Annotated in this window: 41 protein-coding genes (1 of these 41 running past the window's edge); 15 read left to right on the forward strand and 26 right to left on the reverse strand. The window is 69.9% G+C overall.

Translation table 11 applies throughout. From position 1 onward, the window contains the following. Positions 1-529 carry the 3' portion of an alpha/beta fold hydrolase gene (locus WA670_RS30665; RefSeq protein ID WP_336159622.1) on the forward strand. It extends 209 nt beyond the left edge of the window, so only the last 529 of its 738 coding nucleotides appear in the window; its start codon lies off the left edge, out of view; the stop codon is at positions 527-529. Positions 530-557: 28 nt separating this feature from the next. On the opposite strand, the gene WA670_RS30670 is transcribed toward WA670_RS30665, so the two are convergent. From WA670_RS30670 to WA670_RS30685, 4 genes are read right to left on the reverse strand one after another with little or no spacing between them, the layout of a single operon-like run. Continuing rightward, a complete protein-coding gene (locus WA670_RS30670) occupies positions 558-1,325 on the reverse strand; it encodes an amino acid ABC transporter ATP-binding protein (RefSeq protein WP_238607034.1) in 768 nt (255 codons plus the stop codon). Continuing rightward, positions 1,322-2,215, reverse strand: coding sequence for an amino acid ABC transporter permease (locus WA670_RS30675; RefSeq protein ID WP_037820147.1), 894 nt, complete (start codon positions 2,213-2,215; stop codon positions 1,322-1,324). The genes WA670_RS30670 and WA670_RS30675 overlap by 4 nt, the downstream gene beginning before the upstream one ends. A 57-nt stretch (positions 2,216-2,272) precedes the next feature. After that, positions 2,273-3,241 carry an aldo/keto reductase gene (locus WA670_RS30680; RefSeq protein ID WP_238607035.1) on the reverse strand — a complete coding sequence of 323 codons (969 nt, stop codon included), beginning with the start codon at positions 3,239-3,241 and terminating at the stop codon, positions 2,273-2,275. A gap of 31 nt (positions 3,242-3,272) precedes the next feature. Beyond that, positions 3,273-4,193: an ABC transporter substrate-binding protein gene (locus WA670_RS30685; RefSeq protein WP_336159623.1), complete on the reverse strand. Its 921-nt coding sequence runs from the start codon at positions 4,191-4,193 to the stop codon at positions 3,273-3,275. A gap of 116 nt (positions 4,194-4,309) precedes the next feature. Here WA670_RS30685 and WA670_RS30690 point away from each other — a divergent pair, with 116 nt between their 5' ends. The 3 genes from WA670_RS30690 to WA670_RS30700 all read left to right on the forward strand — a co-directional run bounded on the left by WA670_RS30690 (position 4,310) and on the right by WA670_RS30700 (position 7,145). After that, positions 4,310-4,849, forward strand: a complete 540-nt coding sequence (locus tag WA670_RS30690) for a MarR family winged helix-turn-helix transcriptional regulator (RefSeq protein WP_238607037.1) — start codon at positions 4,310-4,312, stop codon at positions 4,847-4,849. Between the two features lie 138 nt (positions 4,850-4,987). Beyond that, positions 4,988-5,257, forward strand: a complete 270-nt coding sequence (locus WA670_RS30695) for a DUF1918 domain-containing protein (RefSeq protein ID WP_037820140.1) — start codon at positions 4,988-4,990, stop codon at positions 5,255-5,257. A 58-nt stretch (positions 5,258-5,315) separates the two neighbouring features. Further along, on the forward strand, positions 5,316-7,145 hold the full coding sequence (locus WA670_RS30700; protein ID WP_336159624.1) for a DUF4236 domain-containing protein: 1,830 nt from the start codon (positions 5,316-5,318) through the stop codon (positions 7,143-7,145). Between the two features lie 2 nt (positions 7,146-7,147). Here WA670_RS30700 and WA670_RS30705 read toward each other — a convergent pair whose 3' ends face one another. The 7 genes from WA670_RS30705 to WA670_RS30735 all read right to left on the reverse strand — a co-directional run bounded on the left by WA670_RS30705 (position 7,148) and on the right by WA670_RS30735 (position 12,715). After that, positions 7,148-9,520: an HAD-IC family P-type ATPase gene (locus WA670_RS30705; protein ID WP_336159625.1), complete on the reverse strand. Its 2,373-nt coding sequence runs from the start codon at positions 9,518-9,520 to the stop codon at positions 7,148-7,150. Positions 9,521-9,604: 84 nt separating this feature from the next. After that, positions 9,605-10,066 (reverse strand): nuclear transport factor 2 family protein, encoded by a 462-nt coding sequence (locus WA670_RS30710; protein ID WP_336159626.1) that lies wholly within the window; start codon positions 10,064-10,066, stop codon positions 9,605-9,607. A gap of 108 nt (positions 10,067-10,174) precedes the next feature. After that, positions 10,175-10,375, reverse strand: coding sequence for a hypothetical protein (locus tag WA670_RS30715; RefSeq protein ID WP_037820131.1), 201 nt, complete (start codon positions 10,373-10,375; stop codon positions 10,175-10,177). An 89-nt stretch (positions 10,376-10,464) separates the two neighbouring features. Continuing rightward, positions 10,465-11,130 (reverse strand): (2Fe-2S)-binding protein, encoded by a 666-nt coding sequence (locus tag WA670_RS30720; RefSeq protein WP_336159627.1) that lies wholly within the window; start codon positions 11,128-11,130, stop codon positions 10,465-10,467. Beyond that, entirely contained in the window at positions 11,127-11,966 is an 840-nt protein-coding gene (locus WA670_RS30725) for a CbtA family protein (protein ID WP_336159628.1), read from the reverse strand. The genes WA670_RS30720 and WA670_RS30725 overlap by 4 nt, the downstream gene beginning before the upstream one ends. 25 nt (positions 11,967-11,991) lie before the next feature. After that, on the reverse strand, positions 11,992-12,201 hold the full coding sequence (locus WA670_RS30730) for a CbtB domain-containing protein (RefSeq protein WP_037820126.1): 210 nt from the start codon (positions 12,199-12,201) through the stop codon (positions 11,992-11,994). Between the two features lie 250 nt (positions 12,202-12,451). Continuing rightward, positions 12,452-12,715: a hypothetical protein gene (locus tag WA670_RS30735; RefSeq protein WP_336159629.1), complete on the reverse strand. Its 264-nt coding sequence runs from the start codon at positions 12,713-12,715 to the stop codon at positions 12,452-12,454. 115 nt (positions 12,716-12,830) lie between these two features. Here WA670_RS30735 and WA670_RS30740 point away from each other — a divergent pair, with 115 nt between their 5' ends. Further along, the gene (locus WA670_RS30740) at positions 12,831-14,459 is read left to right on the forward strand and encodes a GMC family oxidoreductase (RefSeq protein WP_037820124.1); all 1,629 of its coding nucleotides are present in this window, start codon (positions 12,831-12,833) and stop codon (positions 14,457-14,459) included. Positions 14,460-14,475: 16 nt separating this feature from the next. Next, a complete protein-coding gene (locus WA670_RS30745; RefSeq protein ID WP_336159630.1) occupies positions 14,476-16,050 on the forward strand; it encodes a succinic semialdehyde dehydrogenase in 1,575 nt (524 codons plus the stop codon). Here the strand turns inward: WA670_RS30745 and WA670_RS30750 are convergent. Beyond that, positions 16,037-16,699, reverse strand: a complete 663-nt coding sequence (locus WA670_RS30750) for a TetR/AcrR family transcriptional regulator (RefSeq protein ID WP_037820122.1) — start codon at positions 16,697-16,699, stop codon at positions 16,037-16,039. The two genes, WA670_RS30745 and WA670_RS30750, sit on opposite strands and share 14 nt — an antisense overlap. A gap of 84 nt (positions 16,700-16,783) precedes the next feature. Here WA670_RS30750 and WA670_RS30755 point away from each other — a divergent pair, with 84 nt between their 5' ends. Beyond that, the gene (locus WA670_RS30755; protein ID WP_336159631.1) at positions 16,784-18,280 is read left to right on the forward strand and encodes an acyl-CoA synthetase; all 1,497 of its coding nucleotides are present in this window, start codon (positions 16,784-16,786) and stop codon (positions 18,278-18,280) included. A 6-nt stretch (positions 18,281-18,286) separates the two neighbouring features. Here the strand turns inward: WA670_RS30755 and WA670_RS30760 are convergent, their stop codons facing one another. Together WA670_RS30760 and WA670_RS30765 are read right to left on the reverse strand one after the other, a co-directional pair. Further along, complete coding sequence (locus WA670_RS30760; protein WP_336159632.1) at positions 18,287-20,830, reverse strand: glutaminase domain-containing protein; 2,544 nt, start codon at positions 20,828-20,830, stop codon at positions 18,287-18,289. Between the two features lie 142 nt (positions 20,831-20,972). Then, on the reverse strand, positions 20,973-22,757 hold the full coding sequence (locus tag WA670_RS30765; protein WP_336159633.1) for a gamma-glutamyltransferase family protein: 1,785 nt from the start codon (positions 22,755-22,757) through the stop codon (positions 20,973-20,975). A 72-nt stretch (positions 22,758-22,829) separates the two neighbouring features. Here WA670_RS30765 and WA670_RS30770 point away from each other — a divergent pair, with 72 nt between their 5' ends. Continuing rightward, positions 22,830-23,741, forward strand: a complete 912-nt coding sequence (locus WA670_RS30770) for a LysR family transcriptional regulator (RefSeq protein WP_336159634.1) — start codon at positions 22,830-22,832, stop codon at positions 23,739-23,741. A gap of 24 nt (positions 23,742-23,765) precedes the next feature. Here WA670_RS30770 and WA670_RS30775 read toward each other — a convergent pair whose 3' ends face one another. Then, positions 23,766-25,037 carry a YbiU family protein gene (locus tag WA670_RS30775; protein WP_336159635.1) on the reverse strand — a complete coding sequence of 424 codons (1,272 nt, stop codon included), beginning with the start codon at positions 25,035-25,037 and terminating at the stop codon, positions 23,766-23,768. Positions 25,038-25,138: 101 nt separating this feature from the next. On the opposite strand from WA670_RS30775, the gene WA670_RS30780 reads away from it, so the two are divergent. Continuing rightward, positions 25,139-26,227: an ROK family transcriptional regulator gene (locus WA670_RS30780; protein WP_336159636.1), complete on the forward strand. Its 1,089-nt coding sequence runs from the start codon at positions 25,139-25,141 to the stop codon at positions 26,225-26,227. Here WA670_RS30780 and WA670_RS30785 read toward each other — a convergent pair. Next, positions 26,217-26,942, reverse strand: a complete 726-nt coding sequence (locus WA670_RS30785) for a S1 family peptidase (protein WP_336159637.1) — start codon at positions 26,940-26,942, stop codon at positions 26,217-26,219. The genes WA670_RS30780 and WA670_RS30785 overlap by 11 nt on opposite strands. A 454-nt stretch (positions 26,943-27,396) precedes the next feature. After that, positions 27,397-27,555, reverse strand: a complete 159-nt coding sequence (locus WA670_RS30790) for a hypothetical protein (protein ID WP_336159638.1) — start codon at positions 27,553-27,555, stop codon at positions 27,397-27,399. 145 nt (positions 27,556-27,700) lie between these two features. On the opposite strand from WA670_RS30790, the gene WA670_RS30795 reads away from it, so the two are divergent. Beyond that, a complete protein-coding gene (locus tag WA670_RS30795; RefSeq protein WP_238607052.1) occupies positions 27,701-28,105 on the forward strand; it encodes an SRPBCC family protein in 405 nt (134 codons plus the stop codon). A gap of 2 nt (positions 28,106-28,107) precedes the next feature. Here the strand turns inward: WA670_RS30795 and WA670_RS30800 are convergent, their stop codons facing one another. After that, complete coding sequence (locus tag WA670_RS30800; protein ID WP_336159639.1) at positions 28,108-28,743, reverse strand: class I SAM-dependent methyltransferase; 636 nt, start codon at positions 28,741-28,743, stop codon at positions 28,108-28,110. 1 nt (position 28,744) lies between these two features. Next, the gene (locus WA670_RS30805; RefSeq protein ID WP_336159640.1) at positions 28,745-30,142 is read right to left on the reverse strand and encodes an FAD-dependent monooxygenase; all 1,398 of its coding nucleotides are present in this window, start codon (positions 30,140-30,142) and stop codon (positions 28,745-28,747) included. A gap of 111 nt (positions 30,143-30,253) precedes the next feature. Here WA670_RS30805 and WA670_RS30810 point away from each other — a divergent pair, with 111 nt between their 5' ends. Together WA670_RS30810 and WA670_RS30815 are read left to right on the forward strand one after the other, a co-directional pair. Continuing rightward, entirely contained in the window at positions 30,254-31,219 is a 966-nt protein-coding gene (locus tag WA670_RS30810) for an Lrp/AsnC family transcriptional regulator (protein WP_336159641.1), read from the forward strand. Between the two features lie 137 nt (positions 31,220-31,356). Continuing rightward, the gene (locus WA670_RS30815; RefSeq protein WP_238607056.1) at positions 31,357-33,420 is read left to right on the forward strand and encodes a phosphocholine-specific phospholipase C; all 2,064 of its coding nucleotides are present in this window, start codon (positions 31,357-31,359) and stop codon (positions 33,418-33,420) included. Between the two features lie 49 nt (positions 33,421-33,469). On the opposite strand, the gene WA670_RS30820 is transcribed toward WA670_RS30815, so the two are convergent. From WA670_RS30820 to WA670_RS30840, 5 genes are read right to left on the reverse strand one after another with little or no spacing between them, the layout of a single operon-like run. Beyond that, positions 33,470-34,609 (reverse strand): MFS transporter, encoded by a 1,140-nt coding sequence (locus WA670_RS30820; protein ID WP_336159642.1) that lies wholly within the window; start codon positions 34,607-34,609, stop codon positions 33,470-33,472. A 9-nt stretch (positions 34,610-34,618) separates the two neighbouring features. Next, complete coding sequence (locus WA670_RS30825) at positions 34,619-35,149, reverse strand: Chromate resistance protein ChrB (protein ID WP_336159643.1); 531 nt, start codon at positions 35,147-35,149, stop codon at positions 34,619-34,621. Positions 35,150-35,175: 26 nt separating this feature from the next. After that, positions 35,176-35,691, reverse strand: coding sequence for a TetR/AcrR family transcriptional regulator (locus WA670_RS30830; RefSeq protein ID WP_336159644.1), 516 nt, complete (start codon positions 35,689-35,691; stop codon positions 35,176-35,178). After that, on the reverse strand, positions 35,688-35,870 hold the full coding sequence (locus tag WA670_RS30835; protein ID WP_336159645.1) for a hypothetical protein: 183 nt from the start codon (positions 35,868-35,870) through the stop codon (positions 35,688-35,690). Before WA670_RS30835 ends, WA670_RS30830 begins: the two co-directional genes overlap by 4 nt. Positions 35,871-35,911: 41 nt before the next feature. After that, entirely contained in the window at positions 35,912-36,535 is a 624-nt protein-coding gene (locus WA670_RS30840; protein WP_336159646.1) for a class I SAM-dependent methyltransferase, read from the reverse strand. Between the two features lie 158 nt (positions 36,536-36,693). Here WA670_RS30840 and WA670_RS30845 point away from each other — a divergent pair, with 158 nt between their 5' ends. The 3 genes from WA670_RS30845 (at position 36,694) to WA670_RS30855 (ending at position 38,427) form a co-directional block, all read left to right on the forward strand. Then, the gene (locus tag WA670_RS30845) at positions 36,694-37,590 is read left to right on the forward strand and encodes an RNA polymerase sigma-70 factor (protein ID WP_336159647.1); all 897 of its coding nucleotides are present in this window, start codon (positions 36,694-36,696) and stop codon (positions 37,588-37,590) included. Between the two features lie 123 nt (positions 37,591-37,713). Beyond that, positions 37,714-37,980: a GlsB/YeaQ/YmgE family stress response membrane protein gene (locus tag WA670_RS30850; RefSeq protein ID WP_037820087.1), complete on the forward strand. Its 267-nt coding sequence runs from the start codon at positions 37,714-37,716 to the stop codon at positions 37,978-37,980. 165 nt (positions 37,981-38,145) lie between these two features. Beyond that, the gene (locus WA670_RS30855) at positions 38,146-38,427 is read left to right on the forward strand and encodes a DUF3040 domain-containing protein (RefSeq protein ID WP_037820086.1); all 282 of its coding nucleotides are present in this window, start codon (positions 38,146-38,148) and stop codon (positions 38,425-38,427) included. 194 nt (positions 38,428-38,621) lie between these two features. On the opposite strand, the gene WA670_RS30860 is transcribed toward WA670_RS30855, so the two are convergent. Further along, positions 38,622-39,098, reverse strand: a complete 477-nt coding sequence (locus WA670_RS30860; RefSeq protein ID WP_205673463.1) for a hypothetical protein — start codon at positions 39,096-39,098, stop codon at positions 38,622-38,624. A gap of 285 nt (positions 39,099-39,383) precedes the next feature. Then, the gene (locus WA670_RS30865; protein ID WP_336159648.1) at positions 39,384-40,295 is read right to left on the reverse strand and encodes an ArsR/SmtB family transcription factor; all 912 of its coding nucleotides are present in this window, start codon (positions 40,293-40,295) and stop codon (positions 39,384-39,386) included. Between the last annotated feature and the right edge of the window lie 378 nt (positions 40,296-40,673).

The following is a 40,673-nucleotide window of genomic DNA, read 5'->3' on the forward strand; positions in this document are numbered from 1 at the left end:
ACTCTTGGGCGACGGAGCGCATCTGCTCGGCACGTCGATGGGCGGAGTGGTGGCCATGCGGGCCGCCGCGCTCGCGCCGGGCAAAGTCTGGTCGCTGACCGTGGTCGAACCGCCCGCCCTGCCGAACGGTGCCGGCCGCCCCGCCGCCGACCTGCTCGCCGACGCCCTTCGAAACTGCTGGGCGGCTGCCGAAGACAGCGGGCCGGCGACGTTCGTGGCCCGGTTCCTGCGGGTGTTGAACGTCGATCTGCCGTTGCCGTCGCCGCTTCCGCCACCGTTGCTGGAGGCCGCCCGCAATCTGATGACGGAACGGCCTTGGGAAACGGGTGTCCCCTCGGAGGCGCTGGCCCGCACGTCGTTCCCGAAACTGGTGGTGACCGGCGGCGGCACTCCTGGATTCGAGGCAGTCGCCGACGCCCTGGCGGAAACATTGCCCGCGAAGCGGGTGTTGTTCCCCGGCAGCCCGCACGCGGTGCAGCGGATCGGGCAACGGTTCAACGACGAGTTCCTGGCTCACCTGAGCCGTTGAGACGAGGGAGGGCCGGCCCGGCCCTCCCTCAGGCCCGCTCCCCCAGCGACCGCACGAACGCCTGCGTCGTCCGGTGTTTCGGCGTTCCCAAAACCTCCTCCGGCGTGCCGAGTTCGACTATCGTCCCGCCGTCCATCACCGCCACGCGGTCCGACACCTGCCGGGCGAAGCCGATCTCGTGGGTCACCACGATCATCGTCATCGTCCGTTCCGCGAGCCGCCGCATGACGCCGAGGACTTCGCCGACCAGCTCCGGATCGAGCGCGGACGTCGGCTCGTCGAACAGCATCACGTCCGGCTCCATCGCCAGCGCCCGCGCGATCGCGACGCGCTGCTGCTGCCCGCCGGACAACTCGCGCGGATACGCCGCGTGCTTCTCCGCCAATCCGACCGACGCCAGCAGCTCGTGCGCCTGCTCGGTGCACGCACTGCGCGACCGGCACAGGACCCGGGTGGGCGCTTCCAGGATGTTCTCCAGCACGGTCAGGTGCGGGAACAGGTGAAAGCCCTGGAACACCATCCCGAACCGACGACGCTGGCGAGCGGCGGCACGGTCGCTGAGCGGGTAGTACGTGTCGCCTTTGCGCGTGTAGCCGATCAGCTCGTCTTCGAGCCGGATCTCGCCGCCGTCCACCGTCTCCAGGTGGTTGACGCAGCGCAGCAGCGTGCTCTTGCCCGAGCCGGACGGGCCGATCAGGCACACCACCTCGCCCTGGCCGACGTCGAGGTCCACGCCGCGCAGCACCTCGAGCGGGCCGAAGCTCTTGCGCACGCCGGACAGCCGCAGGAACGTCATCGCGAGTTCTCCTTGCCCGGGCGGCCCGCGGTGAACCCGCGGCCGAAACGGCGTTCGAGGTAGCGCTGGCCGATCATCGCGAGGCTGGTCAGCACGAGGTACCACAGGCAGGCGACCAGCAGCAGAGGAATCGTCTGGTAGGTGCGGCCGTAGATGAGCTGCACGGTGGTGAGCAGTTCGGTGTAGCCGACCACCGACACCAGCGAGGTGTTCTTGAACATGGTGACGAGTTCGTTGCTCAGCGGCGGGATGATCACGCGGATCGCTTGCGGCAGAACGACTCTCCGCAGTCGCTGCCGCCCGGTCATCGCGAGTGCGGTCGCGGCTTCCAGCTGTCCCGCCGGCACGGACAGGATCCCGGCGCGGAAGATCTCCGCGCTGTACGCCCCGAGCACCAGCGCGAGCCCGACGACCGCCGCGGAGAACTGCGAGATCAGCCGGTTCGTCGGCACGCTGAGGAACTCCGGGCCGAACGGGATGCCCAGCGACAGTTTCGGCAGCAGCGCGCCCAGGAAGAAGATCAGCAGGAGCAGCACCAGCGCCGGGATGGCGCGGATGAACCAGATGTAGGCGGTCGCGACCCAGCGCAGGACCGGGTCTCCGGACAGCCGCATCAGCGCGACGACGACGCCCACGACCAGCCCGGCCGCGCTGCTGATCAGGGTCAGCAGCACTGTGTTCAGCAGGCCGCGCAGGATGTCGGCCGAGAACAGGTAGCCCCCGACGAGCCGCCAGTCCCAGCGCGGGTTGGTGATCAGGAAATGCGCGAACATCGCGGCCAGCACGAGCGCGACGCCCGCGGTGAGCCAGCGCGCGGGCTGCCGCCGCCGGGCGAACCGGACGCCCGCCGGGGCCTCGACCGGCGCGCGGGTGGAGGTGGGGATCGACATGAGGACTCCTTCGGGACAGCCCGGGCGGCGGCCGTCGCGGGGACGGCCGCCGAGGGGTCAGACGGTGACGAACTCGCCGAGCGTCCGTTCGGTGTGCGGATAGGGCGCGTCGTTCTCGTGCCCCGCGACGCCGAGCCCGGCCAGCGCGGCCACGATCTCCGCGCCGCGTTCGCCCGCCAGCTCGACCGCGCGGACGTTGTCCTCGATCTGCGCGATCCGGGTGGACCCGAACAGCACCGACGCCGTCGCCGGCTGCGCCAGGCAGAACGCGAGCGCGAGCTGCGACGGGCTCGCGTCGAACGAGGCCGCGATCTCCCGCAGCCGCGGCACGAGTTCCTTGATCCGCTCGCGGATGCCGCCGGTGTCGATGCCGATCTTGCGGCCGGGGTCGAGGTTCCCGGCGAGGATCCCGCCCTCCATCGTGTCGGAGGCGTGCAGCGAGATCCCGGTGTCGGCGAACAGCTTCTGGTACTCCGCGCTGTCCACGACGGACCGCCGGGCGACGCTGTACTTGAGCTGGACCAGCTGCGGCGTCGGAATCCCCTTCGCCGCGGCGTGGTCGTAGGCGGTGCGAAGATCGGCGGCCGACCAGTTCAGCGCGCCCCAGCTGCGGGCCCGGCCGCTGGTGACCAGCCCGGCGAGTTCCTCGGCGATCGCCGGGACGTCCATCCCCGGCCGGGGGTGCTCGGTGATGATGACGTCGACGTACTCGGTGCCGAGCCGGACCAGGGACTCGTCGAGCTGTTCGGCCAGCGGCTGGCGCGGATAGTCGAAGTACCACACCTTTTCGGCGATCGCGTAGTCCTCGCGCGGTTTCCCGACGACGTCGAGGATCCGGCCGAGCAGCACCTCGGTATGCGGTTTGTCGCGGTAATAGGCGACGTCGAGGAAATCGATGCCGAGGTCGAACGCGCGCCGGACGAGCGCGACGCCCGCCTCGAACGTCATCCGGCTGTAGGTGTTCCACGACCCGAGCGACAGCGCGGAAACCTCGGGTCCCTCGCGGCCGATGCGGCGGTAATCCATGCGTTTCTCCTTCTTCGGTGGACCGGGCGGCTCAGAACCGGGAACCGTTGACCGCGATCCGGTCGACGGCGATCGAGCCCTGCCCCCATTCGTCGAGGATCTTGCGGTAGGCGCCGTCCTCGACGAGCTTCTGCAGCGCACGCTGCGCTGCGTCGCGCAACTGCTGGTCGTCCTTGCGGAACCCGGCCGCGTACGGCGCGAGCCAGTGCACGCCGTCGCCGGTCAGCTCGAACTGGCCGGGATTCTGTTTGATCAGGTAGTTCGCCGGCGCGATGTCGTTCCACGCCGTTTCGACGCGGTCGCTCTGCAGGGCCAGCACCATCGCCTGCCCGTCGGCGAAGGCGTTGATGTTCACCGCGGGCTTGCCCTTGCCGACGCACTCCTTGCTGACCCGCTGCGCGTCGGTCTCCTCGATCGACCCGCGCCCGATGGCCAGCGACCGGCCGCACAGATCGTCGATTCCCTTGACGCCGTGCGGGTTTCCGGAACGGACCATGAGCGCGGTGCCGCCGCGCAGGAAGTCGACGAAATCCATCGTGCCCTGCCGGGATTTGAAGTCCCCCACCGACATCACGGCGTCGAACCGTCCGGAAAGGACTCCCGGCATCACGTTGCCGCCCTCGGTCCGCACGACCTGCACGTCCAGCCCGAGCAGCTTCGTCCACGCCTTCGTCAGGTCGACCACCACGCCGGTGATCTCGTTGTTGTTCTTGCTGTCGACGAAAGCGAGCGGCGGAACGCTCGCGCTGGTCGCGACGGTGATCGTCTTCTTGTCCCGGTACCGCTGCGGCACCAGCGCGCTGAGACCGGCGTCGACCTGGACCGCGGCCTCCGCGCCGGCACCTTTCTTCTGCGCGCCTTCCGGTGCGGGCTCCTGCGGAGCGGCACACCCGCTCAACGCCACGAGTGCCGCGCACGCGGCGGCGACGCGCCCTCGGGTTCGGTGTCGCATCGAGACCTCCATTGCTCTCTCGGACGCCGGGAACGCTAGAAGCCGCTCAGGAACATTGTCAAGGCTTTGACGTTCAACCTTTGACAATCTCGCGGAACCTGGCATGATCGAGAGGCGTGAGGGAGCCCGAAGCCGCCGAACCGGATTACTGGACTTTCGTCGACCACGCGGTCCGCTCGGTGAGCGAAACCCTGCCCGAGGTCGACCCGGACGCGATGCGCCTGGTGATGACCCTGCACCGGGCCACCGACCTGCTGTCTTACGACCTGCACGCCCGGCTCGGCGAGATCAAGCTGAACGAATCGGCACAGCTGAGCAGCACCGGTTTGCGGCTGCTGCTGGTGCTGTCGGCGTCCGGCCCGCTGGAACTGCGCCGGGTGGCGGCCCTGTCGGGCATGAGCCGCGCGGCCGTGTCAGCCGCGGTGGAGAACCTCGCCTCGAACGGCCTGGTCGGGAAGGAACCGTCGCGGGAAGACCGGCGGACGGTGCTGTTGCACCTGACCCCGGAGGGGCAGAAAACGTTCGCCCGCTGCTTCGCGGCCTACAACGCGGGAGAGCAGCATTGGGCGGCAACGCTGACGGCCGAGGAACGGGGTCAGCTGGTCGGGTTGCTGACGAAGTTGATGCAGACCAAGGACGTGCAGCGGCGGGCGTGACGGCGGAACTCCTCAAGCGTCTGAGCCGAACCGGCCCCCGCGAGTCACTTGCTTACCCCTGATCGGACTACTCCGAGGTTTCACGCCCAGCGCGACGAGGTATCGCTGCGGACGACGACGTCGTTCTGAGGAGGCGACATGCACGCACAGCGCGGAGACTGGCTGGTCGTGAAGGGAATCCACGTGGACGTGCCGGAGCACCGGGGCCGCATCGTGGCGGTGGGTTCGCCGGACGGAGGGCCGCCGTTCACCGTCCGCTGGCAGGGCGCGGACCACGAGTCGACCGTCTTCCCGGGCCCAGACGCGATCGTGCTGACCGACGCGGAGATGGCCGCGCAGGACGAACAGGCCCGGGAGCGGGTCGAGGGGCTGGGCGCCTTGCAGCACCATCTCCCGAGCGGCGCGTAACAACCGGCGCACGCACGGCGATCCAGAGCGGGCAAATGCCGTCCGTCGAAGGTCGCCTATGTCGTTCTATCTGCGTACGAGGGTCAAGGTCGGTCCGCTGCGCGTCAGCATGTCGCGGGCCGGGCTCGGCGCGTCCGTCGGCGTGCCCGGGTTCCGCGTCGGCACCGGTCCGCGCGGTGCTTACGTCACGCTCGGCGGCGGGCTGGTCAGTTATCGGACGACGACCCGGTCAACGGCTCCGAGCGCACCGCCGCTGCTGCCCGCGAGCGACGTCGTCATGGCCGACATCACCGGCGCGACCACCCTCGAAATGGCGGCCGCCGATTCGAGCGAGTTCGTCGGCCAGCTCAATGCCGCGGCACGGTCGATGCGATGGTGGCCGTGGGTCCTGGTGCTCGCGCTCGCGCTGGCGGGCGCGTCGCTGTGGACACTGCTGGCCGGGGTGCCGCTCACGGTGTGGGTTTTCCTCAAGGACCGGATCCGGCGGACCGTCGTGGTGTTCTACGACGTGCAGGACGCCGAGGAGGCGCAGCGCTTCCAGGGACTGGTCGACGCCTTCGGACCGGTGCGGGAGGCGCGGCGGGCGTGGCACGTCGTCGCGTCGGGGGCGTTGTCGACGACGCGTCAGCACAAGGTCAACGCCGGAGCATCCGCGCTGGTCAAGCGGCACTCGCTGGACCGCGGCATCGGCGGCCCGCCGCAGCTGTCCGCGAACATCGCCGTCCCGTCGCTCGCCACGAGCCATCGGGCGGTCTATTTCCTGCCCGACCGGGTTCTGCTGCGCGAAGGCAAGCAGTACGCCGACGTCCAGTACGGAGAGCTGCGGATCGAGGCGGACGTCCAGCGGTTCATCGAGAGCGGTTCGGTGCCCGGCGATGCCCGCGTCGTCGGGCACACCTGGCAGTACGTCAACGTCAAGGGCGGGCCGGACCGGCGCTACAAGAACAACCGGCGGCTCCCCGTCCTCGAATACGGTTCGGTGCGGCTTTCCGGGCCGAACGGCTATCGCGCGACCTTCGACTTCTCGACTCCGCGAGCCAGCTCGGCGCTGGCGCGATCGTTGCGGGCGATGACCGCGCCCGTCGCACCGCCGGTGGTGGTCGCACCGCCTGCGGCACGGCCCAAACCGGACCGGATCCAGGACGCGCCGGCCGCCCCGCTGATCCGGCGGCGGCTGTCGGCGGACGGACGAATCGCGATCGTCGGCGAAGCGCATTACCAGCCCGCGCTGCAGCGGGCGGCGAGAGGAATCGCCGCCGGTGACGGCTTCGACCAGCACCTCCCGGTCGTCGCGCTTCTCGTGCCGGAACCGCAGAACCCGCACGATCTCCACGCCGTCCGCGTCGACGCGATCCACCCCGGCGGAACCGAAACCGTCGGCTATCTGTCCCGTTCGGACGCCCGCAGTTACCAGCCCGCTCTCCGTGCGCTCGGCAAAAGCGGCTATGCCGGCACCTGCCCGGCGCGGATCACCGGCGGCGGAAACGGCCGCCGCTACGGGATGTACCTGCACCTCGCGGGCCCGGACGCGCTGGAGATCACCAATCTGCTCGCCGAGGCCGATCTTCTGGCGCCGGAGCGGACGGTCACCGTCACCAAGGAGGAAAACCATCAGAGAACCTTGCGGCACTACCATTCCGGCGTGCTGCGCACGATCGTCGCCGCCGAGCTCGCACCGTCCACTGTGTCCAGTGGCAAGCACAAGGGTTCCTACGCGATCGAGGTGCGGCTCGACGGTCAGCGCGTCGGCGAACTGACCGCGGCGATGAGCGCTCGCTATCGGCACCTCGTCACCGGAGTCCCGCGGTGCGAAGCGTTCATCACCAGCGGCGACCGCGGGTTTCAGATCGACCTCCGGCTCCCGAAGACCGACCCTGCCCCGCGCTGAGGCTATTTCCCCACCCGGTTCCCGATCCACCGCCCGACCTCGATCAACACCAGCCCCACTGCCGCGCAGCCCACTGCTGTCAGCGTGTACCTGGTGTTGCTCGGATCCAGCTGGAAAATCTCCCGGGTCCACGGCAACAGGAACATCAACGCCGAAACCACCGCCATGGTCGCGACCAGCGCCGCCTTCCACCACGTGTACGGCCGCGCGACCACCGCCAGCACCCACAATGCCAGCGCCATCAGCGTCATCAGCGCCGTAGTGCTCGCCTGCACCTGCGCGGCGTTAGTGGTCGCATGCCCCGGATGAACCAGGATGTACGACACGAACGACGCCGCCCCGATCACCACCCCGGCTGGAATCGCCATTCGCAGCACGCGGCCGACGAAGCCGGGGCGCGCGCGGTCGTTGTTGGGAGCCAGCGACAGCACGAACGCGGGCAGCCCGATCGTGAACCAGCCGACGATCGTGACGTGCCGGGGCAGGAACGGGTACGGCATCGCGTCCTGCCCGATCAGCCCGGGCACGCCGACGATCAACGCCAGCAGCACCGAGTACACCGTCTTGGTGAGGAACAGATTCGCGACGCGTTCGATGTTCCCGATCACCCGGCGACCCTCGCCGACGACATGCGGCAGGGTCGCGAAAGCGTTGTCCAGCAAGACAATCTGCGCAACGGACCGCGTCGCCGGGCTGCCCGCGCCCATCGCGACGCCGACGTCGGCGTCCTTCAAAGCGAGCACATCGTTGACCCCGTCGCCGGTCATCGCGACGGTATGCCCGCGAGCCTGCAACGCGGCGACCATCGACCGCTTCTGCGCCGGGGTCGCGCGGCCGAACACCGCGGTCTCTTCGAGCTGCGAAGCCAACTTCCCGGGGTCTTCGGACAGCGTCCGCGCGTCGACGGGGGCCTCGCCGCCGGGCAGGGCCAGTGCGCGTGCGACGCCGCCGACCGACACCGCGTTGTCGCCTGAAATCAGTTTCACCGCAACGCCTTGGGCGGCGAAGTAGTCCAGCGTCTCGCGAGCGTCGCCGCGGATCTTCTGTTCCAGCACGGCCAGCGCCACCGGCGTGACCTTGCCCGGCCCGTCCGGCGCGTCGACGGCGTTCGCGGCCCTGCCGAGCAGCAGCACCCGCAGGCCCTGCGCGCCGATCCGTTCCGCTTCCGCGCGTTCCTCCGACTCGGCCGGCAGCAGCACGTCCGGCGCGCCGAGCACCCAGTCGCCGTGCTCGCCGAACGCCGCGCCGCTCCACTTCCGCGCCGACGAGAACGGCACCACGGCGGTCGGCGTCCAGTCCGGCGCGGCCGGGCAGCCCTCGGCGATCGCGACCAGGCTGGCGTTCGGCCGCGGGTCGGCGGCGGCGAGCGCGGCCAGCACCGTCTCCGGAGCCTCGCCCGCTTCCCGCAGCCGCCGCAGTTCGGACAGCCGCATCGTGTTCTCGGTGAGCGTGCCGGTCTTGTCCGCGCAGACGACGTCCACGCGGGCCAGGCCCTCGATCGCGGGCAGTTCGTTGACCAGGCACTGCCGCCGCCCCAGCCGGATCACGCCGACCGCGAACGCGACCGACGTCAGCAGGATCAGCCCCTCGGGCACCATCGGGACGAGCGCCGCGACCATCCCGCGCAGCGCGTCGGGCAGCTGCTGCGAACCGGAGAGCTGGTTGTAGATCGACAGCGCGCCTGCCGGGACCAGCAGGTACGTGATGACCTTCAGGATCTTGTTGATCCCGTTCCGCAGCTCCGAATCGACCAGGGTGAACCGGCCCGCCTCCTCGGCCAGCTTCGCCGCGTACGCCTCCGAGCCGACCTTCGTCGCCCGGTACGCGCCGTTCCCGGCCACCACGAAGCTGCCGGACATGACCGGGTCGCCCGCGCGCTTCACCACCGGGTCCGACTCGCCGGTGAGCAGCGATTCGTCGACCTCGAGCGCGTCCGCGGACAGCACCTCGCCGTCGACCACGACCTGGTCGCCCGCGCCGACCTCGATCACGTCGTCGGCCACGACCTCCTCCGGGGCCAGCTCGCCGCTGACCCCGTCGCGGCGCACGCGCGGGCGCACCTGGCCGACGATCGCGAGCCGGTCCAGCGTCCGCTTGGCGCGCAGCTCCTGCACGATGCCGACGACGCTGTTCGCCACGATCACCCCGGCGAACAGCCCGTCCAGCAGGTAGCCGGTGGAGAAGATGATGACCGCGAGCACCGCGAAGATCGCGTTGATCCGGGTGAAGACATTCGACCGGACGATCTCCCACGCGCTGCGGCTCGTGCGCGAGGGCACGTCGTTGGTCCGTCCCTCGGCGACCCGCTCGGCCACCTCGGCCGCGGTGAGCCCGCGCGTGCTGTCCTGCGTGAGCAGGCCGTCGTCCCCTGGCATGGCTTCGACCTTACGCAGTTTCCGGGCAAAACCGTCACGTCGCCGCCCCTGGCGGGTCCGCCCGTTCGGGTGACTCGGCGCAGCTCACCGGCCGAGGCGGGTCGCGCGGACCTCCCGGGTTCCGATCAGATCGAGGTGCACCTCGCGGCGCGCGAACCGCCATTCGCCGCCGGTTTTCGCGTAGCGGTCGAGGTAGTGGAGGTGCCACACCGCGTCGGAGAATCGGCCGTCACGCGGACTGACGTGGTGGGCGACGCAGGTGACCCGTCCGCGCGCGGTGGCGGGGTGATCGCCGGGGTCGAAGACGACGCCGGTGACGCCGTGTGCGGTCAGGGACACCTCCTCAAGGACGGACAGGACGGCAACCACGCCTTCGGGACCGCGATGTTCCCGGACCGGACCGAAGTCGCGCGGCGGATTCGGCAGGACGAGCACTCCGTCGTCGCCGAACAACTGGGCGACGCCCGCGAAATCCCGCTCGTCGACGCGCGCGGCGTAACGATGCACAAGATCGTGCAGCGCGATCCACTCCGCCACGGGGATCACCCGCGTTTCCTCGAACGGCCGGTCAGTGCGATGAAGAAGAACACCGGGCCGAGCTTATGGACCACGACGGCACAGCGGCGGCACTCGTCCCGGAGACCGGGAGACAGGTCAGCTCAGCCACTGCTTCGGCGGCGGGTAGACGTACCGCGCGATGGTCGTGCTGACCCAGCCGATGCAGAAGCCGCCGAACACCGGCAGCACGAGCTGCACCTCGTGTCCGCCGCGGAGCAGGCCGGTGAGCAGGAAGACGAGCCCCCACGCGACGAGCAGCCCGACGCTGTAGGTCCAGTAGTTGCGATACCTGCGCATGGCTGCCTCCCGATGCTCTCCTCCCCGAGTGTTCCTCGCGCAGGTCTCGATTGCAGGGTCACCGGGAGGTTTTCGGCATTCGGCGCAGTTCAGACCAGCACGCAATCCCCGCATTTCGGGCCGTCGCGGTCCGGGGCCGCCCGATAGAAAAGACAGCAGCTGCGGCGACGGAATCGGCCGTTCTCCCGGGTCGCGGTACCGGAAAGTTCCGGCAATTCCTCCAGCGCGGCGACAATTCCGGCAACCCGGTCAGTCCACTCCGGACGCTCGGACCGCAGCACCGTCACCGCCCCGTTCAGCGCCGACGCCACGTTCCCCCGCCGGACGTTCCGCGCCAGCGAGAACTGCGCCATCGCCTCGTCCAACCGTGCCAACGGACCGCGCAAGACCCGCGATGCGAAGGCACTGACCACATCGGACTCAACCGGCGGGTTTTCCTTCAACGACAACGGAAAGGCACCGCCGAGCTTCGGCTGCCACCACGCCGTCGAGTAATCCGGCACCGCCCCCGCACCGACCGCGAGACCCAGCGCGGGCGAGATGATCCGCGCCGCCAGCCCGAGATGCGCGATCGACGCCGCGACCCGCAGTTCCACGAAATCGCCGCCGAGTACGGCCCGGTTCTGCGCGACGCGTTCGCGCAGCACCGGGCCGTCGTCCAGGACCTCGGACAACGGACGCCACGGCTCCGCCGGTTCCTCGGCCGAATGCGTGTCGACGGCGAAGAACGGGCCCAGTCCGGTCAGCGGGTTCACGCCTCGACGGTAACCGCGCGCCCGCGGTCGAGCACGCGTTCGGCGAGTGGGCCGAACACGAGCGCGATGGTCCCCCACAGGATGACCTGCGCCAGCACCGAGTACAGCCGGAACCCGACGAGCGTGTCGGCGGGGAATCCGGGGTACACGATCTGGCCGTCGGGACCCTTGAGCGGCAGCGGGGTTTCGCTGGTCTGCGGGCCGTACTCGGCGACGTTGCTCGCCAGTGAACCCAGCGAGGGCAGCACCGCCATCAGCAGCGCGCACAGCACCACGAACCCGGCGCCCGCGACGAGCGTCGCGTTCCAGTTGCCCAGCTTCGGCGCGAGCCGCTTGCCCGCGACGACGGCCGCGACCAGGAAGATCACCGACGCGACGACCATCGCCAGGTACAGCCCGGTGCGCGCGCCGATGGTCGCTTCGTGCCCGATCGCCGGCGGGTTGGCCGGGTATTTCAGGAACGGCACGAGGTACAGCGACAGGAATCCGGCCCCGGCCACGAGCACCGCCAGCACCCGAGCACGGATCCGGCCGACGCGGCCCAGCAGCACGGTGTACGTCACCGCGAACAGCAGGCCCATCGCGACGCCGAAGAGCACCATGCCGAGCCCGATGCCGAGGTTGCCCTGCACGGCACGGCTGAAAATCTCGTGCCCCTCGTGCTCGGTCGGCATCCCGGCGGCCTTGTCGAGCGCCATCTGCGCCTCGTCGCGGCCGGATTCGTAGTCGATGGCCGCCTGGGTCAGCGGTTCGGCGAAGATCCGGGCGAAGACGAACGCCAGCAATCCGCCCAGCGCTCCGGCGAGGAGGCCGCGCAGAATCAGCTTGTTCTGCATTGTTCGGTTGTCCGTTCCGGGCGCGTCAGTGGCAGGGGAAGCCGAGGAAGTGCCGCGCGTCGTGGACGAACTCGTGCACGTGCGTGTCGCTGCCGAAGATCGAGACCGCGCCCTGGTCGACGCCGACGAAGTAGTACAGCAGCAGCGCGCCGACGATGGTGGCGCCGAGCAGCAGCGCGGCTTTCGACACGGGCAGAACGACCGGGGTGGACCGGTCGGCCGGAATGGTGGCCATGGCTCTCCTTCGGGATGACGCGTCCCTTGCGGGTGGACCTGACGACGGCTCCTCGACCTGACTCGCCCGGGATGGGCACACAGTGGCGCGACCGTGCCGGAATCTCACCGGCTTCGGGAAGCCGTCGCGCGAGCAGCACCGTACGGCGGTGTCCGGCCGGTCGTCAATCGCCCGAGCGTCCGGGGTGTCCGCTATCGCCTGGTTTGCGCAGTCAGTGTGCGCGGGGTCGCACCGAACGGAGCAAGGCCGCTCACGCGGGGTCCGGGCATCGTGCCGGCGAGGCAGGCAGCTCCGCCAGCCGGTTGCTGTCGGCGAGCAATTCGGCGGGCCCGAGACCTGCCAGCGAGCACGGCAGCTCGACGAGCCGGTCCCGGTCGGCCTCCGGCTTCTCGAGACCGCCGATCTCCGCCACCCGCCGCGGGACTTCCGTCAGCTGCAGCCCCTGCAGATCCAGCGTCGTCTCCCCGGCGGCGAGCGCGGCGTCGATGCGGCGGTTCGCTTCCTCGGTCCCCATGGGGGCAAGTCAATCAGGTCCGCGTGCGAGGCGTTGCGCGGTCGGCGGGAAAGCTATACCGTGCCTGAACTAGAACAGGTTACAGTTTCGGCGGGGCGCGGGACGAGGAGCGGACATGGCAGCCAGGGTGGCCCGGAAGAGCGAAGCCGACTACGTGGTCGTCGGGTCGGGCAGCTCGGGGGCTGCCGTCGCCGGGCGGCTCGCGGAGTCCGGGGCCAGCGTGATCGTGCTCGAAGCAGGCAAGAGCGACGAGCAGCTGCTGTTGCGCAAGCCGGGGTTGGTCGCCCCGTTGCACGCGGTGCCCCAGCTCAAGAAAATGAGCGACTGGGGCTTCTACTCGGTGCCGCAGAAACATGTTCTCGATCGGCGCATGCCGGTGCCGCGCGGGAAGGTGCTCGGCGGCTCCAGTTCGGTCAACGGGATGGTCTACGTCCGCGGCAACCGGGCGAATTTCGACTCCTGGGCGGCCGAGGGCAACACCGGCTGGGACGCCGACAGCGTCAACGCCGCGTACAAGCGCATGGAGGACTTCGAGGACGGCGAGAACGCCTTCCGCGGCGCGGGCGGGCCGATCAAGATCACCCGCAACAAGATCCCGCAGGAAGGCACGCTGCAGTTCCTCGACGCGACGGCCGACGCGATCGGCTGCGACATCATCGACGACTACAACGGCGAATCCCAGGAGGGCGTCAGCCGGATGCAGCAGAACGCTGCCGACGGCCTGCGCTACAGCGCCTCGCGCGGCTACCTGCACCACCTCGCGCCCCGGACGCTCGAGATCCAGTCCCGGGTGTTCGTGCGGAAAGTGGTGATCGAGAACGGGCGCGCGACCGGCGTCGAGGTGACCGACGCCAACGGCACGCGCCGCACGGTCCGGGCGGGCAAGGAGGTCATCCTCGCCGCCGGGTTCGTCGGGTCGCCGCAGCTGCTGATGCTGTCCGGGATCGGGCACGCCGAGCACCTCAAGGAGCACGGCATCGACGTGCTCGCCGATCTGCCGGTCGGCGACAACCTGCACGACCACATGTTCCACGCGCTGACGTTCCAGGTCTCGTCGTGCAAGAACAAGGGCACCGCACCGTATTTCGCCCGCGGGATGGCCCGCGAGCTGCTCAAGCCGGGTTCGACGTTCCTGGCGAACTCGGTGTTCGAGGCGCTCGCGTTCCTCAAGACGTCGCAGGCCGCGGACGTCCCGGACCTGCAGCTGCACCTGCTGCCGTGGGCGTACGTGTCGCCGAACCAGGACGCGCCGGTCCGGCATCCGGTCGACAAGCGGCCGGCGCTGACCGTGCTCACCACGCTGATCTACCCGAAGAGCCGCGGCACGATCCGGCTCGCCTCGGCGGATCCGGCCGCGGCGCCGCTGATCGACCCGCAGTACCTCTCCGACCCGGCCGACCTCGAGGTGCTCGGCGAGGGATCCGAGATGGTGCGCGAGATCTTCGCGTCGAAGGCGTTCAAGGGCTCGGTCAACGAGGAGATCCACCCGGGCAAGCAGCTGCGCGGCCAGGAACTGCGCGACGCGATCCTCAATCGCGCGACGTCGGTCTACCACGGCGTCGGCACCTGCCGGATGGGCGTGGACGACCTGGCCGTCGTCGGGCCCGACCTCAAGGTGCGCGGGGTCGACGGGCTGCGGGTCTGCGACGCCTCGATCATGCCGTCGATCACCGGCGGCAACACCAACGCGCCCTGCATCATGATCGGCGAAATGGGCGCGCAGCTGGTCCTTTCCGGCAACTGACGGGAGCGCGAGACCCATGACCCTCACCCCGGTCCGGCCCACCCGCCCGGCTTCGGCGACTGATGAATTCCTCCGCGGGCTGGTCGCGCGCGTGCCGGGTTCGGGCGGCGCGGTGTGGCCGCTCACCGAGGTCTACACCGGCGACGTCCTGGTGGACTTGCCGCAATCGACGCCCTCGGACATCGAGCAGGCGTTCGCCACCGCGCGGACGGCGCAGAAGAAATGGGCCGCGACGCCGCTCAAACAGCGGCTCGCGGTGTTCCGGCGCGCGCATTCGCTGTTCATCGACCGCGCACGGACGATCGCCGACCTGATCCAGGTCGAAAGCGGCAAGAACCGGCGGATGGCGATCGAGGAAACGTGCGATCCGCCGATGATCATGAGCCATTATCTGCGACGCGCGCCCAAACTCCTGGCTCCGACGCGGCGCGGCGGACCGGTGCCGCTCGTGTCGTCCTCGACCGAGATCCGGGTGCCCAAGGGCGTGGTCGGGATCATCGCGCCGTGGAATTTCCCTTTCGCTACCGGTATTTCCGACGCTATCCCAGCGCTGATGGCGGGCAACGCGGTGGTCTTGAAGCCGGACAACAAGACCGCGCTTTCGCCGCTGTACGGCGTGCAACTGCTCGAAGAAGCCGGGCTGCCGCGGGGCCTGTTCCAGGTCGTGTGCGGCGAGGGCCCGGACGTCGGTCCGACGCTCATCGACCAGGCGAACTACGTCATGTTCACCGGCTCCACCGCCACCGGGAAGGTGATCGGCGAGCAGGCCGGCCGGAACCTCATCGGCTGCTGTCTCGAACTCGGCGGCAAGAACCCGATGATCGTGCTGCCGGACGCCGATTTCGCGGACGCGGTTCCGGGCGCGGTGTTCGGCGCGTTCGGGAACACCGGGCAGATCTGCATGCACATCGAGCGGATCTACCTGCCGGAGTCGCGCTACGAGGAATTCAAGGAAGCCTTTGTGGCCAAGGCTTCTTCGCTCGACGTGCGGGCCGCGTACGATTTCGGCCCGGAAATGGGTTCGCTGGTTTCGGTGGACCACATGAACCGGGTCAAGTCCCATGTGGACGATGCGGTCGAAAAGGGAGCCACCGTCCTGTGCGGCGGCCGTCCCCGGCCGGATCTCGGCCCGGCGTTCTTCGAGCCGACCATTCTGGAAGGCGTCACGAAGGACATGCTGTGCGGGGTCACCGAAACGTTCGGCCCGGTGGTGGCCTTGCATCGGTACCGGACGGTGGACGAGGCCGTCGAATTGGCCAACGACACCGATTACGGGCTGAATGCTTCGGTGTGGGGCAAGGACCTTCGCGCAGCTTCCGCGGTGGCGACCCGGTTGGAGACGGGCAACGTCAACGTGAACGACAGCCTGGCGACGGCGTACGCCGCCAAGGGAACTCCGTCCGGTGGCGTGAAGACGTCCGGAGTCGGTGCCCGGCACGGGGATCAGGGGCTGTTGAAGTACACCGACGTGCAGAATCTGGCAGTGCTGAAGAAGCCGGTGATGAGCCCGCGGCCGGGGCAGAAGTACGAGAAGTACGTAGAAGGAATGCTGTCCGGACTGAAGATGATGCGGCGGCTCAGGATCCGGTAGTGTCCGCAATGGACTGACGCACCACCTGAACCACCTTGCCGTCCGCCTCGGTCAGCCCGTTGAGCCGGGCGCGGCGCGTCAACAGTCCGCCCAGTACCAGCTCGACCAGCTGCGCGCCCACCTGCTCCGCCGACACCGGGCCGGTCGGGTCGAACCATGTCCATGCCCATTGCGCCGAGCCGAAGATCAGCAGGCTCTGCACCTCGACGTCGCACGCGCGGAACTCCCCCGACTCGACGCCCGCGGACAGCACCGCCCGCACCAGGTCGAGGTATTCCGCGCGCATCCGGCGGCCCTCGGCCATCGCTTCGTGGTCGGCTAGCCGGACGACCTCGCGCTGGAACGCGACGGTCGCCTCCCGGTCCACCACTTGGTACAGCACGAACGCGTACAGCAGCCCGGCCAGTTGCCGGGTCGGGGTCGGGAGGCGGTCGCGGATCAGCGCGGCCTCGGCGAGCCTGCGGCGCATGTACGACTCGTGCAGCGCGGCGAGCAGCCGGTCCTTCGTGCCGAAGTGGTGCACGATCGTGCCCTTCGACAGCCCCAGTTCACCGGCGATGTCGGAGAAGTTCGTGGCGTCGTACCCGCGTTCGGCGACGTAGCGGGTGAACGTCGCCAGGATGTCCCCGGCGCGGCCTTTGGGTGGCATCGGCCCACTGTAACCGAAGGTTTGACCACTGACCGTCCGTACGGTTACCTTCGTCGTGGTCCCCGGCGACGAAGGAGTCTCGGCATGGCATCGAGCTTGGCGCAGTGGATTGCCCGGCGCAGCACCGTCACCCCCGAGTCGGTCGCGCTCGTGGCCGCCGAGACCGGCGAGCGGATCACGTACGCCGATCTCGAACGCCGGGTCGCGGGGCGAGCGGCGGCGCTGCGCGAACTGGGCGTGCGCAAGGGCGACCGGGTGGCCTTGCTCGGATTGAATTCCACCGGCTACCTCGAAACGCTTTTCGCGGTGGCATGGCTCGGCGCGATCACGCTGCCGATCAACTTCCGGCTCGCGGCGGCCGAAGTCGAGTATCTGCTCGACGACGCCCGGCCGGTGGTCGTGGTGCACGACGACACCTTCGCCGCGCTCGCGAAGGAGGCCTCCGGCGCTCGGACGCTGGTCAACAACAGCGAACTCGCCCAGGAGGGGCGTGTCGCGCCCGAACCGACCGGGCCGGACGACGTCGCGGTGCTGATGTACACCTCCGGCACCACCGGGCGACCCAAGGGCGCCATGCTCACGCACGGCAACCTCGAGGCGAACGCGATCAACGTGCTCACCTCCGGGGAAGGCATCCTCCCCTCGGACATCACGCTGACGGTCGCCCCGCTTTTCCACATCGGCGGGCTGGCGCTGTTCACCCTGCCGCTGCTGTACGCGGGCGGCACCGTGGTGGTCGCGGGCAAGTTCGATCCACAAGAGACACTCGCGCTGATCGAGCGGGAGAAGGTCACCGTCCACTTCATGGTGCCCGCGATGTGGGCGGCGATGACGCAGGTCCCGGATTTCGATTCCTACGACCTGTCGCGACTGCGGTATCTGCTGTGCGGCGGCGCGCCGTGCCCGCTGCCGGTGATCGAATTCTACGAGGGCAAAGGACTGACCTTTGTGGAGGGTTTCGGGATGACCGAGCTCTCCCCCGCCGCGCTGGTGCTGGAATCGGCGTTCGTGCGCTCGCACGCCGGGTCCGTCGGACGGCCCTTCCTGCACGTCGAGGCGCGGATCGTGGACGAACGCGACGACGACGTGCCCATCGGGACGGTCGGCGAACTGGTGCTGCGCGGCCCGAACGTCTTCGCCGGTTATTGGGGCCTGCCCGAAGCGAGCGCCGAAACCCTGCGCGGCGGCTGGTTCCATTCCGGCGACCTGGCCCGCAGCGACGCCGACGGTTTCGTGACGCTGGTGGACCGCAAGAAGGACATGATCATTTCCGGCGGCGAGAACGTTTACCCGATCGAGGTCGAGCAGGTGCTGCACCGGCATCCGGACATCGCCGACGTCGCGGTGATCGGTGCGCCGGATCCGCAGTGGGGCGAAACCGTGATCGCGGTGGTGGTTCCCGCCGGAGACTCGCTCGACGGGGACGCGGTGATCGCTTATTGCCGCGAAAGGATCGCCGCTTTCAAGTGTCCCCGCCGGGTGGAGGTGGTGGACGAGCTTCCGCGCAATGCCACCGGGAAGCTGCTCAAGCGAGAGCTTCGCGCGCGATACACGGATTCCGCCGCTTCCGTCTCCCGGTAAGCCGGCTCAGATGAACCGCCACAGGTGATCCGGCGTCCCGTTGTCGTCCCACTGAGTCACTTGTGCACCGTCCGCAGTGGACTGCTGGTCGACCGCCATCACCTTTCCACTGTGGACATTCACCAGTTTCCACCAGCCGCCGCCCGCGTCCACGATGCGCCACAGGTGATCCGGCGTTCCGTTGTCCTGGAACTGCTGCACGTGCGCACCGTTGTCCAGGCTCTGGTCGTGCACCGCGAGCACTTTGCCGCTGTTGCGGTTCATGATCCGCACCGTTCCGTCACCGCTGTCCACGACTGTCCACACGTGATCGACCGTGCCGTTGTCCTGCCATTGCGTCACCTCGGCAGTGTCCGAAAGCGACATGTCCTGCACCGCCAGCAGTTTCCCGGATCGCTGGTTCTGGATTCGCCGCCACGACGTCGTCGAGATGGCTGGGCGCGGCAGCAAGGCCAAGTATCCAGCAGCGACCGGGCGTGCTTGGAAGCCGGATTGCCGGGCGTCGGCGACGAAGTACCAGTCTGAGAACGGAACCCGCGAACCAGTGGTATTGGCGAAACTGTAGACGCCTTCGACAAGCGTCGTGCGGATGTCGGTGTGGTCAGTCAGCCAAGCGGCTGTCCACAACTCCCAGTCGGCTTTGGTGTAGTCGTGACGGAGGTCCAGCGGAACACCGTGCGCGCCTCGTTTCGACTGATACCAGGCTGCTTCCCGGGTGGCAGTGCCGAGCGGTACCAGGTCGAGGCCCAGCAGCCGGTCCGCGAAACCGTTGTACTTCAGGCTCCAGGTGCCCGGCTGGTCATAAGCCATCCGCAGGTGCGAGCCGTCGTCGGCCAAGGTCGTCCATTGGCTGATGTACGACCGCGAAATCGAGCGGTACCGCAGGGCATCGGCGGAATTTCCGGTGACATCGGCGAGAACGGCCATCGCGCCGACGCCGATGATGCCTTTCAACGCGAGGTTGGCGCTGTGCGCGATCCAGCCGGTGAAGTCGTCGGTCTGATTCTGGTTTCCCGGATCGAGAGTGTTGCCCACCAGGTATTCGGCCCATTGCCGCAGAATTCCGTAGTGAGCGCTGACGAACGCCTTCGCCGCCGAGGAATCCTGGCGCTGCGCGACCGCGGCGGACATGATGAGCATGTTCGCCGATTCCTCGACCGGCATGCTTTCCTCGTTGCCGTCGTTGTGCCCGGCCGCGTTCGGATAGGACGCGCCGATGTCGTGTTCCGAGAACGTCATCGGCCAGCCGCCGTGCTCCGCGTAATCCAGCACCGGTTCCAGCAGCAGCCGCACGAAATCCGGCGAGAGATGGAGGTAGCCGGGCAGCGCCGGATAGATCACGTCCACTGTGGACACGTTGCCGCTGGACGAGATCTCCTTCAGGAACGCCCACGGCGAGCCGTTCCGGTCGACCAGTTCGGTGCCGCCGAACGCCTGGCGCAGGGCGAGCGCGCAGATCGCCGCGTAATGGTCGCCGGCCGCGGCGGACGCTTCGCTGTCGATCCGCTGGTCCAGCGCGATCCCGGCGGCGAGCGCGGCCGGGTAGTCGGCATGGAACCACGCGACCATGTCCTGCCAGGAGGACCAGTAATGCGTCCACCACGGCGCCAGCTGCGCACCGAGGTAGCTGACCGCGGGCGTCCGGACGTGCCCGATCGCCACCACCAGCGGATCGGCCGCCGCGCCCGGCTGGATCGTGCCCAGGTCTTTGGCGAACGCGAGAACCGGCCAGCGGTCGTTGATCGCTCTTGGCTGGTCCGGATCGCTCGTCCCGGGCAGCGTTCCCCCGTTCGCCGACGCCGCGCGCGCGACCGTGTCCTGCCCGATCTGCCAGGTCACCCCGGCCGAAGGCGCCGCGAGCACGAGCGAACCCCAGCGCGGCTGGTCGTGTCCGTCCTCGGCGAGCGCAGTCGGCGAAGCGGCCTGGACGCTCAGCGAGGTGATGCCGCCGGATTCCTGGTGCTGCCAGCCGACCGGAGTGGCCGCATCCCATTGCAGCCACTCCGCCGACGAGTCGAAATGCAGCGAAACGCTATGGGCCCGGCCGTCGGTGCTCGCGGCGGCGACGGTGACGTAGCCGAACGGTACGCATTGCCGTTGGAGGTTGCCGGGGTCGACCGGCGAGAAGAAGGTGACGGTGAGGGTCACGCCGCCGCCGGTGAGTTCGTAGATCGAGCGGGTCGCGGTGACCTGCAAGGAGTTCTGCGTCATCGGGGTCAGGCTCGGACCGGACGGCAGCTGCGGCGCACCGGCGAACACGTACGCGGTGCCGTCGATGCGGGCGATGCCGCACAGCGCGGTGATGTGCCCGTTCCAGAACGTCGACCAGGTGCCGGGCAGGGTGTCCGCGGCCTGCCAGGTCGAGAGATACGGCGAGCGCACCACGAGCGGCGTCGCGGGCGGGCGCAGCGTGCCCGCCGGAGCCGCGGCGGCGGTGGACTGGACCAGTTCCGGAAGGCACCGGAGCGCGACCGCGGCGGCCGCGCCGGTGCCCGCCCAGCGCAGGGCGGCGCGGCGGCTGACTTCGCGGGGAGATGCGGAGGAGGACATCGACAGCTTCTTTCGGTCGGCTACCGGACACGGGAAAGAAGAAACCGAGCGACCTCAGTGTGGCACCGCGATACAACGTTGTAAATCTGCCGAAAGCACTGACAAACGCTGTCCTTTTCGGGACAGCGCTTGTCAATCCCCGCTACCGCCCCGCGGCGTACCCCTGCGCCCCGCGCGAGTTCGCGGCCGCCGACAGGACCCCGGTTTCCGGGTCCTTCGCCACCGCGCACAGCCGCCCCTCCGACCAAGGCTCGCCGACCGTGACGTCGTGCCCCCGGCTTTCCAGCGCGGCGATCACCTCCGCGCCGATCCGCGACTCCACAGTCACGCTGCCCGCCGCCATGCCGCGCGGGTAGAACGAACTCGGGAAGCTGTCGGTGTGCCAGTTCGGCGCGTCGATCGCGCCTTGCAGATCGAGGCCGCCGCGGACCTTGTCGCGCAGTGCGGTACCGAGGAAGAAGTGGAAGTTCCACTGGTCCTGCTGGTCGCCGCCGGGGGTGCCGAACGCCATCACCGGGACGCCGTCGCGCAGGGCGAGCGACGGCGAGAGCGTGGTGCGCGGCCGTTTGCCCGGGGCGAGCGAGTTCGGCAGGCCCGGGTCGAGCCACGCCATCTGCAACCGGGTGCCGAGCGGGAAACCCAGCTCCGGCACCACCGGGTTGGACTGCAGCCAGCCGCCGCTCGGGGTCGCGGCGATCATGTTGCCCCAGCGGTCGACGACGTCGAGGTGGCAGGTGTCGCCGCGGGTCAGGCCGTCCTTCGCGACGGTCGGCTCCCCCGCCCCGATCGCCGACGCGGTGACCCCGCCGCCCGCGACGTAGTGCACGTGCCGGCTCAAGCGGGGCGTGCGGCCTTCCGGGCTGCCCGGCCGCAGGTCGAAGGACGCGCGCTCGCCGATCAGCTTGCGCCGGGACTCGGTGTAGTCCGGGGAAAGCAGCGCCTCGACGGACACTTCCGCGCTGTCGCCGTACCAGGCCTCGCGGTCGGCCATCGCGAGCTTCGTGCCCTCGATGAGCCGGTGGTAGTACTCCGGCGTCGCGTAGTCCAGCTCGTCCGGCAGGAGCGCGAGTTGCTGCAGGAAGGACGGACCTTGGCTCCACAGCCCGGCTTTCGCGACGGTCCAGCCGTTCCAGGTGCAGGTGACCGGGTCCTCATAGGTCGGCCGGAACGCGGCGATGTCGTCGGCGGTGAGGGTGCCCGCGTGCCGTTCGCCGGACGAGTCCATCGCCGGTTTCGCGGCGAAGGCGGCGAGCGCTTCCGCGACAAACCCCTCGCGCCACGCCTTCCGCGCCGCCTCGATCTGCGCTTCCCGGTCGCTCCCGGCCGCCTCCGCTTCGGCGATCAGCCGTCGCCAGGTCTCGGCGAGCGCGGGATTCTTCAGCAGCCCACCGGGTTTCGGCGCGACCCCGCCGGGCAAGTACAGCTCGGCCGACGTCGTCCATTCGTTCTCGAACAGTTCGCGAACGGTCTCCACCGTCGCGCCGACGCGCTCGACCGCCGGATGGCCGTCCGCCGCGTAGTGAATGGCGTACTTGAGGACCTCGCGCAACGACTTCGTGCCGTGGTCGTGCAGCAGGAGCAGCCACGCCTCGACCGCGCCGGGCACCGCGGCGGCGAGCGGGCCGGTGCCGGGGACGAGGTCCAGGCCGAGCGAGGTGTAGTGCTCGATCGTCGCTCCGGCCGGCGCAGGCCCCTGCCCGCACAGCACCTTGGGCGCGCCGCCTGCCGGGGCGAGGATCATCGGCACCTCGCCGCCCGGCCCGTTGAGGTGCGGTTCGACGACGTGCAGCACGAACGCGCCCGCGACCGCCGCGTCGTAGGCGTTGCCGCCGTCCTCGAGAACCGCCATCGCGGCCGCCGAGGCGAGCCAGTGGGTGGACGACACCATGCCGAAGGTGCCCTGCAACGTCGGGCGCGTCTGGACCATGGGCCCTATCGTCGCGCGCGGGCTGGCGGTACGTCAAAGACATCTGAGACACCAGTCCGATAGCGTATCGCTATGGAACGCCGCCAGCTGGAGTACTTCGTCGCGATCGCCGAGCACGGCGGGTTCACGCACGCGGCGAGGGCGTTGCGGGTGGCGCAGCCGTCGTTGTCTCGGGCGATCGCGAAGCTGGAACAGGACCTGGGCGTCGAGCTGTTCCACCGGGTCGGGCGCAACGCGGTGCTGTCGAACGCCGGCGAACTGCTCGCCGAACGCGCCCGGCTGGTGTTGCGCGACCTGGACGCCCTGCGCGCCGCCGCGCGGATGGCGGGCGACGGGCCGGCCGGGCGGATCGACGTCGCGGCCACGTCGTCGTCCGCGCTGGAGCCGGTGATCAGCATCGTCGCCGAGATGCGCACGCGGTATCCGGGCGTGCTGGTGAGCACGTCGGCGGCGTTGTCGGCGGCCGAGGTGGTCGCGATGGTGGTGCAGGGCCGGTGCGAGGCCGGGGTGTGCGGGAGCGCGGAACGCCCGGTCGGGCCGGGTCTGATCGCGCACCACCTGCGGGACGAGGAGCTGCTGCTGGTCGCCCCGCCCGGTACGGAAATCGGCTCGGACGGGGCCGTGGAGCGGGCTGAACTCAGCGGGATGCAGTTCGTGGTCACCACGTCGCCGACCGCGGTGCGCGGCTTCTTCGACCGGCTCGCGGCGACCGTGCCGGACCTGTCGATCGCGGCCGAGGTGGGCGACCGGAGCGTGGTGCTGCCGATGGTGCTGCGCGGGATCGGCGCGAGCCTGATGCCGGACGGCTGGGCGGGACTGGCCCGCCGGGCCGGTGCGGAAGTGCTCCGGTTTTCGCCGCCGGAGACGCTCCCGCAGTGGCTGATCTACCGGTCTGGGCCGATTACCGCGGCGACTCAAGCGTTTCTGGACATCGCCACGGGCGGGACCGCCAGCATCGGCGCGTCTTGGCCTGAACGTCCCTGACGCCCCGAATGGACTAGACCGCTTTCACCCGATCCCGAGGCCGCGCCGTCCAGTCGCGTTCAGCTGTTCCGGGGCGAACCGGTCCGGCCAGGAGCGCTCGTAGTGCTCGGGCGGGAAGTCCGACGGGCTGGAACCGGTCTCGAACGCCTCCCGCACCGCCCCGGCGTACGCCTCGTTCCGCGGGCACCACGGCGCGGCCGGGATGTACATGACGTTGCCCCAGCCCTGCTGGTTCTTCACCGGCGCGACACTGTGGATCAGATCGCAGTGCCACCACACGGAATCCCCGGCCCGTACGTCCGGAATGCCGCTGGAAGCCCGCAGCAGCAAGGAATGCCACTTCTCGCTGGCCGCGAACACGTGGTTCACCAGGACGCCGCACATGTCGTCCTCGGGCACGTCGGCCAGCAGCGGGCGCAGCATCAGGTAGCCCATCGCCTCCGGAATCGGCACCGCGTGCAGCACGCCCTGGTCGTGTTTCATGTCCGACAGCGCGGTCCAGCCCTGGAAAGTGCGGAAAACCGAGCACATCGTCGAACCCTCGAACTGCGGCCCGGCCGTGCGGTGCGCGGCGTCCCACGGATCGTAGGACTCGACGGTGCCGTCGAACAGATGCCGGAACGCCCGCTGGTACGCCTCGGTCATCCACAGGTCGAGCGTGCCCGGGTCGAGATGCGAGCCGAGACCGCCGGAATCCGCGCCCGGCGGACGGCGGCGGATGCGGTCCGGGTACAGCGAATCCCGGCCCGGGTCGAACCACCGGACACCGTCGGATTCCGACTTCCACCGCGCGTTGAGGAACGCCTGCACGCGCGCCATCCGGTCGCTTTGCCGCGCCTCCATCTGCGCCGGCGACCAGTAGATCGGGTAGATCCCGGCCCGGGAGACGAGGCTGCCGAAGAAGTTGTCGCCGGGACCGCGGTAGTTCTCGAAGAACCGGTTGCCCTCGACGTAGTCGACGATCCCCTTGTCCCACGCCAGCGCCTGTTCGCGCGGGAAGTGCCCGCGCACGATCAGGCAGCCGCGCTTCCGGATCCGGTGCAGGTCGTCTTCGGAGACCCGGCCCGCCTCGATGTCGGCGTACTCCAGCACCGGCCAGATCTCCTCGCCGCGCGCTTTCTCCGCCTCGATCTCCTCGACCGCGGCGGCGACGCGAGCCTCGATCACCGCGAACACCTCTTCCACGGTGCGCCCGGACGCCTCGATCCGCGCCCGCAGCGCGGTTTTGGTCTCGCGAATCGCGGCCGGGAGGTCGTCCGGCGCGGTCTCCCAGTGCGGCAACGGGGGAAGCTGCATAGCGCTCGCTCCATTCAGGAAGGGCTCCTTACTGATTCGACGGTAAGGCGCCCGCGCGGATTCAGGCAACACTCCTGACTAAATCGGCTAGACTCGCGCCGATGACCCCGGCCAAGCCCTCCCTCGACCTGCTCCGGTCGCTGACCGACGAGCACGTCCTGCGGGCGCTGCTCGCCGAACGGCAGCTGACGCGCGCGCAAATCGCCGCCCGCACCGGCATTTCCAAGCCCGCGGTCGGCGACAGCGTCGCCCGGCTCGCCGAGGCCGGCCTGCTGCGCGACACCGGCGAACGCACCACCGGCCGCGGCCGCGTCGGCACCTACTACGCACTGGCCGACGACCTCGGCACAGCCCTGGTCGTGAGCATCGGCCACGACGGCGCGGTCGCCGAAGCCGTCGACGTTTTCGGCGAGGTGCTCGCCCGGCACGTCGAAGACCTCGGCCGCCCGGTGCGTCCGCGGAAGGTCGCCCAGGCGCTGCGCAAGGCCGCCGCCCGGGTCGCCGCCGACGCGGGACCGCTCCGGCTCGCGGTCGTCAGCGCCGCCGATCCGGTCGACCGGGCCACCGGGAAACTCGTCCACCTGCCCGATTCCCCGTTCCTGCTCGGAGAACTCTCCCCCGCCGACGTCCTCGCGCCGGTGGTGGCGGGCCCGGTCACCGTGGACAACGACGTCAACTGGGCCGCCCGCACCGAACAGGCCGCCGGCGATTTCGCCTACCTCTTCCTCGGCGAAGGTCTCGGCTGCGCGGTCGTCGCCGATGGCGAAGTGCGGCGGGGGCACGCCGGTCTCGCCGGAGAAATCGCGCACGTCCTCACGCGCGGCGCCGACGGTCAGGCGACGACGTTCATCGACGTCTTCGCGGATCTCGGTGTCCGCCAACCGGATTCGACCACGATCGACGTCGCCGCCCTGCGGACCGCGATCAAATCCGACGACGTCCTCGACACCCTCGCCGAGGCGATCTGCGGCGTGCTGCTCGCTCTGGTGACGGTGTCCGACCCGGAACTCATCGTGCTGGGCGGTCCCTGGGGCCCCGACGTGCTCGACGCGGTGTCAGACCGCTTCGCACAACTGCCGCGCCATGTCCCACTTCGCGCCCCGCGCGCCACGGACTCCCCCGCCCTGACCGGCGCGCGCGACGAGGCGGTGCGCGCCCTCCGGAGCGCCGTTCTGACGGTCAGCCCTTGATGGTCTTCTTGATCCAGTCCAGCTGACCGAAGACGTCGCCGTCGGCCGCGAGGCTGCTGCGGTCGGATTTGCTGGTGACCCCCACCAGCGTGTCGCGATCGACGGTGGACATGACCGGACCGCCGGAGTCGCCGCCCGCCGTGACGCCGGTCGTGGTCAGCGCGCAGAAATCGGTGCCGCCGGAGACGGTCATGCCCTCGCAGCGCGGGTCGTCGGGGTCGATGACCTTCGCGTCCACCTGCTTGAGCACGTCGGATTGGCAGCTGTTCTCGTCGCCGGTGCAGGTCGCGCCCCAGCCGAGCTGCCGAACCGTCTCGCCCGGCCGCACCGGTCCGCCGGTCGGCAGCTTCGCCGGGGTGACGTCCATCGGGGTGACCTTGATCAGCATGAGGTCGGCGAGCGTGTGGTTGTCGCGGCTCCCCGGGACCGGCTTGACCACGGTGCCGAGCCGCTGGTCGAGATTGCCGACGCGGAACTCGATCCGGGAATCGGCGATGGGCTGCGCGGCCTCGGCGAAGCAGTGGTCGGCGCTGATGATCCACTCCCGGCTGATCGCGGTACCGGTGCATTCGGGCTTGCCGTCGACCAGCATCCGCACCGCCCACGGTCCGTAATGGCTGACCGAACCGCCGATCACCGCCGCTGCCGGAGCCGCTGCCGCGACGGCGATCAGGGCGGCGGCGGAGGCCAGGACGGCCCATCGGCGGAGGTGCATGGGGAGGACGTCCTTTCGGCAGCTTCGCGGTGACAACAGCAAGACGCGTCGGCTGGCGAGGGGTTGCCCGGTGACCCGATCGGGTCGGAACCGGAAACCTTTGCGACGGGCGCGCGGATTCTCCTGCGTTGGTCGCTCACCAGACCCTCGGCCGCGAAGGTGACCCGCCCATGACGTCCGCCGACGAGGAGTTCCGCCGGTTCGAGGAGCTCGCCCTGGCAGTCGGCCCCGGACCGGACGGGGACTTGCGCTTTCTCGACGAGTTCCCCGGGGTCGCGGACCTGATCGCCCGAGGTTTGCGCACGTCCCTGGCAGCCTCCGACCACTGCTTGTTCCAGGAGTACCTTCTCCTGGCAGGTCATCGAGTCAGTGCGGGACGACGACCGGGAGCGCGTCCGGGACATCGCCCGGCGAGTGCTGGCCCGGCGAGACGAGTAACGCGGCGGGGACGGCATCACCGCGTCGCCGCGTCGAATGGTCGAGGAAGCTTCAGGACTTGTCCGCCGCCTGGACGTGGGCGCCGGGAGTCGCGGGCGTCGCGGAGACTCTTTTCCGCGGCTTCCTCTTTCGCCGCGTCCACGTGGCGCTGGTGCTCGACGAAGATGCCGTGCACGATGAATTCCTTTTGCTCCGGCGGGTTCCGCGGACGGCGGCGGCCGCGGCTGCCCGCACGAAGGAACCTCTGGCGGTGTGCTCCCACAACGAGAACACGAAACTCGGATTCTCCTGGCTCAGCAGCAGCTGGAGGAGGAAACCCCGTGACGTACGCCCGGATCGGCAGCATCTCGGTCGACCAGTTCATCGCCGCCGCGCCGGAAAAGGTCTGGCGCGCGCTCACCGATCCCGAACTGCACGCCAAGTGGTGGGCACCGGGCGACATCGGCCCGGACGTCGGCCACGAGTTCCACCTGGACATGCCCGGATTCGGCTCGATCCCTTGCCGGGTCATCGAATCCGAGCCGCCGTCGAAGTTCGTCTACACCTTCAACGGCGACTGGACCCTCACCTGGACGCTCGTCGCCGAGGGCCAGGGCACCCGGCTCCTGCTGAACCACTCCGGCTTCGACCTCGACGACAAACGCCAGGCGGACGCGTGCGAGCGGATGGGCCCGGGCTGGCGCGACGGCGTGCTGCCGCGGCTGGCGAAACTCGACCTCGGCTGAACTCAGCGGCGAGCGTAGACAACCGCTTGCGGCACTTCGCTGTCCAGCTCCTCCACCCACTCCGCCTCGACGCTGAACCCGGCCTCGCGCAACCACTCCGACACCTGCGCGGGACGCCGGCGATAGACGTGCACCTGCATCGGATGCCCGCCGTACCCCTGCGTCTTCAGCCGCGCCACGTCGCCGACGTGAAAGCCGACCGCGACCGGCGCTCCGGGCCGCAGCACGCGGTGGAACTGCGCGAGGGCGGTGGGCACCTCGTCGTCCGGGACGTGGATCAGCGACCACCACGACAAGAGCCCGGCCATCGAAGCGTCGGGCAGCGGAAGCGCGGTCATCGAACCGACCGCGAACCGCAGTCCGGGGTGGTCCCGCCGCGCCACCTCGACCATGCCGGGCGAGAGGTCGAGGCCGAACGCGTCCAGACCGAGGCCGTTCAGGTGTGCGGTGACGTGCCCGGTGCCGCAGCCGACGTCCGCCACCGGACCGGTTTCCCGCACCAGCGAGGCGAACAATCCCAACGTCATGCGCAGCGAAGGGCTTCGGGCGATCGAGTCGCGCAAGCGGTCGGCGTAGCTGGCGGCGACGGTGTCGTACGAGGTCCGGGTGTCGGTCAGCCACGTCTGCACGACGGCCACGCTAGCCCACCGGCGCGCCGAACCACTGGCGAATCGCGGGCTCCAGACCGTCCGGATCACCGGCCCACGCCACGTATCCGTCCGGACGGACCAGCATCGCTTCGGCACCCGTCTCAACGCGGTTCACCCGGTCCGCCCACCGCGTCGCGAGATCACCGAATTGTCCGTCCGGGTCCACGAGAACGCCGCGTCCGGCTCGCAGTTCCGGGCCGAGGCCGGGCGCGGGCAGCCCCACCAGCGGATGGTCCTCGCTGCCCGGGACGGCGTAGCGGATTCCCATGCCGGACAACAGGTCGTCCAGCAAATACTGAACTTCGGGCAGCCCCACCAAATCCGCGAACAACGACCGGGCCGCGGCCGAGTCGGGGCCGTCGTCCAGGAGCAGCGACTGCGCTTGAACGTTGCGCAGCACCGCCGCGCCGACCGGATGCCGTTCCGCGTGGTAGCTGTCGAGCAACCCCTCGGGCGCGGTGCCGCGCACGGCCGCGGCGAGCTTCCAGCCGAGGTTCATCGCGTCCTGGATCCCGGTGTTCATCCCTTGCGCGCCAAGGGGAAGATGCACATGCGCGGCGTCGCCGGCGAGGAAAACGCGGCCGTGGCGGTACTGCGCGGCTTGCAGCGCGGCGTTCGTGATCCGGCGCGCGTAGCGGACTTCGACCAGCTCCACCCGGTCACCGAAGACCGTCTTCAGCCCGGTGCGGAGTTCGTCCTCGGTGACCGGGACGTCCCGTTCCAGCGACCAGCCGGGTCCGCCGAGCGTGAGCCGGCGCAGCGGCCGTCCCTCGGCGTCGACGCCGAGCGGGAACACCTGTGCGCGGTAGCCCTCCGGGGTGATCGTGTGCATCGGGACCTCGGCGCTCAGCCGCACGTCGGCGGCCACCGTCGTCGCCGTCCCCGGACGGCCGGAGAACTCCGCGCCCAGCAGCTTCCGGACCGTGCTGCGCCCGCCGTCGGCGGCGACCAGGTACTGGGCCCGGATCACCGCACCGTCGGCGAAGGTCGCGGTGACGCCGTCCGCGTCCTGGGCCAGACCGACCAGCTCGTGGTTTCTCCGGATCCGGATTCCTTGCGCGGCAAGGTGTTTCTCCAGGAATCCCTCGATCGCCACCTGCGGGACCGACCGCCACGGGAACCGGTGCCGCTCGCGGACCAGCGGCAGCAGAGTGCCCGCGAAATGCGCGGTGGTGACCGGATAGTCGCCGGTGGCGAGCAGCGGTTCGAGCAGGCCGCGCTGGTCGAACGCCTCCTGCGTGCGGGACTGCAGCCCGCCGGCCTTGGACAGTTCGCTGGCCCGCGGCAGCCGGTCCGCCAGCACACAGGACACGCCGGCGAGCTGGAGTTCGTTCGCCATCGTCATCCCGGTCGGACCGGCGCCGACGACAAGCACCTCGGCAGTCATGATCTCTCCCTCGTGGGTCGGTGTTCGGAACCGACTCTCGGCCCGCCAGGAGCCCGCAAACCACAAAGCGACCGGATAGCGGCGGATTCCGACACGAGTACCCTTAACAAGGTGGATTCCGACTACGACGATCTCGACCGGCAGCTCGTGCACGCCCTGCAGATCGATCCCAGGGCTCCGTTCAGCGCGATCGCCGAGGCACTCGGCGTGTCGGATCGCACCGTCGCCCGCCGCTACGCCCGGCTCCGGTCGACTGGAGCGGTCCGGGTCATCGGCGGCGTCAACGAGGCGGCTTCCGGTGCGGTGCAATGGTTCCTGCGCATCCGGTGCGCACCCACCGCGGCGGGCGCGGTAGCCGAGGCCCTCGCGCGGCGGCCGGACACCGCGTGGGTGAGCCTGACGTCCGGCGGAACCGAAATCACCTGCACGGTCCGCCTCGAAAACGCAGCCGACAGCGAAGCGTTGCTGCTGGCCAAACTGCCCCGCACGCCACGCGTCGAAGGCGTCACCGCGCATTCGGTGCTGCACGCGTTCTACGGCGGCTCCGACAGCGTGGTCGCCAAAATCGGCACTCTGGACGACGCCGCCGTCGCCCGGTTGCGCCCGCCACCGCTCCCCCACCGGCCCGGCCCGGCGACACTCGACGACGGCGACCGCAAGCTCCTCGCCGCCCTCGCCGACGACGGCCGCGCCGGATTCGAACAGCTCGCCGCCGCGACCGGCTGGTCCCCGACCACCGTCCGCCGCCGCATGGCGGAACTGCGCGAACGGGACGTGCTGTACTTCGACCTTGACCTCGACTGGCGGTTGTACGGCAAGGGAATCCGGACACTGCTGTGGCTTTCGGTCGCCCCGGCGGCCCTGGAGGAAACCGGCATCGCGCTCGCCGCGCACCCGGAAGTCGCGTACGCCGCCGCGACCACCGGCCCGACCAACCTGTACGCGACGGTGGTGTGCGCGAGCCACCAAGAGCTGTACCGCTACCTCACCACCAGCGTCGCCGCGCTCCCCGCGGTCACCCACGTGGAAACGGCACCGGTGATCAAGACGGTGAAACAGGCAGCGAACCGGCGGTGACGCAGTACGAACGGGCGCCATCCCGGTCGGCGGTTGACAGCGCGCGGATCACCCGTCGATGATGCGTTCGGCCTTTCCCGGTGGGAAATTCCCGAACGCGTCCGCGAAACTGTCCCCGACTTTTCGAGGAGACATCGATGTCATCGGTCAGCCGTCGCAGATTCATGCACCTCGCCGCGGCCACCGCGGCCGGCACGGCTTTGCCCGCGAGCATCGCGCGGGCGGCTTCGGTGCCGGCCGCCGTGCGCACCGGCACCCTCGCGGACGTCGAGCACGTTGTCGTGCTGATGCAGGAAAACCGGTCGTTCGACCACTATTTCGGCACCCTCAACGGCGTCCGCGGCTTCGGCGACCCGCGCCCGGTCTCGCTGCCGAGCGGGAAACCGGTGTGGCACCAGGCCGACTCCTCCGGCGCCGAAACGCTGCCGTTCCGGCCCGCCGAGGACAACCTGGGCCTCACCTTCATCGAGGACCTCAACCACGACTGGAACGGCACGCACACCGCGTGGAGCACCGGCCGGTGGGACAAGTGGATCCCGGCGAAGACCAGCACTACGATGGCGTATCTGACGCGCAAGGACATCCCGTTCCACTACGCGCTCGCCGACGCGTTCACCGTCTGCGACGCCTACCACTGCTCGATGCTGTCCTCGACCGACCCGAACCGGTACTATATGTACACCGGCTGGACGGGGAACGACGGTTCCGGAAACGGGCCGGTGCTGGGCAATGAAGAATCCGGGTACGGCTGGACCAGTTTCCCGGAAATCCTGGAAAAGGCCGGGGTTTCGTGGAAGATCTACCAGGACGTCGGCAACGGTCTCGACAAGGAGCACAAGTGGGGCTGGACCGATGACGCGTACATCGGCAATTACGGCGACAATTCGCTGCTTTACCTGACCCAGTACCAGAAATCCGCGCAGGGCACGCCGCTCTACGACAAGGCGCGCACCGGCACGAAGGCCAGCGCGGGCGACGGTTTCTTCGACCACCTCGCCGCGGATGTCAAAGCGAACCGCCTGCCGCAGGTTTCCTGGATCGTGGCCCCCGAAGCGTACTGCGAACATCCGGCGTGGCCCGCCAACTACGGCGCCTGGTATGTCTCCGGCGTGCTCGACGCGCTCACGTCGAATCCGGACGTGTGGAGCAAAACCGTCCTGCTCATCACGTACGACGAGAACGACGGATTCTTCGACCACGTCGTCCCGCCGTACCCGCCGCGCGACGCGAACTGGGGCAAATCGACGGCGAGCGTCGCCGGGGAATGGTACGAAGGCGGCGCAGCCGCATCGTACACCAAAGCAATGCCTTATGGACTCGGGCCGCGCGTGCCGCTGCTGGCCGTTTCGCCGTGGAGCACCGGCGGCTGGGTCTGTTCGCAGACTTTCGACCACACCTCGCTGATCCAGTTCGTGGAAAAGCGTTTCGGCGTGCACAACCCCAACATTTCACCGTGGCGCCGCGCGGTGTGCGGGGACCTCACGTCGGCGTTCGATTTCACCGGAGCCAACAGCGGCGTCCCGCCCCTGCCCGGCACCGGCGACTACCAGCCGCCCGCCGACCACAGCACCCCGCCGACCTACCACCCGGTGCCGCCGTCGAACGGTTCGCTGCCGAAGCAGGAACCCGGCACCCGCAAAGCCCGCGCGCTGCCGTACGACCTGGCCGCGGACACCGAAGCCCGCGACGGCCGGATGTACTTCACCTTCGCCAATCTCGGCGACGCCGGAGCCGGATTCCACGTGACGTCCCGGATGCGTTCGGACGGGCCGTGGCCGTACACCGTGGAAGGCCGCAAGTCGGTCACCGACAGCTGGCATCTGCCGAGCGGCGCGGGAGATTGGTACCAGTACTCGGTTTTCGGCCCCAACGGCTGGCTCCGCGAACAGGCCGGGACGATCGGCGGCTTGGGCCCGGAAGTCACCGCACGGCACGACGCGGGCTATGTGACGGTGACGTTCAAGAACCCGACTAGCCGGACGGTCACCTTCACCGGCGTGGACGCATACGCGCCTTCGGAGGCTTACCGGTACACGCTCGCCCCGGGCACCTCGCGCGCGGTGCCGAAGTGGGGCGTCGCCAATGGCTGGTACGACATCACGGTCAAGGCGGATCACGACGGAAAGTACGTCCGGCGTTTCGCTGGCCACGCGGAGACCGGCCAGGCATCCACAAGCGACCCGGCTATCGCGACCAGCTGATCGTCTGTGAGGGGAACCCTCCGGGAATCAGATTCCCGCAGGGTTCCCCTCACGACTTACGGAAGCCAGCCACCACCAGCCCGATCACCGTTAGCAGCGCCGCCAGCCCGCCGAACCCCGCCCCCAGCGTCGCCGCCGACGCGATCGCGCCGACCAGCAGCGGTCCGCCCGCGTCGCCCAGTTCCCGGCCGACCTCGGCCGCCCCCATCGTCTGCCCGAGCCGTTCCTTCGGCGCGGAACCGGCCAGATGCGCGAACCCGATCGGCGTGGCCACCCCGACCCCGACGCCGATCGCCACCGCCGCGACCACCACTCCCACGACACCCGGCACGAACGCGCCCAACGCCAGCCCGGCGGCGGTCAGCAGCAACCCGCCCGCCATCCCCCATCCGTCCGGGATCCGCCCGGCGTCCCGGAGCCGGCCCGCCCACGGCTGCACCAGCGCGGAGCACAACGCCAGCACCGACACCACCGCGCCGGTCGCCACCGTGCCGAGTCCGCTCGCCGCCCCGGTGACCGGCAGGAATCCGATCCCCACCGCGAGCGCCCCGGTCGTTCCGGCGAGCACCGCGGTCGGCCGCAGGAAGCCAGGTTCAGCGAGCCGACGGGCAAGGTCGACAACGGTCTGTCGCTGCCGCGGCAACGGTTCCGGCGCGGGAACCACCAGTGCGGCCCATCCGGCGACAACGAAAGCCAGGACCGCCAGGGTGCCGAACAGCAAGGAGAATCCGCCCAGCGTGATCAGCACGCCGCCAAGCAACGGGCCCATCGTGTACCCGACGCTCTTCCACGCGCCGTAACCGCCGAACGCCCGCCCCTGCCGTTTCGCCGGCGACAACCGTGCGACGAGCGCCCCGGCCGCGGGCGAGAAGGCCGCCGCGGCCGCGCCTTGACCGAATCGCGCCAGCCCGACCGCCGCCGGGTTTCCCGCGACGACAAAGGCCGCCGACGCGAGCGCGAACGCCAGCAACCCGCCGAGCAGGACCGGCCGCGGCCCGATCCGGTCGGCCAGCGAGCCGAACACCGGCTTCAGCACGACCTCGGCCCCGTCGTAGACCGCGAGCAGCAATCCGAGGGTCAGCAAGGAATCGCCGTGCGTGTACGCGCCGAGGCTGGCGGCGATGCTGTGCGCGCCGAACGCGGTGACGAACCCGGCGGCGTACAGCGGACGCAGCTCAGCAGAACGCATCGGAAACCCTCACATCTGGTGCAGGGCTTGGAAAACCTGCTCGGTGTAGTCCGCGAGCCGCTCGGCGCATTGCTTCAACCGCTGCTCGGACTTCCACGCCGAGGGCGCGCCGAACACGTCGCGCGCCTTCAGGTCCCGGTGCCAGCGCCGCAACCGCTCGAGGCTCTGCTCTTCCTCTTCCAGCTCGGCCATCGTGAACTTGCCGATCCGGATTTCCTTGTCGATCTCGGCGTCGAACTTCCCGCAGTCGGCCAGGAACTCCGTCCACTCCTCTTCCCGCTCGGCAGTGAACAGCTCCACCAGGCGCGAACCGTCCCGTTCCGCGGCGTCGAGCGTGATCACCTCGCCGCCGCCGCGTTCGGCCAGCTCGACGGCCCGCGCGACGCCGCCGGCGAACCCGGGCACGTCCGGCACCGCCCAGGCGCCCTGCCCGAGCGACAACGCGCCTACCCGGCGCAGCTCACGCCATACGGCGACCCGGTGCCGCGACGGTCCGGACGGCACCCGAACCACCAGCACCAGCCACTTGTCGTCTGCCACAGCGCTGAATGTATCACGTGTTACATTCAGCCAGGTAGCGCTGCGAGGAACGCGCCGACCGTCCGGTCCGCCAATGCCCGACGGTCCGCCATCGGCAGCGAGAGACACTGCAGCGTCACGCCGTCGATCATGGCGAACACCTGCGCCGCGACGTCCTCGGACAACCCGGCGTTGACATACCACTGCCGCAGCTCGCGATCGAGGTTCGCGTTTTCCTTCTGCAGCACCGGATCCACGACGGCCGCCGCCGCGTACGCGAGCCACACCCGGGCCCGCCGGGCGCGCGGCTCGTCCAGCGGCAGCCACAGCTCGACGAAGTCGGCGATCGATTCCGGTTGCGCCGCTTCAATTTCCGCCAGGAACTGCTCGCCCGCGTACTCGAAGCCGGCGCGCACGAGGTCGCTCTTCGTCCGGTAGTAGTACTGCACCTGAGCCGGGGAAACGCCCGCCGCGGCGGCGACCGTCCGCACACTGAGCGCGCCGATTCCCTGCTCCGCCAACACATTCAGCACCGCGTCGAGCACATGGGTGGCACGCTTCACTGCCGGGACGCCCGCCACGCGACCGCGACCAGTTCAAGCACCCCGATCACTCCCACGACCACCCCGACCTGCCGCAGCCCGATCACCGGCGTCTCGACGTCGTGGAACACGAAGTACAGCACCGCGCCGACGACCACCATCAGCACGCCGACCGCGATCTGCCCCAGTTTGCCGCTCATCGCACCCCTCCTATACGAACGTACAATACGACCGTACAGGACTAGCCGGTCTTCCGCGCCGCCACCCGCTCGACGATCCCGGCCTTGCTCCGCTCCGCCCGCTCCACCGCGAACCCGGCCGCGGCGAGCAACGGCAGCGGCCGGCGGGTCAGGTAATCCCCCAGCCGGGACACGGTCAGCTTCTCCAGCAGCCGCTGACCAGCGAGAACGAAGCGGCGATGGCTGCCGACGTGGTCCAGCAGCAGCAACCGGCCGCCCGGCCGCAGCACCCGGTGCATCTCCGCGATCGCGCCGCGTTCGTCCGGGACGCCGCACAGGCCCAGCGTGCAGACGACCGTGTCGAACGTGCTGTCCGGGAACGGAAGGGACTGCGCGTCAGCCTCGGCGAGCGTCGCCTCGCGGCCGGTCTCGGCGGCGCGCCGACGGGCGAGGTCCAGCATCGACGGGCTGAGGTCGATCCCGGTCAGCCGCACGTCCGGCGGGTACAACGGCAGGTTCCGGCCGGTCCCGACGGCGACCTCCAGCACCTCCCCCGAAGCCTGCCCGCACACCCATTCGCGGCCGTCGGCGAGCAGCGCCCGTTCGAACCACGCGATGTCGCGGTCGTAGCGCGGCGCGGCCTCGTCCCACGTCCGCCGCAGCCAGTCCGGTCCCCGTTCCGCCATCGTCGCGAACTCCTCTCGGTCGAGCGCTGCCCCGGCTACCCTCGCATCCCGTGGGGCGCTTCGACTACGACGCCGAACCGCGCGCCGGGCTGGTGTCACAAACTCCCGGCGGCCGGCGTCCTATGGGCGATCGACCCCAGAACGCGAAGGAGCCATCCATGACAGCGCCCGGCGAAGCGAGCCCGGACCTCGCCACCGAGACCTTCCTCGCCCACCGGAACCTGCTGTTCACCGTGGCCTACGAGATGCTCGGCTCGGCCGCCGACGCCGAGGACGTGCTGCAGGAAACCTGGCTGAAGTGGGCGGGGGTCGACCTCGAGGAGATCCGCGAGCACCGCGCCTACCTGGTCCGGATCACCACCCGCCAGGCGCTGACCCGGCTGCGCACGCTCGGCAGGCGCAAGGAGTCCTACGTCGGCACCTGGCTGCCCGAACCGCTGCTCACCGCGCCGGACGTCGCCGAGGACGTCGAACTGGCCGACAGCGTCTCGACGGCGATGCTGCTGGTGCTCGAAACGCTGCGGCCGACCGAGCGCGCGGTGTTCGTGCTGCGCGAGGTCTTCGACGTGCCCTATGACGAAATCGCCGAAGCCGTCGGCAAAACCCCCGCCGCGGTACGGCAGATCGGGCACCGGGCGCGGTCGCACGTCTCGGCCCGCCGCCCACGCGGCGACGTCACGCCCGCCGAAACCCGCGGCGCGCTCGACGCGTTCAAGAGGGCCGTCGAGACCGGCGACCTGCAAGGCTTGCTCGACCTGCTCGCCCCGGACGTCGTCTTCCTCGGCGACGGCGGCGGCGTCAAGCAGGCGGTGCCGCGGCCGATCGTCGGCGCGGACAAGGTCGCGCGACTGCTGGCCGCCGGGAGCGCCCAGATCCCCGCGCCGCTGCGCCCGATGCAGGTCAACGGGCATCCGGCGCTGGTGCTGAAGCTCGACGGCGAGGTCGACACGGTGCTCACGCTGCGCATCGACGACGGCAAGATCACCGGCCTGTACGCGGTGCGGAATCCGGCGAAGCTGTCGCACATGGACACGGAAACCGCCCTCCGCCGCTGACTCCTCGCCGGTACTACGGAAAGTAGCCCCGACGCTGGCGCGCGCCACCCGGTCGGACCATGCCATCCTGGTCCGGCCAGGGGCGGCCCGAGGGGCCGCCGCCGTACCGAGGAGAGGACCGACGTGGGCGTTGTCAGCTGGATCGTGCTGGGCCTGATCGCCGGAGTGATCGCGAAGGCCCTCATGCCGGGCAAGGACCCGGGCGGCTGCATCATCACCATCCTGCTCGGGATCGGAGGCGCGTTCGTGGGCGGCTGGATCGGCAAAACGCTGTTCCACACCCAGCTCGGGACGTTCTTCGACCTGCGCACGTGGGGTCTCGCGGTGCTCGGCGCGCTGGTCATCCTGACCGGCTACCGGCTCATCGTGGGCGGCCGCCGCCGCGACTGACCCGCACGGGCGGCCCGCTGCCGGACGCGGCGGGCCGCCCCCGCTCCGCGGCTTCCCGGACTCACCCGCACGGGGCGTCGAATCGAACTCGACCCCGGATTCCGGCCGGATTTCGTGGCAGAATCAGCGGAGAAGTCCCGGCCAGGTCGACGGGCGGAGCGGACGATGGCGCTGCGCGACCACGAACAACACCAGCTGGACGAGATCGAGCGATGCCTCGCCCAGGAAAATCCGCGCCTTGCCCGCCGGTTCGAGAAGTTCCGCCCCATGCCCGCGGTCACCTTCGCCGCGGCCGCGCTCGGCGTGCTCAGCGTGTTCCTGACCGGCCTGGTCACCCTGGTGGTCGGCTTCGGAATGGGCTCAGCCGCCCCGATCGCGGTGGGCGCGGTGCTCACGACGGCGATTCCGCTCGCGATCATCTGGTTTTATCGTTGCCATTGGCGTTGAGGCTCTCGTACGAAGCTTGCGGTGCAGCGCGAAGCCCGTATCCACGACGCCAGCCGCGCCCTCGCTCACGCCCCATGCAGCGACACGCCCCGGGCGGACCGGCGGGCAAGGCGAACCCCGCCTCGGCGACGGCCGAACCGGCTCCGCGCATGCTGGCAGCCGAACCCGGCAGCAACCCGACCCGCGCTCACACCTCAGCCAGCGACCCGCCCCCGGGCGAATCGGCGGTACAGCGCGAATCCCGCGATCGCGGTGACCAGTTCCCAGGCGACCGTCGTGATCACCGAAACCGACAGGACGTCGAGCCGGTCCGGCGACGAGGCCCGGAGCTGGCCGCGTGCGTCCATGCGGATTCGGGTCAGGCCGCGGGCCGCCGGGTCGGAGCGGAGCGGGATGTTCGCTTCCTCGGCGCCGCCGTCCGGGGCGGTCCATGTGACGCGCCGGGTGTCGGGCATCGCGGCGCCCTCGCTCCCGCGCAGCGCGCCGGATCCGGGCTCCACGGCGGCGACGACGGACCGGCCCGGCGCGCGGTCGATCGCCGCCGAGCCCTGCCGGTGGATCCACAGCCCCAGGCAGATCCCGGCCAGCGCCGAGACCGCGACCGCCGCGGCCAGGACCGGAAGGAGGAACACGCGCCCGCGCGCCGCGGACGCGCGGAAACCAGAAGCCATGATCCGAGAATGCCGCGAAAACCGGGAACGCGGCAGGGTTCGCGGACAAATGTGCCCAAGTCGCAGGAAAAAAAAGCCCGCCGCGGGCAATCCGAGCCGGGATCGATGTCCGATTTCACCCGTTCTTTTCACTCATTCGTGGGTAACACCACACTGAGGCAACTCGGCCGCCGCAGCCGGATCGGCGAGGCGCGTTCCATTCCGCGCCGGCCGCCGGTCGTGCTGACACGTCGTTTATTGCCGCCGTCTTCCGTTAGTACGTGGAATTCTCCCCCGCGCGCCCCATCATTCCCCGCCGGAAGCGCTCAGCAACGCGAGTCCGGTGGCCGTCGCCGCGTGCCGGACGGTCTTCCCGTCCTGCTGGCTTTTCACCAATCCCGCACGGCGCAGGACGCCCGCGTGCTTGCTCGCCGCGACCGGTGTCACGCCGATCTCCCCGGCCAGTTCGGCGGTGGATCTCGGGATCGTCAGCGCGTGCAGCGCGCGGGCGCGGGTCGTGCCGAGCAGGTCCGGCAGCGGGTCCTGGGCGGCATCGCCCGCGGTGATCGCGGGCCGGGCCAGTACCACCGGCGGTTCTGGTCCGGTCGCCGGATCCGGTTCCACAACCCGGAAATAAGCCGGGATCACGAGCAAGCCTCCGAAGTAGACACTGCGATCCGTAGGAGGTTCGCCGAAGAATTCCGGGCCCTCCCAGGGGACCGCGGCACCGGACCGTTCCGGATGGACGGCCGGAGTCTGCCGCGCGAGGCTGTACGACGTGAGCAGCGTGCGCGCCCCGTCGGCCACTTCCCCGACCCACGACGGCGCGACCCCGTGCACGAAGAACGTCTGAAGGTCGGCGCGCAGCCTCGTTTTCTCCACGCGCACGACGCCGTCTCCCGCGACCGGACCGATCTCCCGCCGCCGCTCCGCCGGTCTCAGCACTCCCGTGCGGCGGATCGTCGCGTCGCCACCTGAGGGCAGCGCCTTCACCGCCCGGTTGCGGAACTCCAGCGCCGGTGCCGGACGGGGTTGCGGAAGCAGCCCCTCCCGCCGAAGCTGCTTGCGGGCACGCGCGGACCAGACCCGCAGCCCGCCCGCCGGGCGGCGGCTCTGCAGCGCGGTGAGGCTCAGCACCAGTTCCCACAGCGGATCGGGGCCGGTGCGCCGCCTCGTCCGGCCGAAATCGTCGTCGGTGAAATGAATGCGCAACGCCATGTGCTCCCCCTGCCCCCCGACATGGTTGCGCTTCCAGGGTGCCGCGCCGGTCCGCCGCTGTCCAGGCACTTGTTCGATCAGGGGAAAGAACCCACCGAATGCGAGCGAATCTCGCTGAATCAGGTGGTCCTCGCACAGACGACCGGCGCGCGCGAATCGGCATCCGCATTCGGCGGGCGTGCAGCGTGCACGTCCGGATGCACCCGGATCCAGGCCGTGCAGGCGGCTGCCGGGATGCGCAGACTACCAGCAGTTCCCGACATTCGTCGCAGCGATTTCCCCCAGCCGGGCGACTAATTGCGCCGAAACCCGCGAAACGGGGCCCGGCCGCATGGGCCGGACCCCGTTTCCGGTGCCTTCAGTGCGTCGGGCTCAGCC

Source organism: Amycolatopsis sp. VC5-11 (assembly GCF_037034185.1).
Classification (GTDB): Bacteria; Actinomycetota; Actinomycetes; order Mycobacteriales; family Pseudonocardiaceae; genus Amycolatopsis; species Amycolatopsis nivea.

Excerpts from the sequence above, each read along its gene's own strand:
- WA670_RS30670 (WP_238607034.1), bottom strand. The coding sequence starts at position 1,325 with ATGACGTTCCTGCGGCTGTCCGGCGTGCGCAAGAGCTTCGGCCCGCTC.
- WA670_RS30675 (WP_037820147.1), bottom strand. The coding sequence starts at position 2,215 with ATGTCGATCCCCACCTCCACCCGCGCGCCGGTCGAGGCCCCGGCGGGC.
- WA670_RS30680 (WP_238607035.1), bottom strand. The coding sequence starts at position 3,241 with ATGGATTACCGCCGCATCGGCCGCGAGGGACCCGAGGTTTCCGCGCTG.
- WA670_RS30685 (WP_336159623.1), bottom strand. The coding sequence starts at position 4,193 with ATGCGACACCGAACCCGAGGGCGCGTCGCCGCCGCGTGCGCGGCACTC.
- WA670_RS30695 (WP_037820140.1), top strand. The coding sequence starts at position 4,988 with ATGCACGCACAGCGCGGAGACTGGCTGGTCGTGAAGGGAATCCACGTG.
- WA670_RS30700 (WP_336159624.1), top strand. The coding sequence starts at position 5,316 with ATGTCGTTCTATCTGCGTACGAGGGTCAAGGTCGGTCCGCTGCGCGTC.
- WA670_RS30705 (WP_336159625.1), bottom strand. The coding sequence starts at position 9,520 with ATGCCAGGGGACGACGGCCTGCTCACGCAGGACAGCACGCGCGGGCTC.
- WA670_RS30715 (WP_037820131.1), bottom strand. The coding sequence starts at position 10,375 with ATGCGCAGGTATCGCAACTACTGGACCTACAGCGTCGGGCTGCTCGTC.
- WA670_RS30725 (WP_336159628.1), bottom strand. The coding sequence starts at position 11,966 with ATGCAGAACAAGCTGATTCTGCGCGGCCTCCTCGCCGGAGCGCTGGGC.
- WA670_RS30730 (WP_037820126.1), bottom strand. The coding sequence starts at position 12,201 with ATGGCCACCATTCCGGCCGACCGGTCCACCCCGGTCGTTCTGCCCGTG.
- WA670_RS30735 (WP_336159629.1), bottom strand. The coding sequence starts at position 12,715 with ATGGGGACCGAGGAAGCGAACCGCCGCATCGACGCCGCGCTCGCCGCC.
- WA670_RS30740 (WP_037820124.1), top strand. The coding sequence starts at position 12,831 with ATGGCAGCCAGGGTGGCCCGGAAGAGCGAAGCCGACTACGTGGTCGTC.
- WA670_RS30745 (WP_336159630.1), top strand. The coding sequence starts at position 14,476 with ATGACCCTCACCCCGGTCCGGCCCACCCGCCCGGCTTCGGCGACTGAT.
- WA670_RS30750 (WP_037820122.1), bottom strand. The coding sequence starts at position 16,699 with ATGCCACCCAAAGGCCGCGCCGGGGACATCCTGGCGACGTTCACCCGC.
- WA670_RS30755 (WP_336159631.1), top strand. The coding sequence starts at position 16,784 with ATGGCATCGAGCTTGGCGCAGTGGATTGCCCGGCGCAGCACCGTCACC.
- WA670_RS30760 (WP_336159632.1), bottom strand. The coding sequence starts at position 20,830 with ATGTCCTCCTCCGCATCTCCCCGCGAAGTCAGCCGCCGCGCCGCCCTG.
- WA670_RS30765 (WP_336159633.1), bottom strand. The coding sequence starts at position 22,757 with ATGGTCCAGACGCGCCCGACGTTGCAGGGCACCTTCGGCATGGTGTCG.
- WA670_RS30770 (WP_336159634.1), top strand. The coding sequence starts at position 22,830 with ATGGAACGCCGCCAGCTGGAGTACTTCGTCGCGATCGCCGAGCACGGC.
- WA670_RS30775 (WP_336159635.1), bottom strand. The coding sequence starts at position 25,037 with ATGCAGCTTCCCCCGTTGCCGCACTGGGAGACCGCGCCGGACGACCTC.
- WA670_RS30780 (WP_336159636.1), top strand. The coding sequence starts at position 25,139 with ATGACCCCGGCCAAGCCCTCCCTCGACCTGCTCCGGTCGCTGACCGAC.
- WA670_RS30785 (WP_336159637.1), bottom strand. The coding sequence starts at position 26,942 with ATGCACCTCCGCCGATGGGCCGTCCTGGCCTCCGCCGCCGCCCTGATC.
- WA670_RS30805 (WP_336159640.1), bottom strand. The coding sequence starts at position 30,142 with ATGACTGCCGAGGTGCTTGTCGTCGGCGCCGGTCCGACCGGGATGACG.
- WA670_RS30815 (WP_238607056.1), top strand. The coding sequence starts at position 31,357 with ATGTCATCGGTCAGCCGTCGCAGATTCATGCACCTCGCCGCGGCCACC.
- WA670_RS30820 (WP_336159642.1), bottom strand. The coding sequence starts at position 34,609 with ATGCGTTCTGCTGAGCTGCGTCCGCTGTACGCCGCCGGGTTCGTCACC.
- WA670_RS30835 (WP_336159645.1), bottom strand. The coding sequence starts at position 35,870 with ATGAGCGGCAAACTGGGGCAGATCGCGGTCGGCGTGCTGATGGTGGTC.
- WA670_RS30840 (WP_336159646.1), bottom strand. The coding sequence starts at position 36,535 with ATGGCGGAACGGGGACCGGACTGGCTGCGGCGGACGTGGGACGAGGCC.
- WA670_RS30845 (WP_336159647.1), top strand. The coding sequence starts at position 36,694 with ATGACAGCGCCCGGCGAAGCGAGCCCGGACCTCGCCACCGAGACCTTC.
- WA670_RS30855 (WP_037820086.1), top strand. The coding sequence starts at position 38,146 with ATGGCGCTGCGCGACCACGAACAACACCAGCTGGACGAGATCGAGCGA.
- WA670_RS30860 (WP_205673463.1), bottom strand. The coding sequence starts at position 39,098 with ATGGCTTCTGGTTTCCGCGCGTCCGCGGCGCGCGGGCGCGTGTTCCTC.
- WA670_RS30865 (WP_336159648.1), bottom strand. The coding sequence starts at position 40,295 with ATGGCGTTGCGCATTCATTTCACCGACGACGATTTCGGCCGGACGAGG.